This window comes from Hymenobacter sp., assembly GCF_036387835.1.
In the GTDB taxonomy this organism is placed as follows: Bacteria; Bacteroidota; Bacteroidia; order Cytophagales; family Hymenobacteraceae; genus Hymenobacter.
In genome coordinates this window covers 1-57,671 of sequence record NZ_DASVSY010000007.1, presented here as the reverse complement: position 1 = coordinate 57,671, position 57,671 = coordinate 1, and the positions used below count along the sequence as shown (strand labels likewise).

34 protein-coding genes, 1 tRNA gene and 1 pseudogene (1 of these 36 running past the window's edge) are annotated in these 57,671 nt (G+C 57.5%); 15 read left to right on the top strand and 21 right to left on the bottom strand.

Annotation, left to right across the window (positions count from 1 at the left end):
- Positions 1-750: the 3' portion of a class I SAM-dependent methyltransferase gene (locus VF639_RS00905; RefSeq protein WP_331144017.1), read on the top strand. It extends 438 nt beyond the left edge of the window; the window shows 750 of its 1,188 coding nt (coding positions 439-1,188); the start codon falls outside the window, past its left edge; its stop codon occupies positions 748-750.
- A gap of 158 nt (positions 751-908) precedes the next feature.
- Here the strand turns inward: VF639_RS00905 and VF639_RS00900 are convergent, their stop codons facing one another.
- Both VF639_RS00900 and VF639_RS00895 read right to left on the bottom strand, forming a co-directional pair.
- The gene (locus tag VF639_RS00900) at positions 909-1,559 is read right to left on the bottom strand and encodes a DNA-3-methyladenine glycosylase (RefSeq protein ID WP_331144016.1); all 651 of its coding nucleotides are present in this window, start codon (positions 1,557-1,559) and stop codon (positions 909-911) included.
- 433 nt (positions 1,560-1,992) lie between these two features.
- The gene (locus VF639_RS00895; RefSeq protein WP_331144015.1) at positions 1,993-2,271 is read right to left on the bottom strand and encodes a hypothetical protein; all 279 of its coding nucleotides are present in this window, start codon (positions 2,269-2,271) and stop codon (positions 1,993-1,995) included.
- A 505-nt stretch (positions 2,272-2,776) separates the two neighbouring features.
- Between VF639_RS00895 and VF639_RS00890 the strand changes: the two genes are divergently transcribed.
- Together VF639_RS00890 and VF639_RS00885 are read left to right on the top strand one after the other, a co-directional pair.
- Positions 2,777-3,349, top strand: a complete 573-nt coding sequence (locus tag VF639_RS00890) for an AraC family transcriptional regulator (protein WP_331144014.1) — start codon at positions 2,777-2,779, stop codon at positions 3,347-3,349.
- Between the two features lie 173 nt (positions 3,350-3,522).
- Complete coding sequence (locus VF639_RS00885) at positions 3,523-5,811, top strand: B12-binding domain-containing radical SAM protein (RefSeq protein ID WP_331144013.1); 2,289 nt, start codon at positions 3,523-3,525, stop codon at positions 5,809-5,811.
- A 104-nt stretch (positions 5,812-5,915) separates the two neighbouring features.
- Here the strand turns inward: VF639_RS00885 and VF639_RS00880 are convergent, their stop codons facing one another.
- The 3 genes from VF639_RS00880 to VF639_RS00870 all read right to left on the bottom strand — a co-directional run bounded on the left by VF639_RS00880 (position 5,916) and on the right by VF639_RS00870 (position 7,933).
- Positions 5,916-6,983 (bottom strand): hypothetical protein, encoded by a 1,068-nt coding sequence (locus VF639_RS00880; RefSeq protein WP_331144012.1) that lies wholly within the window; start codon positions 6,981-6,983, stop codon positions 5,916-5,918.
- 119 nt (positions 6,984-7,102) lie between these two features.
- Entirely contained in the window at positions 7,103-7,639 is a 537-nt protein-coding gene (locus tag VF639_RS00875; RefSeq protein ID WP_331144011.1) for a GNAT family N-acetyltransferase, read from the bottom strand.
- Between the two features lie 60 nt (positions 7,640-7,699).
- The gene (locus VF639_RS00870) at positions 7,700-7,933 is read right to left on the bottom strand and encodes a hypothetical protein (protein ID WP_331144010.1); all 234 of its coding nucleotides are present in this window, start codon (positions 7,931-7,933) and stop codon (positions 7,700-7,702) included.
- Between the two features lie 161 nt (positions 7,934-8,094).
- On the opposite strand from VF639_RS00870, the gene VF639_RS00865 reads away from it, so the two are divergent.
- The 6 genes from VF639_RS00865 to VF639_RS00845 all read left to right on the top strand — a co-directional run bounded on the left by VF639_RS00865 (position 8,095) and on the right by VF639_RS00845 (position 12,063).
- Positions 8,095-8,167: transfer RNA gene (locus VF639_RS00865), tRNA-Gly, on the top strand.
- A gap of 377 nt (positions 8,168-8,544) precedes the next feature.
- On the top strand, positions 8,545-9,081 hold the full coding sequence (locus VF639_RS00860; RefSeq protein WP_331144009.1) for an ABC-three component system protein: 537 nt from the start codon (positions 8,545-8,547) through the stop codon (positions 9,079-9,081).
- Positions 9,078-9,326, top strand: coding sequence for an ABC-three component system middle component 6 (locus VF639_RS25300; protein ID WP_414654643.1), 249 nt, complete (start codon positions 9,078-9,080; stop codon positions 9,324-9,326). Before VF639_RS00860 ends, VF639_RS25300 begins: the two co-directional genes overlap by 4 nt.
- Positions 9,316-11,088, top strand: coding sequence for a DUF2326 domain-containing protein (locus VF639_RS00855; RefSeq protein WP_331144008.1), 1,773 nt, complete (start codon positions 9,316-9,318; stop codon positions 11,086-11,088). The genes VF639_RS25300 and VF639_RS00855 overlap by 11 nt, the downstream gene beginning before the upstream one ends.
- A 201-nt stretch (positions 11,089-11,289) precedes the next feature.
- Entirely contained in the window at positions 11,290-11,484 is a 195-nt protein-coding gene (locus VF639_RS00850; RefSeq protein ID WP_331144007.1) for a transposase, read from the top strand.
- Positions 11,485-11,787: 303 nt separating this feature from the next.
- Positions 11,788-12,063, top strand: a complete 276-nt coding sequence (locus tag VF639_RS00845; protein WP_331144006.1) for a hypothetical protein — start codon at positions 11,788-11,790, stop codon at positions 12,061-12,063.
- Positions 12,064-12,462: 399 nt separating this feature from the next.
- Here the strand turns inward: VF639_RS00845 and VF639_RS00840 are convergent, their stop codons facing one another.
- Positions 12,463-13,815, bottom strand: coding sequence for a sensor histidine kinase (locus tag VF639_RS00840; RefSeq protein WP_331144005.1), 1,353 nt, complete (start codon positions 13,813-13,815; stop codon positions 12,463-12,465).
- Positions 13,805-15,184: a sigma-54-dependent transcriptional regulator gene (locus tag VF639_RS00835; RefSeq protein WP_331144004.1), complete on the bottom strand. Its 1,380-nt coding sequence runs from the start codon at positions 15,182-15,184 to the stop codon at positions 13,805-13,807. The genes VF639_RS00840 and VF639_RS00835 overlap by 11 nt, the downstream gene beginning before the upstream one ends.
- Positions 15,185-15,495: 311 nt before the next feature.
- On the opposite strand from VF639_RS00835, the gene VF639_RS00830 reads away from it, so the two are divergent.
- From VF639_RS00830 to VF639_RS00815, 4 genes are all read left to right on the top strand, one after another.
- Positions 15,496-16,755, top strand: coding sequence for an efflux RND transporter periplasmic adaptor subunit (locus VF639_RS00830; RefSeq protein ID WP_331144003.1), 1,260 nt, complete (start codon positions 15,496-15,498; stop codon positions 16,753-16,755).
- Positions 16,756-16,986: 231 nt separating this feature from the next.
- Positions 16,987-17,664: an ABC transporter ATP-binding protein gene (locus VF639_RS00825; RefSeq protein ID WP_331144002.1), complete on the top strand. Its 678-nt coding sequence runs from the start codon at positions 16,987-16,989 to the stop codon at positions 17,662-17,664.
- Between the two features lie 57 nt (positions 17,665-17,721).
- A complete protein-coding gene (locus tag VF639_RS00820; RefSeq protein WP_331144001.1) occupies positions 17,722-20,073 on the top strand; it encodes an ABC transporter permease in 2,352 nt (783 codons plus the stop codon).
- A 183-nt stretch (positions 20,074-20,256) separates the two neighbouring features.
- Entirely contained in the window at positions 20,257-22,686 is a 2,430-nt protein-coding gene (locus VF639_RS00815; RefSeq protein ID WP_331144000.1) for an ABC transporter permease, read from the top strand.
- A gap of 592 nt (positions 22,687-23,278) precedes the next feature.
- Here VF639_RS00815 and VF639_RS00810 read toward each other — a convergent pair.
- The 14 genes and pseudogenes from VF639_RS00810 to VF639_RS00750 form a co-directional block, all read right to left on the bottom strand.
- Entirely contained in the window at positions 23,279-24,133 is an 855-nt protein-coding gene (locus tag VF639_RS00810; RefSeq protein ID WP_331143999.1) for an alpha/beta fold hydrolase, read from the bottom strand.
- Between the two features lie 668 nt (positions 24,134-24,801).
- Positions 24,802-25,590 (bottom strand): glycoside hydrolase family 16 protein, encoded by a 789-nt coding sequence (locus VF639_RS25295; RefSeq protein ID WP_414654646.1) that lies wholly within the window; start codon positions 25,588-25,590, stop codon positions 24,802-24,804.
- A 426-nt stretch (positions 25,591-26,016) separates the two neighbouring features.
- Positions 26,017-26,958 (bottom strand): annotated as a pseudogene (locus VF639_RS25290) (BNR repeat-containing protein); the annotation flags it as partial.
- Positions 26,959-27,144: 186 nt separating this feature from the next.
- Positions 27,145-30,306 carry a beta-galactosidase, LacZ type gene (gene lacZ, locus VF639_RS00800; RefSeq protein WP_331143997.1) on the bottom strand — a complete coding sequence of 1,054 codons (3,162 nt, stop codon included), beginning with the start codon at positions 30,304-30,306 and terminating at the stop codon, positions 27,145-27,147.
- Between the two features lie 370 nt (positions 30,307-30,676).
- Positions 30,677-34,879, bottom strand: a complete 4,203-nt coding sequence (locus VF639_RS00795) for a glycosyl hydrolase (protein WP_331143996.1) — start codon at positions 34,877-34,879, stop codon at positions 30,677-30,679.
- 474 nt (positions 34,880-35,353) lie between these two features.
- Entirely contained in the window at positions 35,354-37,924 is a 2,571-nt protein-coding gene (galB, locus tag VF639_RS00790) for a beta-galactosidase GalB (protein ID WP_331143995.1), read from the bottom strand.
- 402 nt (positions 37,925-38,326) lie between these two features.
- Positions 38,327-38,788: a family 43 glycosylhydrolase gene (locus VF639_RS00785; RefSeq protein ID WP_331143994.1), complete on the bottom strand. Its 462-nt coding sequence runs from the start codon at positions 38,786-38,788 to the stop codon at positions 38,327-38,329.
- The gene (locus VF639_RS00780) at positions 38,785-39,048 is read right to left on the bottom strand and encodes a family 43 glycosylhydrolase (RefSeq protein WP_331143993.1); all 264 of its coding nucleotides are present in this window, start codon (positions 39,046-39,048) and stop codon (positions 38,785-38,787) included. The genes VF639_RS00785 and VF639_RS00780 overlap by 4 nt, the downstream gene beginning before the upstream one ends.
- 355 nt (positions 39,049-39,403) lie before the next feature.
- A complete protein-coding gene (locus VF639_RS00775; RefSeq protein ID WP_331143992.1) occupies positions 39,404-41,281 on the bottom strand; it encodes a glycoside hydrolase family 35 protein in 1,878 nt (625 codons plus the stop codon).
- A gap of 3 nt (positions 41,282-41,284) precedes the next feature.
- Entirely contained in the window at positions 41,285-42,298 is a 1,014-nt protein-coding gene (locus tag VF639_RS00770) for a glycoside hydrolase family 43 protein (protein WP_331143991.1), read from the bottom strand.
- Between the two features lie 320 nt (positions 42,299-42,618).
- Complete coding sequence (locus tag VF639_RS00765; RefSeq protein WP_331143990.1) at positions 42,619-44,370, bottom strand: RagB/SusD family nutrient uptake outer membrane protein; 1,752 nt, start codon at positions 44,368-44,370, stop codon at positions 42,619-42,621.
- 20 nt (positions 44,371-44,390) lie between these two features.
- Positions 44,391-47,498 (bottom strand): SusC/RagA family TonB-linked outer membrane protein, encoded by a 3,108-nt coding sequence (locus VF639_RS00760; RefSeq protein ID WP_331143989.1) that lies wholly within the window; start codon positions 47,496-47,498, stop codon positions 44,391-44,393.
- Between the two features lie 48 nt (positions 47,499-47,546).
- Complete coding sequence (locus VF639_RS00755; protein ID WP_331143988.1) at positions 47,547-49,226, bottom strand: RagB/SusD family nutrient uptake outer membrane protein; 1,680 nt, start codon at positions 49,224-49,226, stop codon at positions 47,547-47,549.
- A 13-nt stretch (positions 49,227-49,239) separates the two neighbouring features.
- Positions 49,240-52,287 carry a SusC/RagA family TonB-linked outer membrane protein gene (locus VF639_RS00750; protein WP_331143987.1) on the bottom strand — a complete coding sequence of 1,016 codons (3,048 nt, stop codon included), beginning with the start codon at positions 52,285-52,287 and terminating at the stop codon, positions 49,240-49,242.
- 347 nt (positions 52,288-52,634) lie between these two features.
- On the opposite strand from VF639_RS00750, the gene VF639_RS00745 reads away from it, so the two are divergent.
- Complete coding sequence (locus VF639_RS00745; RefSeq protein ID WP_331143986.1) at positions 52,635-56,942, top strand: hybrid sensor histidine kinase/response regulator transcription factor; 4,308 nt, start codon at positions 52,635-52,637, stop codon at positions 56,940-56,942.
- Positions 56,943-57,281: 339 nt separating this feature from the next.
- Positions 57,282-57,671, top strand: a 390-nt coding sequence (locus tag VF639_RS00740; RefSeq protein WP_331143985.1) for a glycoside hydrolase family 88 protein, incomplete at its 3' end; no start/stop codon positions are given.

Here is a 57,671-nt window from a genome sequence, read left to right as displayed (position 1 = left end):
TTTCTGCGCAATACGCCCGACACATTCGACTGGATTTACCTCGATCCGGCACGGCGGGACACGGCGGCCCGCAAAATATTCAAGCTACAGGACTGTGAGCCCGACGTGCTGCGCTTGCTGCCGCTGCTGTTGCACAAAGGACGTCGCGTACTGCTGAAAACCTCTCCGATGCTCGACATCGAGTTGGCCTTGCAGGAGTTGCGGCAGGTGCGCCGACTGTGGGTAGTGGCCGTTGATAATGATTGCAAAGAAGTGCTGTACGAGTTAGGGCCAGAAGCAGCGGTTGACCCGGAGCGGTACACCATCAACTTGCTGCGCGCGGGCGAGCAGCAAGAATTTCGGCTGAACCGAGCCCGCGAAACACGCGCAATCTCCCGCTACGCTGAGCCGCAAGATTACTTGTACGAGCCGAATGTGGCGGTGTTGAAAGCAGGTGGCTTTCGCAGCATCGGCACTGCTTTCGAGCTGCTCAAACTGCATCAGCACAGCCACCTCTACACGTCCGACACGTTGCGCCCCGAGTTTCCTGGCCGCATCTTTCGAATTCGGGCGGTGGAACGCTACGATGCGGCCGCCATAAAAGCGCACCTCGGCCCCGAAGCTCGCGCCCACGTCACGACCCGCAACTTCCCCGATACGGTAGCCGACTTTCGGCATCGCACTGGCATCCGCGAAGGCGGTGATACCTATTTGTTTGCCACTACCAATCTGGAAGGCAAATTGATGGTGCTAGTATGCGAGAAACAGTAGAAAGCGGATTATCGGATTTCCGTGACGGTTTCATATACTACATCAAGCAATAAAGAAGGCTTGCCAATTGAATTGGCAAGCCTTCTTTATTGCAAACTTAGGTTGTTCGAATTGTCGCCGAAATCCGATAATCCGCCCCAATCCGCAAAATCCGCTTTCTATTTAGCTGGACTGGTCCATTTGCTGCCCTTGATACGGAAGCGCCACGGTAGAATGGCATCCTCGCCGGCATAGTCTATCCCGACTCGGGGACTGGCCACAATCGAGTCCTCGGAAAGTAGCTCTTGCTGATCTTCCAGCCAGATGGTATCACCAGTGAGGTCGGTGCCATACTGCTGGGTGCTGATGCCTAGCGCTTGGGTAAGTAGGCCAGGGCCGCCGGTTAGATTACGTTGAACCGTAGTAATTCCTCGCCGGAGCAACATTTCTGGAATACCCTCCAACGGTTCAAGCCCTCTGATTAGCACTGCATCAGCTTTGCCGGCTTCGTTGGTGATAATGTTGAACAAGGCATAGCGGCCATACACGAGGTACACATAGGCCACCCCGCCGGGCTCATACATGATCTGGGTGCGGGCCGTGTAGCGTCCTAAGTGCGAGTGGCAGGCTTGGTCGTTGATATGGGCGTAGGCCTCGGTTTCTACAATGCGGCCTCCCGTTGTTACTCCATTAATTTTGGTGTAGAGGTGTTTACCGAGCAGGTCGCGGGCTATCTGCACGGGGTCGGAGCGGCGATAGAAATCCAGGGGGAGCTTCCGTGACAACTGCTTAGGCTCTAGTGATTGATTAGTGGAATCGAGGAGCATCATTAGTAGGGCGCTAGAGGTTTGCCACCGCTCGAAAGAACAGCAGCGGAACAACGGCATACGGGTACACCCGAAAACGAGTGATAGTAGAGTAGAAGCCGCTAGTTGTTTTCTGTAACTCCAAAGGTGGGCGGGTTTTAGTTGGGGAGCGAAGTTGAAATAAATGAATCTAGTTGAATTCCGGAACTGGCCCCGAAGCGGTAGGATTCACAAATTTGGCACGCCTCGGCAGATAAGAATTATCCACTACTAAATTCTGGCGCGCTCATTAACTCATCCGATATGAAGCTGCCACCAAAACGGCTTTATGTTCTAAACAAGTAGGCCGACAAAAGCACTGTATCATTTTGGAAGCTAGGCATACCTTTAAATACAGCAATGGCCGATTCCGTAGCGGAACCGGCCATTGCTGTATAAGTGAAACAACTTCGACTGCCTAATCGGCAATACCGTCGTTGTTGCGGTCTATGCGGTCGGCGGCACCTTCGTAGACTTGGCGGGTGCTCGGGGCATGGGTGGTATCGCGCTGGAGGCCAGAAGTGGAGGAGTCGCTGTTAGCCGCCGAAGACTGCATGTCGTTGGAGTCGTTGTCCTTGTAGGAGTCGCGCTCCACATTGGTATCCCCGGTGTCGTTGCCGGTGTTGCAGGCAGTAAGGGAAGCGGTGGCCAATAGAGCGGCGGCAACCAGTAGGCGAGGCGTCGAAGAATATTTCATGGCGGAGAGAAAGTGGAGTAGCAGTGTGACGGAAAGATAATTCGTCTGCCAATGATACGATAAAGCGGAGGCATCGTTACCGGCAACCGAAGCTGATCCGAACCGACCTGTAGCAGAAGCGGTATATTTGTTCTCTTTGCTGTTATTTTATGAGCCGTCGTGTTTCCCTTCCTTTCAACTACCAGCCCCTGTTGCGGCGGGCTGCTATTTTAACTGCCGTAAGCTTCGGGCTGGCCTTCGCGCTGGTGTCTTTTCTATTCGGCTTCGAAGACAAATTCTTCGGCCGGATCACTGGAGCTTTTTTCGTATTTTTCTGGCTCTTGTCCGTAACATTTCTGGGGGTAGTTCCCTTTGTAAGTTGGGCAGCCGACCGGTGGTTACGCGGTAAATCAAGTGAAACTAGCGTCCCGCTTACTCGTAAGCCCCGAACGGCCTCTTCTTCGGCAACCGTTCGTAAGCCTGTGCGTACAGTATCTGGTCATACTAAATAATCAATCCATAAACCGTGAAAACAACACTGCTCCATATTAAGAACATGGTTTGCCCACGCTGCGTGGAAGCCGTCCGCAACCTACTCGAACAAGCTGGCTACCACCCGACGGAGGTAACTTTGGGCCATGCCCAACTTGACAAGGATACTCCTGCCGACCCTGCTGCTGTGGCGCCTATCTTACGTGAAGCTGGTTTTGACGTACTTATGGGACGGGCCGAACAAATGACTGAGCAGATCAAGGCCGCCTTGGCCGAGTACCTGGAACACCTGCGCACGGCCCGGATGCCCCTCACCACTTCGGCTTTCCTCACTGACCGTTTTGCGGCTACCTATTCTCACCTGAGCAAGGTGTTTTCACGCACGGCCAACCTCACCATCGAAAAATATCTGATTCGGTTGAAAATCGAACAGGTGAAAGAAATGCTGAGCTACGGCGAAATGACCTTGAGCGAAATTGCCGACCAGATGCGTTACAGCAGCGGCCAGCACCTAAGCAACCAGTTCCGCCAAGTTACAGGCAGTTCTGTGAGCGAATTCCGCCGCGACATAATGCCTAAGCGTTTGTCACTCGACCAACTGGCCTAGGTTTACTAGTTAAATTATAACAGACAGCCCGGTTTCCATTAAGGAAGCCGGGCTGTTCTTTTTAGGTGCTGCCGTTGCCGGGCTTCCTTACTGCTACGAATAGGGAACGGACTGACGCGTGGCAACGTTTTGCCGAGCCGTATCTTTGCGACTCGCTTTCTTGTTGTGCTCTTGTGTCTTCACTCCGCATCCTGCTCGTTACGCCGCCCCTCACGCAGCTGAACACGCCCTACCCGGCCACGGCTTACTTGAAGGGCTTCTTGGGTAAGCGCGGCTACCACAACGTCACACAGGCTGATTTGGGGCTGGAGTTGGTGCTGAAGCTGTTTTCCGAAAACGGACTGCGGCGGGTATTCACTGAAATAGAAGCTGGCAATTTCGAGTTGAGCGACAATACTCGCCGGATGCTACGGCTGCACCGCAGCTACCTAAGCACCATTGGGCCGGTTGTTCGCTTCCTGCAAAACAAGGACAACACCTTAGCTCCACGCATTTGTCACAGCCGGTTTTTGCCTGAAGCCAGCCGTTTCGACAACGTGGCCGACCTGGAAACCGCCTTCGGCAGTATGGGTCTCACCGATCAGGCCCGTCACTTAGCCACGCTCTACCTGGAAGACCTTGGCGACTTGATCAAGGAAACGGTCGGGCCGCAGTTCGGCTTTTCGCGCTATGCAGAGAAACTGGCAATGTCGGCTACTACGTTTGATGCGATGCACGAGGCCCTGCAAGCCGCGCCCAACCTGCTCGACCGGATGCTGCTGGAGTTGCTGGACGAGCTGGTAACCCGCGTGCAGCCCGATGTAGTAGGTTTCACGGTGCCTTTTCCCGGCAACCTCTACGGAGCGCTCCGGCTAGCAGGCCGCCTGAAAGAAATCAGTCCTGCCACCAAAACCCTGATGGGTGGCGGCTACCCCAACACCGAATTGCGCCAGATTCAGGAGCCCCGCTTTTTCGATTACATCGACTATCTGACTCTCGATGACGGAGAAGGGCCGTGGCTGCGCTTACTTGAGCTGTTAGCTGTTAGCTGCCAGCCATTAGCTTCTCTCGCTTCTGTCGAAGTTGCGCAAGCAGGGGCTACTTCAACCCTGACAGAACAACCGCTACTAGCTAACAGCCATCAGCTAACAACTCAAACCCTTCAACGAACCTTCCTACGCAACGCCTTCGGGAAGGTGGAGTATATCAACCATCCTCATCCTGATATTCCGCACCCGGAGGTAGGCACACCCGATTATTCGGACTTGCCGCTGAGCGAGTACTTGTCGGTGATTGAGGTGCTGAATCCGATGCACCGCCTCTGGAGCGACGGGCGCTGGAACAAGCTCACGGTGGCGCACGGCTGCTACTGGAAGCGCTGCTCGTTTTGTGACGTAACCCTGGACTATATCTCGCGCTACGAAACGGCCCCAGCCGCTCTGCTAGTCGACCGTATCGAGCAAATTATCGCGCAGACCGGGCAAACTGGCTTTCACTTCGTGGATGAGGCGGCCCCGCCCCTGGCGCTTCGTGACTTGGCGGTAGAGTTGCTTAAGCGGCGCGTCAGTATTACGTGGTGGGGCAACATCCGCTTCGAGAAAACCTTCACTCCCGACTTGTGCCGGCTGTTGGCGGCTTCGGGCTGTATTGCCGTGTCGGGCGGGCTGGAGGTGGCTTCCGACAGACTATTGGCCTTGATGGAAAAGGGCGTTACGATTGCGCAGGTGGCCCGCGTGACGGATGGCTTCACCCAAGCCGGCATTATGGTGCACGCGTATTTGATGTACGGCTTTCCCACCCAAACCACGCAAGAAACCGTGGACAGTCTGGAAGTGGTGCGGCAGCTGTTTGCGGCGGGCATTGTGCAGAGCGGCTATTGGCACCGCTTCTCGATGACGGCCCACTCGCCAGTCGGCAAAAATCCGGGGAAGTATCAGGTGGTGCCCATTGGCCCCGAGCCGGGCCCTTTTGCCTGGAACGACCTGTGGCACGAAGACCCCACGGGCACCGACCACGAACAGTTTGGGGCGGGTCTGGCCAAAGCACTTTACAACTACCTGCATGGGGTAGCCCTGCACGAGCCGCTTAGCTTCTGGTTCGATTTCCGCGTACCCAAAACCACCGTTTCGCGCCAACTTGTTCAGCAGGCGCTGCAGGAACCCGGCAAACCTGATTTTGCCAAGCAAAATCAACGGTTGTTTTGGCTAGGCAACACGCCAGAACTTCGGCAGGAAGCCGGCAAAAAAGGCCCGCAGGCCGTGCTTACATTTTACGAGCAGGCCGAAGATTTCGAGGTGACCGTACCGGCAGTGCTCGGCCTTTGGCTGCAAAAGCTCCTCACAAATCTGACGCAGGACTACGACACCAAGCTACTGCTAAAGGACGCCGCACGCACTTTCCCGACCGGCGGCCAGTCTTTCCAGCAGCTCCTGGAGTCGTCGGCGTGGCAGTTGCTGCGGGAGAAGGGCCTTCTGGTACTATAGCGTAGCAGCTCGCAACGATAAGTTAAGTAGCTGACTTTGCTGCAAAGACGCCTCTACACTGGTTGGTTGACTTCAACGACGGCCTTCCAAGCAGAAACCTAGGGTTACTTACGCCATTCTTGGATTGCTTCCACATAACCAGCAGCTGGCCGGGGCCAACTCCACTTTCCATCTTCGGTCAGGCCACCGGGCACGCGGAAGTTGCTGTTAGCCTTCAGAAAGGTCCGGATAAGCGTATTCCGCCGGAAGCCTAAGGCATTGCGCAGACGCCGCGTACTTTCTTTCACATTCAATGACGTGTCAGCCGCCGCATACAGTGCTAACACGGGTATGCGCCGGCGGTTGAGCGCCTGGAACGGCTTGGCCTGGTCAACTGACGCAACCGGCACGTTTTCCAGCACCACAAAAGCCGCTTGCGGAGCCATCATGGTAACAGCCGGAGTGACGGCCGCCGCAGTAGCCCCGTAAACCCACAACCCAATTTGCGTGGTATCGGCGGCCGGGGCACGACGCAGGGCTGTCAGCACGGCCGTAGCTCTACGTAGCGCGGCAGAATCAGGAAGTGCGGTTTGGCTTATGGCTACAACGGTAGCAACAAATCCTTGCTGCGCTAGTTGGCCGGCCCGGGCGGTAGCGGCAGCTTGGTGGCTGGCATCTGCGAAAAGCGCTACGGCAGCATGCCGCGCAACGGTATCATTGGGCACGAGCAGCGTGAGCGGAGGCAGGCCCAAAGTAGTTTGCTGCGGCAGCTGCTTTTCTTGGTAGGCGCGCGGCTCTGGCTGACCGCGCCGCACCCACACGAAGTCGGCCCTAACGCTATCCAGCGTGAAGACACCCCGCAGAAAATCACCTTCCCGGACGGCCGTAACCTGGACGCCGCCAGGCTGTGCGGGCTCTTCGAAACGAAGCTGTGGTTCGGTATAGCTTAAGTTGACGGCCGGAAAATCCAGACCTCTTAGTCCAGGGAAATGCAGGTCGGCCTCTAGTTGGCCGGGCTTGCTTTCCCGCAGATCCAGCACGGCTAATAGCTCGGTACCCTGGTAGCTGATGGGTCCTTCGTAGTGGCCCGTGGGCAATGCCACCACCGCTTTCCGCTCTGAATCGAGGGAGCAACTCGCCAGCAACATAGCCACCAATGACCACCAGATCCCCTGATGGCACCAAGCCGACACAAGAATGGAACAGGTATTTCTCACGCAAACAGCAGGATGATACAACTCCCAAAGGTAAAGCCGGAAGTGAAACTTGGCTTTGCCAGTCAAGTTGGCTCTGGCAGCAAGGTAGCAGCGCGCTACAAACCCTTGCGCATAATCAGATCAATCTGCACATCGGAACCAAGCAGAAACTCGTGCTGCCCGATAACCTTGAATCCGGAGCGGCGGTAAAACTCGATGGCCCGGCTGTTCTTTTCCCATACCCCGAGCACCACCGAGCGGCACTCCTTCTGCCGGGCTTCTTCGATACTGCGCCGCATCAGGGAAGCGCCTAAACCCGTACCTATCCAATCCTCGCGCACATACAACCGCTCGATTTCCAGACGCTGGTCGGGGGCCTTACCGGGTTCCAGGCCCAACAGGGAGTTGAAGCGCAGCTTGGCGTATCCTACCAACTCTTGCTGCATGCGGGCCAGCAAAAACACTGTGTCGGCATCCTCTAACTCGGCCAGCTGCTTTTCCGGGCTGAAACTAGCGGCCAAATAAGCTGCTATATCTTCCGGACGGTTGTCGGCTGCAAATGTATCGTGAAAGGTTTGGTGCCCTAGTGCGGCAAGTTGGGCTGCCGTGGCTGCGCTACGGCGGGCAACGGTGATAAGGAGAGGAGACGACATAATGACGCAAATCTACGCAAGGCACTTCACCCATTGTGTTGGCTGCCTTCAACCATTTCTCTACACTCGGCTGCGCCTTGCCATGCTCCAGCCAAAGCGCAACAACAGCACGCCTCCAACCAGTAGCAACAAACTAAAAATCAGTTCCCGGTTGTAAAGCGCGGCAATACCCGTTTGCTTGTACAAATAGTAGGTTATCCCTATGCGCAAAGCTAGTGCGGTGAGTAGCATGAAACCAGCTAGCATATTTAAACGACCCACGAGACGGCGTGTAACGGGAGGAAGCGGAGCCATAGAAACGAAATTGGTGTGCAGAGCGGTCGGACCGAAGAAGCCGACAAGTTTAAACTAGTAAACGTGTCGCTGAATTCCCTAAGGGAGAAAGATCTATCGTCAAGTAACCGTTCTAGGTTGCAAATTGGTTTTCACAACGTATTTTTGTTTCACCAAGTCCCGCGAGAGTAGCTCAGTTGGTAGAGCATCAGCTTCCCAAGCTGAGGGTCGCGAGTTCGAACCTCGTTTCTCGCTCATTGTAAATCAGCCACTTAGACACACGTCTGGGTGGCTGATTTGATTTTGGTGCCTGCCGTGGTGCCTACTATGCAGCAAGTATCATTCTTTTTTAGGTATACTCATCTATGCCCAGCATGTCATGAACAATGCTCGTATATTCGTTCAAATCTAAAGCACTTTTCTAGTATTAACTTGACATTTAACTATGAATGTAACTCTTAGCGACTTAGCAGATGGTCTTAGCGTAGTATCCTTTTTCTTAAGCATTTATGCAGTGAGAGAGGTTAATAGCATAAGAAAAACAAAAGTCCAAAGCAACATAGGCTACGGCAATGTGAATGCTACTGGCGGCTACGTAGGCCGGGACCGTAACGACGGAACAAAGCCCAACAATGGCTAAGCTGTTCGACTCTACGCACCAGACCAATATAGGGTCAAACAACATAAATGCAGCCCCAAACGCGAATGTTAGCGTTCAGGTGTTGCCTCCTCCTCATCCACTCCAGTTTGATCCGGAGGATTTACGACATGTTATCGAGTGCTTCTCAGACAACCTAGATGAGGCAGCAACTAGATTGGAAGACTTGGTCAACATAGATAAGGCTGTTAAAAACGAGTTGAACGGCCTTACTGATGAGTATTTTGAATGTCTCACAGATAGATTAATGCCCTATCTCGACCAAATACGCATTTTTTTAGTTGACCATAAAAACCAAAGCTTAAGAAAAAAGTATCAAGAAACGGTCCTTGTACTAAAGACTAGAATCATAGCAAATCGCAAGCATTTCTCAAGCTTTGACGAAGTTATGGAACACTTAGCGCAGGATATATATAAACAATGCAAACACCACAGAGGTGTAAGCATGCTGCTGGTATCTGTGTTCCTAGACTACATGTATTTCACCTGTGACATAGGAAAAACCAAGTGATAACGCCACATAAACTCTTAGACTTAGATTACTCCCTGCTTAATGTAGCAGGGATGATAATACATGCGTTAAAAAACTCTCATGCTTTAGCATATGACGAGCTTTTTAATATTGTCACTCATGACGGCCAACTTGAACGTGCTAAGTACGTCTTCCCACTATCTCTAGGCTTTTTGTATTTAGTTGAAAGGCTTGAGTACAATAAAGAAGGGGACTTGATAGAACTAACCAACCATGAAGCTTAAGCGCTTATTTGCTTCAGACGGAAAATTTAAGGCTGTAGTATTCAACGATGGTTTCAACGTTGTATTAGCTAGTGCGCGTAGCAAAGAAAATAGTAACGTTGATACTCATGGTGTTGGAAAATCAACACTAATCGAAGTCATTGACTTTATGCTGCTAAAAGAGATTGATAAATCTCATTTTTTAAGAAAGCATCAATTTTTTGCTCCTTATTCGTTTTTCCTTGAAATTCAACTAAATAGTGAACAGTTTTTAGTTATTGGCCGTTCGGTCACAGCTGACACTAAGATCAGCTTTCGAGTATCATCTCAACCTCTACAAGATAACATTTCTGTTGATGATTGGGACTTAGGGAGTGTACCTATTGCTAAAGCAAAGCAAGAGCTAAATAGACTACTGGGCTTTAACATAGCTACAACGTTTACTTATCGTAAAAGCATAACGTATTTTCTAAGAGGGCAAAGTGATTACCGCGACGTATTTCAACTTCAAAAGTTTGGTAGTGGAAATCACAAAGACTGGAAACCTTTTATTTTCGAATTATTAGGATTCAACCCAATAAACATTACCAGAAAATACAATCTAGAAACTGAAATAGCTGGGCTTGTAAAAATAGTAGGTGATGTTGGCGACAAGTTTAATATAGCTAGCTCACAAATCGACAAAATCAATGGGATAATAGAATTAAGAACTGAAGAAAAACAAGCCATTACAGCACAGCTAGAAGCCTTTTCATTTCATGAGTCTGATAATAAAAAGATTCTTAAAGCTGACGATATAGAATCAAGAATTGCTGAACTGAATCTTAGCAGCTATAATATTAGATATGAAATTGAAAGAGTTGAACAGTCTTTAAAAAGCCATTCCTCTTTTAATACTGGCGAATTAGAAGCCTTATTCAATGAGGTAAAGCTCTATTTCCCTAAGGCTTTAAAAAAGGAATATGAGGACCTAGAACAGTTCAACTACAATATTACAGTTGAGCGCAATGAGTATTTACAAAGACAATTACAACGCCTACAAGATAAGCTCAGCAAGGTAATGACTGAGCTTGCTGACTTAGACGCTCGTCGTGCTGGGGTACTCATTGAGATAGGTACCACAAAATCGTTTAGTAAATACAAGAGCTATCAAAAATCTCTAGCTGCAATTGAAGCTGAATTAGCAAAGCTTCAGGAACAAAGAAATCAGCTCGACATTGTCAGCGGGATTACAAGACAAATTGATTCTCTTAAGGGCGAGCTTAAAGAGGTAAAGAGCCTCATAGTTGAACAACTAGCTGAGCGTAACAGCAATTATTCGCTAATACGAAGACGTTTCCGAACGTTTGTGCACGATGTTATTAATGCTTATGCTCTCATTTCTTTAGCAGTGAACGCTAACGGGAATGTAGATTTTAAAGCGGAAATAATGGATGAACAAGCAAGTGAAGTCACTTCCAAAGCTGAAGGTTTTTCCTATAAAAAGCTTTTGTGCGCCTGTTTTGATTTAGCCGTGATAATAACATATAGACCAAATTCTTTCTTTCGTTTTGCATATCATGACGGTGTATTAGAAGGTCTAGACAATCGAAAAAAGCGACTGTTTGTAGAATTAGCAAAACGTCTCTGCGATGAATTCAACATTCAATACATACTAACTGTTATTGAGGATGACATTCCAGCTGGGGAAGAACCTTACGGAGGATTATTTGAAGATAAAGATATCATACTTCGATTATATGACAGTTCTGATGAAGGAAAACTTTTTGAAACTTCTTTCTAATGTTTAGCGGCTTATTAACATTAAAAAACCCAACCTAACAGTTGGGTTTTTTAATGTTATGTCAGATTCTATGATCCCTCAATTAATTAGTGTTTTATATTAGACTCGCGTATAAAGATCGGAACAACCTAAGCTGCTATTAGACTCTCTATGAGGTGGTCTAGCATAAACGGACAGTGAGAAGTCTTAACTTCCACTGCCATGACCGAGAAGGAACTAGTTGGTGGCCTGCCTGCCACCCGTAAGAAATACATACCAGCTTTTAAAGCCGAGTGCGTGCGCCAAGTGGCGGCCGGAACGCGACAAACCGACGTAGCCCGTGCCAAGGGCCTCTCGCCCGCGTTGTTCGGCCGCTGGCGACGCCAGACTTTAACCGAGCAGAATCCAGCGCATTGACTAATTACCTTAGGCTCTCGTTGATGTAGGTCGATCTTTTGCATAAGTGGCTAGCTTATTCTACGCGCTAATATGACTGTGCTACTACTTGGGAGAGTTACGCTGCCGAATCCAACTCACATATAGCTGAACAGCAGCACGTAACACCAGAAGAGTCCATTCAACTTTTTTGTTGCGGCCCGCGCAACTGAGGGTGGGGAACGGCGTACCAATAACCGGCTCGCCTCGGTAACTATTGTTGGAGCCAGCCATTCGTTCGGCCGCTTGGCGGTCACTTTCCCACCACCATTACTACCTGCGACTATGTCTAAGCAATCTGGAAAACGTAGCCAACACGACCCCAAGGCTGGCCCAAACGCTAACCCCAAAATCAGCAACCAATCGTCGGAGCAGGCGCAGCATGCGGGCTCTATCGAACACGACCGGTCGGTGCGCAGTGGCTTGCCAGGCCAAGCCAGCCAACCGCACATAGCAACCGATGAAAACATGAAGAGTCGGGTAGCCGGCGACATGGAAAGCGGCACCGGTTTGAATGCGCCTAGCGACAAAGGCAGCACCCGCCAGGGCCAAGGTGACTAGGCTGCCAGCAGCGTATGTTCCGGCTGGCACTCCGCACTTAGAGGCTATCCAGCTAGGCAAAAGGTATTGTCATTCCGACATTCCCTGCTCGGATAGGCTCTTAGCGCCCTGAATAGGCACTTGTCGTCCTGCTTGGATTCTTCTGAGCAGGGCGGCTTTTTTATGCTCAAGGAGCTGGTAGCTTACTCCTGTTTCATTTAAATGATTCTGCATCGAATCCGACTGATTTGAAGAGCTGTCTGGCGCCTACTGCTAGCCCCTCAGTACCGAGTGTTCCTGGTTCGGCGTCAGTCAGCAGCGGCAATGCATGGGTTCCTGATTCCAGTTATCCGTCACTACGCTCGTAGCTGTAGAACACCAGGGGCATACTTCAAGCAATGACAAAGCCGCGCACCTCAATCAAAATTCCAACCTAAAAACGGTGCCCTCGCCTTCGGTTGAATGCACTTTGATGCTGCCGCGGTGCAGGTGCATGATCTGCTTGGCGAGGCTCAACCCAATGCCTGTGCCGTTTTTGCGGGTGGTGAAGAAGGGAATGAAGATGCTGTCGAGCAGGTCTACGGGGATGCCGGTGCCGTTGTCAGTTACTTCGATAACCACGCGGCCAGGCTCCGGCTGGCGGGCGCGGAGCTGGATATAGGGGTGCGGACGCTGGTGCACGGCGTACGCGGCGTTGAGCACGAGGTTGATAAGTACCTGCTCCATGAGCTGGCTATCGGCTTGCAGCTCTAAACCAGCCGGCTCTACCAGCGTCAGCAGCTCAATGCCGTCTTGCTGGAGCTGGGTGGTCATCAGGCCGCGGATGCTGTTGAACAACTCTTGCACGTATACTGTGGTTAGGAGCGGGGCGCTGATGGTGCTTAGGTCGCGGTACACCCGCGCAAAACGGAGCAGCCCTTCGCTGCGGCTCTGGATGATGGCCATGCCCTCGGCTACGTCGTCGAGTAGGGCGCGTTCGGAGTGTGGCGGCTCAGGCACCTGCTCTAGCTCATGGCGCAGGTGGCGGCGCAAAGTATCGGCCAGGGAAGCAATGGGGGCCACCGAGTTCATGATTTCGTGAGTCATCACGCGCAGCAGCTTCTGCCAGGCGGCCGTCTCGGTTTCGTCGAGGGTAGCACCGACGTTCTTGAATGCTACCAGCGTGAACTGGCGGCTTTGCAGCTTGAACGTGGTAGCCGACAGCAACAGCTGTATGGTTTGGGAGCCAACCGTGAGCTTAACTACCATTGGCGTGCTAGGCTGCAACTGCTGAATAGCCTCGTATAGCACTGGTATGCGCTTTTGCAGGGTTTGAATGTTTTTCAGATAAGGCAGCTCCAACGTCTGCTTGAACGCCTCGTTCACCCACTCCACCTGGCCGGCGGCGTCATAGGAAATAATGCCAGTGTCGATGAGCTGCAACACTGTTTGCAGGTAGGTGAACTGGGCTTCGCGCTCGGCGCTGAGCTGGCGGAACGTGGCGTTGAGTTGATTGAAAGCTGCATGCAGCGGCCGCAGGGCGTGGTTGGGATGGGCCTCGTTGTAATGCTGCGCGAAGTCGCGGTACTTAACAGCCAGCAGGAAATCGGCCAGGGCCCGGTTGTGGCGTGTGACGTGCCGCGCTAGCTCCCATACGGCTAGCCCGAGCAGCAAAACCGCCCCGAGCAGCAGCGCGTGGTAGCCGTGCTGCCCGGCGTATACGATAGCGCAAAGCAAAGCCAGCAGCCCTGACAGCCGGAGCAGAACGCCTATTTCCAGCCGCTTAAAGATCATGCTTTTCGAGGCGACGGTAGAGCGCGGTGCGCGTGAGGCCAAGCTCTTTGGCGGCCTTGGTGATGTTGCCGTTGTGCCGCTCGATGACGCGCATAATCGTGGTGCGCTCTATTTCACTGAGTTGCAGCGGACCCTCAAGGGGAAGTGGCGTACTTCCGGCAGCCAGAACTTCCAGGTCCGAGAAGTGAAAATCTTGCGGACGCAGCACGTTGCCTTCGGCCAAGATGATGGCCCGCTCGACGGCGTGCTGTAATTCGCGCACGTTGCCGGGCCAACTATGCTGCTGCAGCTTCTGAAGCGTTGCCGGCTCGAAGGTGGGCGTAGGCTTGCGGTTGCGGGTGGCGTAGAGTTCGGCAAAGTGGCGGGCCAGCAACAGCACATCATCGCCGCGCGCCCGGAGCGGCGGCAGCGTAATTTCGACGGTGTTGAGGCGGTAAATAAGGTCTTTGCGAAACTGGTTGTGGGCGGCCAGCTCGTAGAGCGGCGCGTTGGTAGCCGATACCAACCGAATATCGACGGGCACGGGCTTGTTGCTGCCCACCGGAATTACGTGGCGGTTTTGCAGAGCCGTGAGTAGCTTGGCTTGCTGCGCCAGCGAGATATTGCCGATTTCGTCGAGGAACAGGGTGCCGCTGGTGGCCGCTTCAAACCGGCCGAGACGGTCTTCGCGGGCATCGGTGAAGGCGCCCTTTTTATGGCCGAATAGCTCACTCTCGAAAACGCCTTCACTCATGGCCGCCAAATCGGCCGTAACGAAGGGTTTGGCAGCGCGGAAAGATTTTTGGTGCAGAGCTTTGGCTACTAGCTCTTTGCCAGTGCCGTTTTCACCTAACAACAGCACATTGGCTTCGGTGGGCGCTACTTTCTCGATCTTATGAAACACCTCCTGCATGGCCTCCGACTCGCCGAGCAAATCGAACTCAGCGAAAGTGCCGGCGCGGCGCGGCGGGCTGCTGACGGTAGCAACTTTGCCGGCCGCAGTGCGCTGTTGCAGGGCCGCGTTCAGGGTTTCGAGCAGTTGCGCGTTGTGCCAGGGCTTAACGATAAAGTCGGTGGCGCCGGCTTTGAGGGAGCGCACGGCCGTGCTGACTTCGCCGTGGGCCGTAATCATGATGACGGTGGCGTTGGGGTCTTTTTCGCGGATGCGGCCGAGCCAGTACAAACCTTCGTTGCCGCTGCCCAACGTGCTTTTATAGTTCATATCCAGAAAAATCACGTCGAAGCGCTGCTTGCTTAGCAGCGACAACAGCAATTCCGGATTCTTTTCGGTCACCACTTCCTGCACTTCGGTTTTGAGCAGTAGGCGCATAGCGAACAATACGTCCGTTTCGTCGTCGACCACTAAAACGCGTGCTTTTTTCAGGACCATGGAAGTTGCCGCAATAATCGAATAGAAGCTGATGACGCTCTGAGAAGCGAAGCTGCGAAATCCCTATCATAAACTATACTATTTTCCGAAAAGCTGCTTCCAGCGCTTGAAATAGAAGTTTTGACGGGGCCAGCCCCGTACGGTTGTATCGGTACCGAACACTTCATGTATCAAAAGCGGACGGTTTTGACGAGGGCAGCCACATACTTTTATACAATCTGCTGAAAATCAATGTTTTAACAGACTGGCATTGTTCTTCGGATAGTATTGGCACAAGCATTTGCCGGGACTTAGCGAATGCAACCAAGCGTATGGACGTACCTATTCAAAAGAAAACCTGGACTACTGGCCGGCTGCTGCTGCTAGGCGCCGTGGCGCTGTTGCTGGCACTGTTGGCGGCTAGCTTACTGACGGCGGCTGGCCCGGCCAAGCTGAACGTGGATCCGGAGCGGCTGACCATCAGCGCAGTAACGCGTGGGCCGTTTCAGGAATTCGTGTCGGTAGATGGTGCCGTGATGCCCATCAAAACCATTTACCTCGACGCCCCGGAAGGAGGTACCGTGCAAACTATTCTGGTGGAAGACGGCGCGACGCTGCAACCCGGCCAGCCTATCATTCAACTCGCCAACACCGACTTGCAGCTGGAAATGGTAAACCGCGAAACGGCCGTGTTCGACCTGATGAACAACCTGCACAACACGCGCAACCTGCTCCAGCAAAACCGTATCCAGCAGCTCAATCAGCTCGCCGACATCGAATACCAGCTACGCGAAGCCAAGCGCCTCTACGAGCTGAACCGCTCGCTCTACGAGCAGAAAGTAATTGCCCAACAGGAGTTCACCCAAAGCGAAAACAACTACCGCTACCAGCAGCGTCGCCAGCAGCTCACCCGCCAGGCGCTGCGCCAAGATTCGTTGACGATGGGCCAGCAAATTGGGCAGATGCAGCAGTCGGTGGGGCGCATGCAAAGCAACCTGGCCTTGATGCGCCACAAGCTCGACGACCTGACCATAAAAGCGCCAGCGGCCGGGCGCATCACGTCGTTGAACGCCGAGATTGGAGAACTGAAAACCCGCGGCCAGCGCATCGGGCAGCTCGACATGCTCACGGGCCTGAAGGTGCGCACCACCGTCGACCAATACTATATCTCGCGGATTTTTGCCGGGCAGAAAGCCGAAGTGACCCTAAACGGCAAGCGCTACGAGCTGAGCGTAACGAAAATTTTCCCACAAGTAACCAAAGGCTTGCAAGTGGACCTAGAATTCAGCGGCGCCACGCCCCCCGACATTCGCCAGGGCCAGTCGGTGCCGGTACGGCTGGCGCTGAGCGACCAAACGCAGGCCGTGCGCGTACCCCGTGGGGGCTTCAACCAGAAAACCGGTGGCAACTGGATTTTCAAAGTCAGCGAAAACGGCACTAAAGCCTACAAAGCCGACATCCGCCTAGGCCGCCAGAACCCCGATTACTACGAAGTGCTGGAAGGCCTCAAGCCCGGCGACCGGGTGGTAACGTCCAGCTACGAAGGCTACGACAACATGGGCGAGCTGACGCTGACGGCCAAACAAGAATAGTCGGTTCTGACAACAACCCGAAAAAGCCGTCATGCCGGGCCAACCGGCTTACGCGCCGGAGACGAGGCACGTCCGATACCAGAGGTGAGTGCTGGCTTCAAATGCCCCCTGCGAGCTGCAACTCCGGGGAGCCCGCCTCGATCCGGCCCGGTATGATGGTCTTTTTCGAACCTAACTGATTGAAATATTTTACCGCTTGGGTTTCGCATTCTTTCCCTCCCTCCTACTCCCATGATTAAAATCGAAAAGCTCGAGAAGATTTACCGCACCGAGGAAGTGCAAACCAAGGCGCTCAACGACGTGTCGTTGGTCGTGAACGAAGGCGAATTCGTGGCCATCATGGGGCCTTCGGGCTGCGGCAAATCCACGCTGCTCAACATTGTGGGGCTGCTCGATGAGCCCGACGGCGGCAGTTTTCACTTTGCCGGGGTGGAAGTAGCCCGATCCACGGAGCGCCGCCGTGCGCAACTGCGCAAAGAGCACATCGGGTTCGTGTTCCAGAGCTTCAACCTGATTGAGGAGCTGACGGTGGCCGAAAACGTGGAGCTGCCGCTGATTTATTTAAGCGTATCGGCGGCGGAGCGCAAGCAGAAAGTGGAGCGGGTGCTGGAGAAGATGCAGATCATGCACCGCCGCAACCACTTCCCGCAGCAGCTCTCGGGCGGTCAGCAGCAGCGCGTGGCCGTGGCCCGGGCCGTGGTCAACAGCCCCCGCCTGATTCTGGCCGACGAACCCACCGGCAACCTCGACTCGCGCAACGGCAACGAAGTGATGGAGCTGCTCACCGAGCTAAACGAGGCCGGCACCACCATCGTCATGGTGACGCACTCCGAGCACGACGCCCGCTACGCCCACCGCGTCATCCGGCTGCTCGACGGGCAAGTGGTGCTGGAAAATGTGCGCGTGTAGCGCCGCCTCACTCCAACGAATTGCGTCCCGAAGTACTCCCTGTTATTCGCGCAGCTTATGCTTCAGCATTCCTTGCTTCTGATTTACCGCAATTTCAAGCGGTTCAAAACGACGTTCTTCATCAACCTGATTGGCCTGTCGGCCGGGCTGGCTTGCGCCCTGACCATTTACTTGTGGGTGCACGATGAATTGAGCTTCGACCAGTATCACGAGAAAGGCAGCCGGCTATTTCGGGTGATGGAAAATCAGCGGACGGCGCAGGGCATTGAAACCCGGCCAGGCACCTCGCCTTTGCTGGCCGAGGCGCTGGCCGAAGAAATGCCGGAAATCGAGTCCGCCGCTACCGTTACCCCAACCAAGTTCTTCCCCAACTTCACCGTAACCGGCAACGACAAGAAGATGCGGGCCGAGGGCAAGTTTGCCGGCAAAGAGTTCTTCAACATGTTTTCCTACAACCTGTTGGAAGGCAATGCCAACCAGGTGCTAGCCGACAAAAACGCCGTGGTGCTTTCGCAGGAAATGGCAGCGGCTTTGTTTGGTACGGCGGCCAACGCCGTGGGCAAAACCGTGGAATGGCAGCTCGCCGACATCAAGCGGACCTGCACGGTTACGGGCGTGTTCGGCCACATCCCCGTCAACTCGTCGGAGCGGTTCGACATGGTTTTCAGCTTCGAGGCCTTCAAGGACATCATGAAGATGGGGAAAACCATCAATTGGGAAGACGGCGGACCGTTCAGCACCTACGTGCTCCTGCACGAAAACGCGCAGCCCGACCAGTTCAGCGCTAAAATAGCGGGCCTGCTACAACGCAAAGCCGCCAAAACCAAAGACCGGACGCTGCTCACGCAGCCGTATGCCGACAACTACTTGTATGGCGAATACACCAACGGCGTGCAGTCCGGCGGCCGGATTCAGTACGTAAGGCTGTTTTCGGTTATTGCCGTCTTTATTCTCGGCATTGCCTGCATCAATTTCATGAACCTGGCCACGGCCAAGGCGTCGCGGCGGCTCAAGGAAATCGGGGTTAAGAAGACGCTCGGCGCCAACCGAAGCGCGCTGGCCGCGCACTTCCTGGCCGAATCGATGCTGATGAGCTTCCTGGCGCTGTTTTTTGCGCTGATGCTGGTCGAGCTGCTGCTGCCCGAATTCAACACCGTGACGGGCAAGCACCTGACGCTGGAACCCAAGACCCACCTGGTGGTTTCGGCGCTTGGCATCACCCTCGTTACCGGACTGCTGGCGGGCAGCTACCCGGCCTTTTACTTGTCCGGGCTCCAGCCGATAGCGGTGCTGAAGGGGAAACTGACCGGCTCCGCTGCCGATTTGTGGACGCGCAAGGGCTTGGTGGTGTTCCAGTTTATGCTGTCCGTTTTGTTTATCGTGTGCGTTTGGGTGGTGCAGCGGCAAATCGACTTTGTGCAAAAGAAAGACCTTGGCTACAACAAAGACGGGGTTATCTACTTTGAGGCGGTCGGTAAGTCGGCCCGACAGCCCGGCACGTTTCTAGCCGAAGTAAGAAAGCTGCCCGGCGTGGTGAATGCCTCGGGTTTGTTGGGCGCCTTTATGGGCGGCCACGACGGCATGCTGAATTGGGAAGGCGAAAAGATACCCGTCAACAACCTGGCCGTGGACTATGAGCTGCTGGAAACCTTGGGCATCCAGATGAAAGAGGGCCGCAGCTTTTCGCGGCAGCTCGGCTCCGACAGCACCCAAATCATTGTCAATGAAGCCTTAGTGGCGCGTTTGGGCTTGCAAAATCCGGTGGGCACCGTGCTCGGCCGCAACCGGATTTTGGGCGTCGTGCGCGACTTTCACTACCAGTCTCTGCACGAGAAAGTAGAGCCGTTCCTTTTCCGCCTGGAGCCGTCGGCCGTTACTATGCTGCTGGTTAAGCTGGCTCCCGGTCAGGAACAAGCCACTATCCGCCAACTCCAGCAACTCTATACCGCCTACAACGCCGGCTTCACGCTGAACTACCACTTTCTCGACGACGATTACCAGGCGCAATACGCGGCCGAACGGCGCGTAGGCGTGCTGGCTAAGTATTTTGCCGGGTTGGCCGTTCTGATTTCGTGTTTAGGCCTTTTCGGCCTCACGGCCTTCACTGCCGAACGAAGACGCAAAGAAATTGGTATTCGCAAGGTGCTAGGTGCCAGCGAACTAAGCGTGGTATACTTGCTATCGAGCGACCTAACCAAACTTGTGCTGGTGGCCGTGGTGCTGGCTTTGCCCGTCAGCTATTTGGTAATACGACAGTGGCTGGACAGCTTCGAATACCACATTCCATTGCAGCTCTGGTATTTCGTGGGGGCTAGCCTACTGCCCTTGGTCGTGGCTTGGCTCACCATCAGCACGCAGGCCCTGAAAGCCGCCCGCGTAAACCCAACGCTTTGTCTCAGAGACGAATAGTTGATTGACTACGGCCAGTCAGCCAATCAACTATTCTACCCGCCACGGGCCGCTGCGCTTCTCCTGATTCACCGAGTGGCCTTCGCTTCTGTCGGCTTTATCGGACCCGGCCACTGCTCGGGTCTTCTACCCTTCTGCCTTCCCACAGGCTTAACCGGCCTGCTTCTATGTAACTCCACTGCCATGTTCAAGAACTACCTGCTCGTTGCTTACCGGAACCTAGTCCGCCACAAGGGTTTCTCTTTCATCAACATTGCCGGCCTGGCCCTAGGCCTGACGGCTTGCTTACTCATCGGTCTGTTTGTGGCCGACGAGTTGCAGTACGACCAGTTTGTGCCCGACGGCAACCGGATTTACCGCGTCTACACACAGCAAACGAAAACGGAAGCCCCGGAAACTTTCGCTCCCGTAGCGCCTATGTACGCCACGACGCTCAAGCAGGAATTCCCGGAAGTGGAGCAATCCATGCGCATTCTGATGGAGCCATCGGTGAGGTTGCTGGAAGTGGGCGAAAAGAAAATCTACGTGGAAGACGGTGTTATTGCGGACTCTACCTTTTTCGGGATTTTCCAGTTGCCCTTCCAGTACGGCTCGGCAACTCAGGCGCTGAACGCGCCCACTTCCATCGTCTTGACGGAGGAGGTAGCCCGCAACTTTTTCGGCAACGGCAACCCGGTCGGTAAGGAGATAAAACTAAACAAATCGACCTTAACCGTTACGGGGGTTCTGAAGGACGACTTATCTAAATTCCACCTGAAGATTAAATATATCATTCCGATGTCGGCGGCGGAAATACCTGCCGAGCGCATGAAAAAATGGGGTTGGCAGCAGTTTTTCACTTATGTAAAGCTCCGGACCGGTACCGATGCCAAGCAAACTCAGGCCAAGTTGCGCACTTACATCAATGAGAAAGTCCAGCCAACTTTACCTGTTGGTGACAAGCTTAACAGTGTTCCGGTTTTGCAGCCTTTGCACGAGGTGCACTTGTACTCTTCCGCCTTCAAGTACGACCTGACCGTGAAGGGCAACATCATGTACGTGAAGGCCCTGAGCTTTATTGCTGCGTTTATTCTGTTGATTGCCGGCTTCAACTTCGTAAACCTGGCCACGGCCAAGTCTATGCAGCGGGCCAAAGAAGTAGGCATCCGCAAAACCATTGGTGCCAGCCAACAGCAGCTGATGCTGCAGTTTCTGAGCGAGACGGTGCTGCTCACGTTGGTGAGCGTGGTGCTGGCCTCGGTGCTCACGGCGCTGCTGCTGCCGTCGCTGAATGCCTTTACGGGCAAATCCATGACGTTTAACCTGCTTAGCAACCCGGCATTACTCGGCCTGTTGGTGATGCTAACGGTGGTGGTGGGTTTGGTGGCGGGTTTCTACCCGGCTCTGGTCCTCTCTAGCTTTCAGCCGGTGAAGGTGCTAAAAAGCGCCGTAGTCACCGACGGCATCTTTGGCCGGGTGCAGTGGCTGCGCCACGGGCTGATCGTGGCGCAGTTTGCCTTGTCGGTGTTCCTGATTGTCTGCGCATTCGTGGTATTCAGGCAGGTCTCGTACCTGCACAACAAAGACCTCGGCTTCAACCGCGACCAAATCATGTTTTTCCCCATGCGCGGCGAAAACATGACCAAGCAGTACGAAACCTTCAAAAACGAGCTGCAGCAAGTGCCCGGCGTGGTATCGGCGAGCATCGGCTACGGCTTCCCCGGCGACCAAGTGGCCGGTGATGGCCTGATGGTGCCCACCAAAGGCGAGATGAAAGAGCATTCCGCTACCCAGCTGCTGGTAGACTATGACTACATCAAAACCTTAGGCCTGCAGTTGGTAACCGGCCGCGACTTTTCCAAGGACCTAAGCACCGACAAAGACCACGCCTTCATCATCAACGAAACGGCCGTGAAGGAATTCGGCTTCGGCACGCCGCACCAAGCCTTGGGGCAAACCGTACAATGGCACGTGTGGAACGACATGAACCCCGATTCGTTGAAAGTGGGCAAGATTATCGGCGTAGTGAAGGACTTCCACTACAAGAGCCTATACGACCAACTGGAGCCGGCTGTGCTGCAAATCTTCCCGGATGCCTACTGGAAAGTGGCCGTGAAGCTGAAGGGAGAAAACATCAGCAGCTCGGTGGACGGCGTGAAACAGGTCTGGGCCAAGTTCAGCCCCGATTACCCCATCGAATTCAAGTTCCTGGACGAAAACTTCGACCAGATGTACAAGGCCGAAGACAAGCTGCAAACGCTGCTGTTCACGTTTACCGGCGTGGCTATTTTTGTGGGCTGCCTGGGGCTATTCGGCCTGGCCACGTACGCAGCCGAGCGCCGCAAAAAGGAAATCGGCATTCGCAAGGTGCTCGGGGCCGACGTGACCAGCATCGTCGGCTTGCTCTCCCGCGAGTTTATGATGCTGGTGCTGGTAGCCACCATTATTGCCTTCCCGCTGGCCTGGCTGGCCATGCAGCGCTGGCTGCAAGACTTCGCCTACCGCATCGATATTCCGCTGTGGGCCTTCCTGGCAGCAGGCCTCCTGGCAGCGTCCGTAGCTTTTCTGACGGTAAGCTACCAGGCAATTAGGGCCGCCACGGCCAACCCCATTAGGAACCTACGCACTGACTGATGCTTAGCAGACCTCGGTGCTAAGGCAATTTTCAAGTTGTATGAACAACAAAAGCGCTAGAATCCAGTACTCGTGTGCAGCACAACCGAGGTTACGACCCTGTTAACCAACAAAGTCATATTGTTGGCTTTCTCCTTGTAATGGAGCGGATGAGCAATTTACAAACCGCTTATAAGAATCTGGCCCATAGTCTTGTTTAAGACTATGGGCCAGGCTGCTACGGCCGAACCGCAACGAACTAACTACGAGGGTACTATCCTCGAAAAACTAGCGCAAGAAGAACATCAACGCGGGTACCACTACAAGGGCAGCCATGAAAAGAGCAACGATTAGGTTGTCGCGAGAAACAGGAGAAGTGGGGTCCATAAAAGGGGAATGGTTGTTACCACAAAGCTATGCAGCTCGACAATGAAGCCCCTTTTTATATTCACTTTTATATGTTACGTTTTCACCTTCTTAGGTTAGCCTACTGATAGTGTGACTGATACAATTGCCTATCGTGAGAACTGACCTCTAGCCACGGCCTGCACCCCTTGTTGTGGATAGCTGGCTGGCGGAGCAAGTTGTTTACATGGGCAGCTGACGCAGTAACTCACACTAAAAAAGCTTCCATGGCGGCCAGGGTTTCTACGGGCGCGCTCAAGTGAGGGCAATGGCCGGTTGCCTGCAACTCAACTAATGTAGCTTGGGGCAGGTGGTTGAGCAAGTACGCACCAACTTCTGCAGGGGCGGCTACATCCTGCGTACACTGCAGCACCAGCGCAGGCATTTGCAAGCGGGGCAGGTCGGCTCGGTTATCAGCAAAGAATGCCACCTCGGCAAACTGCCGCCCAACATTGCAATCGGTCGTGCAGAATTGAGTGGCTAGCTCTTGGTACAAGGCGGCCGGGGTGGCGGGGCCCATCAATAAAGCGGCAAACATATCAGCCCAACTGTTGTAGTCGGCATCCATCAATTGTAATAATTGATACATGTCCTCTCGGTCGAAGCCGCCATGGTACCCTGGCTCGTTGAGGTAGTAAGGAGAGGGAGCCACCATCACGATTCGCGAAAAAATATCAGGGGCCTCAATGGCGGCCAACATGACAATCATAGCGCCCACTGAGTGCCCGGCTACCACGACTTGCTGCAAGTTGAGCACCCGGCAAATCTCGATTATATCCTGAGCGTAGCCCTGAAGGGTAGCATACCTCACTGGATCATAGGCAGTACGGTCGGAGCCACCCGTCCCTACCTGGTCGAAAAGAACGAGCTGATAGCGGGCAGACAACGCTGGAATCATATAGCGCCAAATCCGCTGGTCGCAGCCGAAACCGTTGCACAAGAGCAGCGGGGGCTTGCCTTCTCCAATTACCGTTACGTTGTGGCGCAGCAGCACAGGATGCGTAGCTGGTTTTGGCAGTGAAGAAGATTCCGTTTTATATGAAAAAGTAAAAAGATCAGACATATATGAGTGCATGAAGGGATAGAATCAACGTCATACAGAAGATACTCTCCTTTGCAACCGCCGGATTTTGCTTGTATAGTAATATACCGTTTTATCACAGCTAAATCAGGGTATATACGGAGCCTTTTTTCTAAGCTAAATACAAACGCTTACACTGTCAATAATCAATTGTGCTCTTCGACCAAAAGCTTGTGGAAACAGCGCGCTACTTAATATTATATATATAATCAACTATTGATTGATAATGCTTTGTAAATAACTTCAATCATTTCTTACAGCATACTAACTCCCTTCTACGAGATTAAAATACTGGTTTAGTTTTAATAAATAAATTCATAATGCAAAAATATCAAGCTTATCTAGCACTAAATCTACTGATGGTGGCGCCTTAGAGCCTAGGTGCGTTCAGGTATACCCATCGTCAGTATGTATAAAGCCAGGTTCAATCTCTTTACATACTGACAGCCAATACAAAACGAGATAAGCATTACTTTTCTCGAACAGCTTCTTAAAGTCTATCCAGATAAGCAAAGTGTTTGTCATTCCGACATTCCGCGCCTCAAGCGGCGAGAGGAATCTGAGTAGGCTTTTCTGACGGTTCCATTCAGAGTCTTCTCGCCGTTTGAGACGCGGAATGTAGCAATGACAAGACCTATTTGGATGGGGTCTTAGTGCTGGTACACCCGCACGTAGTCGACCTCGAAGCGGTTGGGGAAGGGAGTGTTGCCTAGCTCGCCGCCGTTGTCGCCGCCTAGGGCGAGGTTGAGTAGGATGTAGTGGGGCTGCTGCATGGGGTTGATGCCGGTGCCGTCTTCGTTGACGGTTTCGGTGAGGGGCACCTCGTTCAGGAGCTGGTCGTCGAGGTAGAGGCGAATGAATTGCGCGTCCCAATCCATGCGCCAGACGTGGAATTTGTTGCTCCATTGTGGGTCCGCAAACTCGGTTAGGGGCTTGCTGGTGCTGTGCCATTTGGCGGTGTAGGCTTTGCTGGTACCGGTGGCTACGTTGGCCAGCACCTTGCCCCGGTAGTACTCCATGATGTCGATTTCGCCATTGGCGGGCCACTCCCCTTGCACGCCCAAGGTCCAGAAGGCGGGCCACAAACCCGAGCTGGTGTTGATGCGCCCGCGCATCTCGAAGCGGCCATATTGCCAGCTGTGTAGGCCGTTGGTGTTCAGGCTGGCGGCCGTGTAGGCTATGGCAGGGCGCTTGGTTTTCCAGCTGTTGCTGCCAGCTTGGTAGTTAGGGTTAGGGCGCTGCTCCTGCCGGGCCTCAATGATCAGTGTGCCGTTTTCGCAGCGGGCATTGTCGGGCTGATACCATTGCAGCTCGTTGTTGCGCACGAAGCCGTTTTCAAACTTCCAGTTTTTAGCATCGGGCCGGCCGTTGGTGTTGAACTCGTCGGCCCACACCAGTTTCCAGCTGGCATCGGTGGGCTGGTAGCTGGTTTGCACCACCGGCGTGGTTTGCGTGGTCGGACTTGGCGTAACAGTTCCAAGATCAGGTGAACCAGTTGCCGGTTTCCATTCCAGAATGTACACCGGCTGCGCGGGCAGCTTTTCCAGGGTCTCGCCGTCGCCCTGCCCCGTGCGCTGCACAAACAGGTTGAGCACGCCCGCGTTTTTCCACCGCTCGGTGTCGTAGCTCGGCTCCCAATTGCCAACCGACGTCGTGTTCAGGTCCGTTACCGACCACTTATTGGCAACTAAATCGGTGCAGCACGCTACCGATACCCGGTCCTGGCGCTCGGCGTCGCGGTACACAACGTACACAGTGGGCTTGCCCTTCTTCTCCCCTACCAGTACTTGGGGGCGGGAAATCGGAATTTTCTTGGTGCCGGCTCCGCTCAAGCTAAAGGGCGTGGTGCGTTGGCCTACTTGAGCTGCGCGCCACTGCTTATTAGCCAGGTAAATGAGCTGGTACTGCGGCACGGTGGAACCAGCGGGACGCCAGTAAGTCGCAATGTAGGGGTTGCCTTGCGCATCGGCCACCATCGAAGTCTGATTGATTAACTCGCTACGTTGCGGGATACGACAGGCGTACTCGGCAGTTTTTTCGGTGATGGGCAGCTGGTAGGCTTCGCCGGTGCTCTTCTGCCAGGTTTTGCCGCCGTCGAGGGAGCGGGCGTAGGCCATGTCATGGTTGGAGGCCACGTCGGGCGATTCACGCCACACCCACGACACGTGGATGGTGCCGCGGGCATCGAGCGTGGCTTGCCAGTAGGCATTGCGCTGGCCTTCCCCGTCGATTAGCACGTCGTGCAGGCGGGTCCACTGCTTGCTTTTGGTGCTGTAGCGGTTGAGGACCATGTTGCCATTGCCGGAGCTGCCGTCGCGGTACACAAACAGCAGGTCGCCGTTGGGGAAGCGGTGAAACTCGGGGTAGGTGACGTTCTTCTCGTTCAGGCTAGTCATCGGCAGCAGCGCCGTCATTTCCAACGAACCAGGCTTTACGCTGCGGCAGTAGCGCAACGGGTTGCCGTGGTGGTCGAAGGACATATGCAGGTAGCCGGCCCCATCGACCATGATGCTGATGGTATTGTGCGCGTCGGACACCTTGCCTTTGTAGCTAGTTTGGCGCACCTGCCAGGCGCCGGCCGGCAGCTTGCGCTTGGCCAGCACTACATAGCCCAACGAGTCGTAGTAGGCCGTGTACTGCTGGTCTTGGTGCGTAACCACCGAGTTCTTCCGAAACACCACCCCATTCACGTTGTTGTGGGCCCACCCGTAGCCAACCGGCGTTTGGGCCGTACTAAGCAGGGGCCAGCCTAGGCTGCAAATCAGCGTGAGAAGCAGCAGAAAACGAGCAAACCGAGAGATAATCATTGGGTGGATTGGGTTGCAGAGGATAGCCGTAGCCCCACCCCCGGCCCCCGCCGCTTGATGCGCGGAATCCTGCGGGGGAGGGGTGCGTTCTGGTGGAGCTTGAAGCTTGTGACTTACAGCTTTAGTCGTCTGGCATCCCTCTCCCGGAGGATGTTGAGCATCAAGCGGCGGGGGACGGAAGTTACCTTACGGCTGCGGGGCCTTCTCGTCTACGAGGCGCATGGTGTAGCTGTAGGAATACTTTTTGTCGAGGAGGCGGTACTGGTCGTGGGGCAGGGCGCCCCAGCTGTTGTCGCCCCCGACGCCGCGCTGCTTGAGGTCCACCTGCACGAACACTTGGCCGCGGGGCTTGATGTCGGTGGGGTGCTGCTGCTTCTTGGTGAGGCCGGGGTCGAGGTCTTCGGTACGGTACGGGAGGGCGCTGAAGCAGATGGGTTGCTGCTGGCCTTCCAGACGCAGGCCGAGGCCGGTGGCGTTGCTGAGCGTCACCCAACGGATATCGGTGCGGTAGCCGTTTTCTTGCGGCCGGATGTAGTTGCGGGTGAACTGCCCCGACACTGAATCCTGGTAGAGTCCCATGAAAGCGGCGGTGTTCCGGTCGCTGTAGTTTTCCCACGGGCCGCGCCCGTAGTAGCTGATGCGGTTGAACCGACGAGGCAATTCCATGCGCATACCAAAGCGCGGCATTTCAGGCAGTTCTTTGCCGGTCATGTCGATGGCGGCCGTTACCTGTACGGCCCCGTCGCCCCCAATTAGGTAGGCCACGGTGTAGGGCACGCCGATATCAGTGAGCATATAGTCCACCTTGATAGGCAGGCCGGCCGCCGACTGCTCCCCGACCGTTACGTTTTGCACCTTGCGGGCGGCGTGGGCGGTGCGCCATACGCTTAGGGTCTGCTGCATGCCGCTGCCGAAGTCGTTGTCGGTGGGGGCGCGCCAGAAGTAGGGCTCGGGGTAGTTGCCGACCACCTGCTGGTCGCGCAGGCGGTAATCGACCAGGCGGCCTTGCTTGGTGTCGAACTCGCCGCGGATGTCGCCGGAAGTGAAAGAGAGTTTGTCGCCTTCGCGCTTCACTTGCAGGGTGCCGGTACCCGCGGGCCTGGCGGCGGTGAAGAGCGTGGCGGAGGGAGTAAGCACAAACTGTTCGCGGGCTACTTCGTGGTTGGCAGGTACCAGAGGAGCAGCGGCTTTGGTTTCCGCAAATACGTTGAGCACGTACTCGGTGCCGGGCTGGCTAGCCATAGCAGGCAGTGCTACCTTGATTTCTTTCCGCTGCCGCGGTGCCAGCTTCACATCGAATTTGCCTTGCTTGGCCACCGTGCCGTTGCGAAGCAGCTCCCACCGGAAGTTGTACCCGTCGAGGTTGGTGAACGAGAAGCCGTTGATTACTGTGATGCGCCCGTCGGCGGGTTTGGCGGCGCTGAACCGGATATCCTGGTACACCTTTTTCACTTCCAACAAACCAGGGTGCGGAACACGGTCGGCGGAAACCAGGCCGTTGGCGCAGAAGTTCTCGTCGTTCTGACGGTCATAGCCGCCCAGGTCGCCACCGTAGGCGTAATACCGGCGGCCGTCGGGCGTGCTGGCTTGCAGGCCCTGATCGACCCAGTCCCAGATAAAGCCGCCCTGCATATGCGGACTGCTCCGGATAATATCCCAATACTCCTGGAAGTTACCGTTGCTGTTGCCCATGGCGTGCGAGTATTCGCACATGATGTAGGGCCGCTTCTTGCTGGCATCCTTGGCGTACGAAGCCATATTGTCGACGCCGGGGTACATGGGGCATACAATGTCAGTGTCTACGTCTTCGCCGGCTTGCTCGAACTGCACGGGGCGGCTTGGGTCGCGCTGCTTCATCCACTTGTAGGCGTCGTGGAACACGGGGCCGTTGCCGCACTCGTTGCCCATGCTCCAGATGATAACTGAGGGGTGATTTTTATCGCGCTCCACTACCCGCTCGATGCGGTCCATGTGAGCCGGGGCCCACTCGGGCAGGTAGGCGGGGTGGATGGTCTTGTTGAAGCGGCCTTGCAGCTCGGCGCCGTAGCCGTGGGTTTCAATGTTGGCTTCATCAACCAGGTAGAAGCCGTACTCATCGCAGAGCTTGTACCACAGTTCGTCGTTGGGGTAGTGGCTGGTGCGGACGGCGTTGATGTTGTGTTGCTTCATCAGCTCCAGGTCGCGGCGCATGCCAGCCTCGGTTACCACCCGGCCCGTAGTGGGCTCCAACTCGTGGCGGTTGGTGCCGTGCACTTCCACCGGCACGCCGTTCACGAGCAGCTGCGCGTTCTTGATTTCAACTTTGCGGAAGCCAATCTTGCTGCCCGTTACAGCCACCGGCTTGCCTTGGGCGTCTTCGAGCGTGAGGCGGCACTGGTAGAGGTTGGGCGTTTCGGCGCTCCAGGGCTTCACGTTCTTCACGCTGCCGCTCACTTTTACGGTTTGCGAAGCGGCGGCCCCGGGCGCGGGCACAGCTTGCTGCTGGCGCAATACGGTTTTGCCGCTGGCGTCGAGCACTTCCACCGTCAGGCGGGCTGGGGTACCAGCCGTGGCAGCAAAGTTGCGCACCGTCACGTCGGCACTGAGCTGGCCTTGGCGGTAGCTTGGGTCGAGGTCGGCGTGGAGGAAAAAGTCCCAAATGGTTTGCTTGGGCAAGCTGTAGAGCGCCACGTCCCGGTCGATGCCCGAGAGGCGCCAGAAGTCTTGGTCTTCGAGGTAGCTACCGTCGTGCCAGCGCATTACCTGCACGGCCAGCTGGTTGTCGCCGGGATTGATGTACTTGGTTACGTCGAATTCGGCGGGCGACTTGGCCACTTTGCTCATGCCCACGCGCTGCCCGTTCACATACACAAACGCACAGCCCGAGATAGAGCCGAAGTTGAGCAGCACTTCCCGGCCCGCCCAACCGGCCGGCACCGTGAACGAGCGGCGGTAGGTGCCCACCGGGTTGTCGCGCCCGTCGATGAAGGGGGCGTTGCGAGGAAACGGGTAGGTGATGTTGGTGTAGATAGGAATGCCGTAGCCCTGGATTTCCCAATTCGAAGGCACTTTGATGCTTTTCCAGGAGGCGTCGTTGAAGGTGGGCTGGTAGAAGTCCATGGGCCGCTCGGCGGGCCGGGGCACGAAGTTGAACTTCCAGTCACCGTTGAGCGACTGGTAATAGGGCGAGTTGCGGTAGTTGTCGGCGGTGAGGTCGGCGGCCTTCTCGTACACCATAAAGGTGGCGTGCGGCTTCTCTTTGTTTTGTTGGAACACCCGCGGATTCTCCCATTCGCTGGGCGTGGTTTGGGCAGCGGCCACAGCGCTAGACAACAAAAAAGCAGCCGTAAGAAAACGGGAATCAATCATACGAGGGGTGGGAAAGACAGTATAACGTGAAGTGACAGCTAGAATGGAGCTACAGCCCGATTGGCTTTTAGCCCGCAGAAGACGCAGAAGCAGACAATGGCCTAACGCAGCCGCATACGAATGTTGGTGCAATACTACCCACTACCCCGCAGTATGAGGGGTGTATTTTGGTAGAATACCGGGTATGGATTCGTCACGGCGCGCTAGGCTCCATCAGCCAACAACAGCGCTATTCCCACTTAAACAACACATTTTAAACCTACCATCCAAGATATTTCCCACAGAAAAGCTTGGCCCGCAACCTGGCAAAACACCGAAAAGGCCAGCCGATACAGTATCGACTGGCCTTTTCCGGGTGTTAATGATTACGCTACTTGGTTACCACTACGCGTTGGGTTTGCACCTTACCGTCGAGCAGCAGGCGGCAGGTGTAGATGCCGGCGGCAAGCTTCTGGCCGTTCAGCTCCAGCGAGTAGTCGTGTCCTTCCTGCGCAACGCCGTCGTAGAGCGTAGTCACGAGCTGCCCGAGCGGGTTGAACACTTGCAGCTGCGCCTTGCTGGTACGCACGCTTCGGAAGCGGATGGTGGTGCGCTCGGCAAACGGGTTGGGGTAGGCTTCCAGCGTAGCGGCCAACCCGTTTTTCGCGCTGTTCGTGCTTAGGGCAGTTTTGCCGCCGCGGGCCGCCGTGTTGGTCGGCTCAACGCCATAGAGCAACTGGCCCTGGTAGTACACCGTGATGTGGTCGTTGGCGGCCACGGGGCCGGCCGGGCGGTACGAGTAGTCGTTGTCTTCCACGAAGCTCGACCAGTCGGACTTGGCAACGCGGAACTTGATGTCGCCGGTGGAGCTGAGCGGGTACAACTGGCCCGCGCCGGGCGCAAACCCGAACTCCAGGTAAGCGTCGGCTCCTGCTACGGATGCGGTGCCCGTGGAGGCTTGGTGAGTGACGTTGGCGGCGCCCACCTTGGCCCAATCAACCCAATTCGTAAGGCTGGCCGGGCTTTCGGGGCTGAACCAGTAGCGCACCTTCACGTCGGCGTAGTTGAGGGGCTCGTTGCCGGTATTCGCCAAGGAAATGAAGGTGCTGATGGTGTTGCCGATAGTTGAATGGTTGCGGTTCTGGCTGAGTACCTCCACTGCCTTGACGGGCGCCACGGTGGTTGGCTCGGTGCCCCACACCAGCTGGCCGTTGCGGTAAAGCGTCAGGTGCTCGTTGAGGGCCAGGGCCCTGGCGGCGCTGCTAAAGGAATAGTCGTCCTGCTCGTTGAGGCTGCCTTGCTCGGTGTTGTGGAGGCGCGACTTGATTTCGCCGGACGTACTACCGGCAGCCAGGTCGGGCAGCGCGGCCTCGAAAGTGTACTCTACGTAGCCGTAAGCGCCGTTGCGGGGTTGGGTTAGCGGCACGTAGCGGGTGTGCACCTGGCCGGCCCCGAGGGCGGCGTAGTCGATAACTGCGCTCAGGCCGGTGTAGTTTTCCACGGTCAGCCAGTAGCGGGCCGTCAGCTCGCCGTAGGCCACGGCGCCGGCGCCCTCGTTGGTTAGCTGGAGCACGGGTTTGCTGGTGTTGTTGAGGGGGCGGCTATCGTCGTCGCGGTACTGCACTTTCACGGCGAGCGGGGCCACCGTTAGGGTTTGCTGCACGGGCGCGGCCGGGTAGTAGGTGGCATCGCCGGGCTGCGTGGCCGTGATGGTGGTAGTGCCCACGCCTACCAGGTGCAGTTTGCCGGCTACCAGCTTGGCCACGGTGGTGTCGGAGCTGGTGTAGCTTACCGGCAACCCGGAGCTGGCCGTGGCTCCTACTTCCGAATCAGTATCGGCCTGGCGCTTGGCCAAGGGCGACTCGAAGGCAATGGTCTGCGGCAGGCGGTACACGATGGTATCCTTGGTGCCGGGCGCCGAGGCCAGGCCGCGGAACGCATAGGGGCCGGTGCTGGTCGGCAGGTTGATAACGGCAGTTTGCGTGATACTGAGCGGACTGGTGTAGCTGGCCGCTTTGTCAACGAGCTTCACCAACGACGTGTAGCTGACGCCGTAGAGCGTGGGTACGCCTTTCACCAACGAGCCGGTCAGGTCGCGGAGGGTGTTGTCGGTGAGGCCGGTAATGGCCAAGGTGCCGCGGGCGGTCCAGGTGCTGCCGTCGAACGAGAACTTGTAGAGCACCGGCGTCGGTATCTCGTCCACGAAATACAGCAGGTCGAAGCCGGGCACGTTAGGGTTGATGTCGAACATGGCGAAGCCGCTGGCCTGCGAGGTAGACGTGGTGAGCGGAATGCCGGGCAGGGCCACGGGCGTGGCGGCCGAACCGGGCACGCCGCTGAGCTTCTGCACCTTCGCCCCCGACGGATTCGACGAGGTGAAATACAGCTCGTTGCCGTACACAGCCATCTTTTTAGGGCTAATCACCCCGAAAATACTGCTGGAAGTGCGGGTGCGGACCGAGGCGGTTTGGGGCGGAATCTTGCCGTAGCGCAGCCCCAAGTTGTTGGCGCCGTAGGCAATGTAGGCCGAGGTATCGGTGGCCAGGGCCGTACGCAGCGGACTACCCGAGCCGTCGGAGAAGCCGGTGCGGGTGTTCACGTTGCCTTGCGCATCCACAATAGCCACTACCCGGGCGGCCGTCGAGCCGTTGGGGTTGCCGTTGCCGAAGCCGATGTTGAAAGTAGCCAGCGCCATTTGGTTATGGTCGGGCGACACGCCCACCGGGCCGTCGCCGTTGCCGCGCACCAAAGAGCCCGCCACCCCGAAGTTCGAGCCTTTGTTGCTGGTGGGCAGCGCAATACTGCGCACCAGCGTACCCGTGCGGGTGTACTCGTCCACGAAGACTGGGAGCGTACCGCCTTGAGCAGCAGTCAGGTTACCGTAGCGCACCAGGGCCAGGTTGCCTTGGGTGAAAGGCACGGGCGGCACGGGCACCGGCACGCGCAGGTTAGGATTGTAAGCCATCGGCGACACTTTGTCGCGGTACACCACGCCGGCGGGGTTGAGCACGATGGGGTTGCCGCTCAAGAACATCTGGCGGGTGTCCTGCACCCATTCATACAGCGAGTACCGCTCCACGAAGCTGGTGGTATCGAGCATGGTCAGGAACTGCTGGATTCTTTCGGCCTGCTGCTGGTAGGTGGGCTTGGGGCAGCTGGCGGTGTTGGTCCAGTTGGCGCCGTTGTTCCACTCGGTTATCCAGATGGGTTTGCCGGTACGGTCGTGGATGCCTTTCAGAAAGTCGTAGTACTGGCGGGCGCTCTGGCAGCCGCGGTAGTAGTGCACGGCCACAAAGTCCACCCGGAAATTGGCTGAGTCGCACTTGTCCATAAACGAATAGAGCCAGCCCAAACCGCCGTCGGTAACGGCCGGCGAGCCGACCCGCAAGCCGGAACGCAGCAAGTTGGGCCACTCGGCCACGGCCTGGTTGACGGTCATGTTGGCTTGCTCGGGGGCGTTAGGCTCGTTGAAGCCGAGGAAGTGGGTGACGTTGCGCTTCGAGCCGCTCACGCCGTAGTCGGGCCACCAGCGGGTTTGCCGGATGGGCACGTATTCCTGGTCGAGGGTGGAGTTGTCGTTGTTGTTCCAGTTGTAGTTCCAGGCGCAGCGCAGGGTGTCGGAGAGGCTGTAGCCGCTGGTCCAGCCTTTCTTGGCCACCCACCGCCAGGGCCGCACCAACACAAACGAGATGTTGTTGCGCAGGCCCGTGGGCAGCTGGTTTATCACCACATCCTGGTCGGCGGCAATGTAGACCTTGCTGGTGCCCGAGCCCGTTTCGTTTTCCGCAAACGTAGCCATGTAGCCTTTCTTGAGCCGGAACGAGGCAATGGTGTTGTTGAACGCGCCAAGCTCGGCTGACTTATAGGGCGTGTACAAGTTAAGCGCCTGCGAAGAGCCGCCCAAGCTGGTACCCGTGAAAACGGTCAGGGCCTGGTAGGTGGCCGGCTGGCTGATCAGCACGCAGCCTTGCAGGTACTGCACCAGCCGCACGGTGGTGTCTATCTGCGCCCGTTGCCCGTTCACGAGCACGTGCGCCAAGTAGCGCTTGTTGAAAACCGAAGGCCGGATGTTGTCGAAGTACAGCCACACATTGTCGGAGCGCAAGTCCAGCAAGCTGCCCGCCAGCGGGTTTACCGTGTTGGTGACGTGGTACTCGGAATTGCCACTGATATTCAGGACTTTGTTGGTGATGCTGGCCACCGTGCTGCTGGCATTCACGGCCGGCTCCACGGGCAAGCCGCTGCTGCCAAGCTCCAGGTCGTACAGCTTCCTGGTGCCGTCGGCCGCCGTCAGCTCCACGGCCATATCAGAGGTCAACGGCGCCTGTTTGCTCACCGACTGCCCGGCGCTACCTACCACCCTGAACGTGGCGCCCGGCGTCACCTGAATAGCCGACACCAGTTGAATCACCCGGCCATTATTGGGCAAGTCGTTGACTTTCAGATTCGCTTCGTCTACGGTTCCCAACCAGGCTGCCGTCAGGCCGGCACCAGATTGTGCAAAACCCACGCCGGCCGACAGCCAGCAAAGCAGGAGCAACAGCACCGCACCCGGATGCAGTTTTGACACCCGATGTAAGTTGAAGTTTGTCATATTGGGGGATTTAGGTAAGAACTGGTCGTGTAGTTATTCATGGCCGGCTTGGTGCTTTCCTGCTCGTAAGCAGCACGTTTCCGGCTGCACCCGTCCTGCCTGAACACTGTAAAACTACCGCCTCTCACCCGCCGCTATGGGGGGCATATCACGCAAAGAATGGGGAGGAATTCGCCTCGCCCGAATTGTATTAAGCAACAGCCAATCAGCGTTTATAACTAATAATCAATATCTTATCTAAAACCCCACCCAAGCAAGAGCATAACCATTCACCTCCTGATACCGCAAAGGCCGAAAGGTGAGTGTTTGCTCACCTTTCGGCCTTTGTACTGCTGGTCATTGGGTTGACGTGCTTGTTGAGGACCCCACCCCCGGCCCCTCCCCGGTGGGGAGGGGTGCCAGGCGACAATCAGAAGACTTCTTGAACGCACCCCTCCCTACCGGGGAGGGGACGGGGGTGGGGTAAACAAATGCTCATTCCGACCTCAACTGAAGCACACCTGTCTTCAAGCCTTTGCCGCTGATTTTCAACTGCATGTTGCCGGGCTTGTCGGTGGTTCCTACTAGTGCCACCAGCATCCCCTGAAACGCCTTCATCTTCGGCTCGTGGAACAGTTCCAGACTGGTGGCGTCGCCGTTGGCTGCGGCCCGGAACTTACCGGCGCCGCTTACCGCAAATTGCAGCTGGTTGGTGGCCGTGGGACACAGGTTGCCTTGCGCATCTTCCACGCGGACCGTGACGAAAGCCAGGTCCTGGCCGTTGGCCTTGAGGGTGGTGCGGTCGGCGGTGAGCTTGATGTGGTCGGGTTTGCCGGCGGTGCGCACTTCTTCGGTGGCGGCTTGCTTGCCTTGGGCATCGTAGGCCACTACTTTGATGGTGCCGGGCTCGTATTTCACCTCGTTCCACATCAGGCGGTAGCGGGTTTGGGGGGTAGCGGAAGGGCTTTTGGTTTGGCGGCCCATGCTTTTACCGTTCACAAACAGCTCGGCCGAAGGGTAGCTGGTGTAGCAGAACACGGGCGTGGTTTCACCCTCGCGGCCGGGCCAGGTCCAGTGCGGCAGCAGGTGCAGGGTGGGCGCAGTGGTATTCCAGCGGGCACGGTAGAGGTAGAACCGGTCTTTGGGCAAACCCGCCAAATCCAGAATACCGAAGTACGAGCTGTGCGAAGGCCAGCTTTCGTCGTAGGGCGTGGGCTCGCCGAGGTAGTCGAAGCCCGTCCACACAAACTCCCCGATGACGAACGGCAAATCGTCTTGCTTCACAAACTCCTCGTCGGGCGTCTGCGACCAGTTGCACACCTCCAGGTCGTAGGACGAGGATTGCAGGTTGGGGTACTTCTTCTGCTTGGCCCCCACCACCGGGAACTCGTACACGCCCCGCGAGCTAACCGTGGAAGCCGTTTCGGTGCCGAGAATAAAGCCTTGGGGCAGCTTGCCGTTGGCTGTTTCGTAGCGCATGGGCTTGTAGTTGAAGCCCGCTATGTCGAGCACCGAGGCAAAGTTGTTGTTGATGGCCGCGTCGATGCGGTCCATGCCGGCCGTGACGGGGCGGGTGGGGTCTTCGCGGTGCACGATGTCTTGCAGGCGCTTGGCAATCTTGTTGCCGCCGGGGGCGCTTTGGTCGGGCACCTCGTTGCCGATGCTCCACATAATCACGGACGGGTGGTTCCGGTCGCGACGCACCATGTTCACCAGGTCTTTCTCGGCCCATTGGTCGAAGTACTGGCTGTAGCCGTTTTTCACCTTAGGCGTTTTCCATTCGTCGAACGATTCCACCATCAGCATAAAGCCCATTTCGTCGCACAAATCCACCAGCTCTGGGGCCGGCATGTTGTGCGAGGTCCGGATGGCGTCGCAGCCCATGTCCTTGAGCAAGACCAGCTGCCGCCGCAGGGCCGCCGTGTTGATGGCCGTGCCCAAGGGGCCGAGGTCGTGGTGGTTGCACACGCCCTTGAACTTGCGCGCCTGCCCGTTTAGGGAGAAGCCTTTGCCGGCCTCGAACCTGAACGAGCGGACGCCGAACCGGGTGCTGTACTCGTCGGTTAATTGAAAAGTGGTATCTGCTCTTGCATCCTTAACATACAGCCGCGAAACGGCCTGGTAAAGCGTCGGTGTTTCCGGGCTCCACAGTTGGGGCTGGATAAGGGTAAACGCCTGCTCGCACGAGGGTAAGCCGCTTTGCAGGAGGGTGCTGCTGGTCGCCACCACCTGCCCGCTGGCGTCCTGAATGCTGGTGTCGAGGCGCAACAATAAAACCTTCTGCATGGCGCCGTGGCCGATGTGCTCGTCGTGGCTGCCTTTCACGCTGATTTCAGCGCCTTTGCGGCCAATCAACCGGCCGGCCGGAACGGCCACTTCAGTAACCAGCTTCACTTGCGCATACTCAGCCGTAACTTCGGGCGTGGTGACGTAGCTGCCCCACACCGGAATGTGCACGTCGTTGGTGACGATGAGGTGCACGTTGCGGTAGAGGCCGGCGCCGGGGTACCAGCGCGAGGCCTGGCTTTGGTTTTGCAGGCGGACGGCCAGCGTGTTGTTGTCGCCGGGCTGGAGGTAGGTGGTGATGTCGAAGGAAAACGAGTTGTAGCCGTAGGGCCAGTTGCCTACTTCTTGGCCGTTCACGAATACGCGGGCGTTGCTCATGGCCCCATCAAAAAGCAGCACCGCCCGCTTGCCCGGCCCGAACCCCGGCACCGCCAGCTTCCGCCGGTACCAGCCCGTGCCAATAAAAGGCAGCCCGCCCGTACGACCCGATTTGAGCGTGGCGGCCTTCTCGTTGTTCTGCTCGATCTTCACTTCCTGCAAGTCGTTGTTGCCGTCGAAAGGACCATAGATGGCCCAATCGTGGGGCACCCGCACGGTTTGCCAGCTGGCATCTTCGAAGCCGGGGGTAGCCGCCTCGGGCACGTCGCCTTTCTTGAACTTCCAGTTGGTATCGAGCAAGAACTCCTGCCGGACTTGCGCCTCAGCTGGCAAGGCGCTCAGCAGAGCCAGCAAGAGAAAAGGCACAATGTGCAGCACACGGCGCGGAAAAGTGTGGTTCATAGAGTAACGAAAGAGTAAGCAGGCAGATCGGAGAAGGCTATTCCGGCCGAAAACTGCAACGATTCAGCTGCATCGGCATCGGGTACTCACCTGCTTAGAGCCGTTGCACGCTGTAGAGACGCCACACATGGCGTCTCGTCGTTGCTGAGGCTGTTTAGCTTGCCGGTGGTGGCCGCGCCGCGTAGCGGTACAAGAGGCGCTGGCAGGTCTTGCACCGCTACGCGGCGCTCTGGCACTTGGCGCTTGTTTTCTACAATCCTGAGGCCGCTATGCGGCCGCCGCAAAGACATTAGGCGAAGGCTAAACAACCTCAGCAACGACGAGACGCCTAGTGTGGTGTCTCTACAGCGTCATCAGAATGCAGCCAGACCCAAAGGCAACGCTGCTTTAGCCAATGCAGCACTACTTGGCGGCAGGCTTTTGGCTGCTTGCGGTACTCGTCTTGGTTGGCTTCACTAACTCGAAAACCTCAACGGGCAAGATGTTGCCTTGCGCGTCGAAGCGCATGGGCGAGAGATAGGTTTCGCGGTTGTAGCCGTTGCCGCCCGGAATCTTGAAGCGGTGGTAGGCTATTACCCATTGGTCGGTGCCGGGGACTTGCAGTACGGAGTGGTGGCCCGCACCTTTCACGCTGCCCCGCCCCTTCAGCACCGGGTTTTGGGGGGCTTTGGTGAAGGGCCCGAGCGGCGAGTCGGCGGTGGCGTAGGCCACGGAGGAGCGCGGGTCGCGGGTGTCGTACTCCGACCACATGAGGTAGTACTTGCCCTGGCGCTTGAATACAAACGAGCCTTCATTGTAGCCCGGCGGCTTGAACTCCACCACGGCAGCCGCGTCGAACGATACCATGTCGGGGTTCAGCTTCACCGCGTGGCACCGCCATAATAATAGTAGTACTTGCCGTTTTTGGTGGCGATGGCCGGGGCCCACGCCCGCTGCGTGGCCCACGTCAGGTCGCGCGGCAAATCCAGAACAACGCCCTCATTCTTCCACTGCATCAGGTCCTTCGACGACCAGCACGTAAACGAAGTAGACAGCCAGCCCTCGGTGCCGTCGGTGGTGGGGTACAGGTAGAAGGTGCTGCCAAAGGCGGTCAGATGCGGGTCGGCGTACACGCCGGGCAGCACAGCCGCCGAGGCCTTCAGCGTATCGGTTGCCAGCCCTTAGGAGAAGCCGGCCATAGAAAGCCCGCAGGCCACGAGCAAGAAGAGGGGAAAGCGCATAGCAATACAAGTAAGCAAAGCCCCATCACCCGGGCCCGACTAGCGGCCCGACAGGTTCCCACTCCTGCCGGGCGCGCTACTTCCGAAGAAGCAAAGCATTCCTTTCTAGATAGTAGCTGGCACCGTAAATCCCCACTGACGAATGCCACAGAACGAAATACTTTGGTTGGCTTCACTAAGAGCCTATGCGAACCGAGTGTGCGTAGGGCAGCTTAACGGCCTCCCCTGATCTGGTGTCCGTTAAGCCGCTTTTCACTGCTTAATTCTTGCGGGCTTCGCCGTCGGTTTTCACTACGTCCAGGATGGGCTTGTCGAGGCTGGCGAGTTTGTCTTGTTGGGGTTTGAGCAGCTCCAGCACCACCACTTCGTTGGCGCCTTTTTTCAGCCACTCGGCGGGTACGTACAGGGTTTGTTGGGGGCCCACTTCCCAATAGCGGCCGAGGTTGTGGCCGTTGAGCCACACGCAGCCTTTGCCCCACTGGCTGAGGTCGAGGTAGGTGTCGGCGGGGGTGGCAACGGTAAAGGTGCCGCGCCGGAGCACGGGACTGTTGTCGGTAGCGGCAATTTTGCCGGGCGTTTTGGGAGCCGCGGCCACGCTGGCGAAGGGCAGGCGGAAATGCTGCCAGTTGGTTAGCTCGGTGCCCGCGAAAGTGACCTGCTCGGTGATGCCTTTGCGGTTTTGGTTGAGGAAGGGCCCGAAGTTGAGGCGGCCCAAGTTTTCCACCAGAATGTCGAGCCGGACGGTGCCTTGGGGCAAGGTCAGCTCCACTTGGTCCTGGCCGAGGCGGCGGTCCAGGGTGGCTACGCGCTGGCCGTTGACCATGATTACGCCGTAGTCGCGCAGGTCTTTGATGCTGAGTACGCCCTTGCGCCCACCCTGCACCTCGGTGCGGTAGAGCACGAAGCCGTAGTCCTGGTTCAGCGCCTCAAACGACTGCGGCTTGGCGTTTACAAGGGGCTTGGGCAGGTTGGCCAGCAGGCTGGTGGCCGAGTTCATGTTGATGGCCGGAATGCGCATAGACGGCTTGGCGGCCGGCACCGGGGGCAACTTGGCGCCTTTCGGCAAATACTTTTCAATCACCTGCCGGAAGGCCATGAACTTGGGCGTGGCATTGCCGGCCTCGTCGAGGGGCGCGTCGTAGTCGTAGCTGCTGATTTGGGGCTCGAACTTGGTGCCTTCGCCCTTGTAGTTGGCCCCGTTCATGAAGCCCCGCGTGGTGCCGCCATGAAACATGTACATGTTGATGGAGATACCCGCTGCAAGCACTGAATCGAGGCGGGGCGTGTACTTGGAAGCCGGCACGGTGTGGTGCGGGGTGCCCCACCAGTCAAACCAGGCCGGGTACCACTCGGAAATAAAGAACGGCCCTTTGCCGCCGTGGTAGGTGCGTACCAGCTTTTTCACCTCATTGGGCTTGTCGAGGCCGTTGATAGCCGGGAGCAAACCCGGTAAGTGACCTTCCTTCACCTTATCGGCCGGGTCGCAGGTGTAAAGCAAGCCGTCGAAGCCGGCTTCCTGAAACATCTTGCGGTTGAGGGCCAGGTAGTCTTTGTCGCTGGCGTAGAAGCCGTACTCGTTTTCCACTTGCACCATGAGCACCGGTCCGCCGTGGTTGACTTGCAGCGGCGCCAGCTGCTTGGCCACTTCCTTCAGGTAGCGGCCGTACGCGGCAATGTATTTGGGGTCTTTGCTGCGCACTACCAAGTCTTTTTCCTTCTGCAGCCAGTACGGGTAGCCACCAAACTCCCATTCAGCGCACACGTACGGGCTTGGCCGCAGCACCACCCACAGGCCTTCTTCCTGGGCCGTTTTCACGAAGGCGGCAATGTCGTTGTTGCCGGTGAAGTTGTACTTGCCGGGCTCCGGCTCGTGCAAATTCCAGAATACGTAGGTGCCTACCGTGTTGATTCCCATCGCCTTGGCCATTTTCATGCGGTGCCGCCACGCCTCGCGCGGAATGCGCGGGTAGTGCATCTCAGCCGAAATCATCTGGAATGGCTTGTTATCGAGCAGGAAGTTCTCGTCGCCGAGGGCGAAGGTGTGCTTGGCCGTAGTGGCTTTGGTTTGGGCTTGCGCCGCTGAATTCAGGGTCAGGCTGCTCAGCAACAAAGCCCCTATCATGCACTTGTGTATCATGCTCTATAATTGTTTGCTGAAGTGTTCTAGGTCCCACTGCTCCATCCAATCGATGGCGGGCTGATTGTTTTTGAACTGCACGGGCAGCCACAGGTAGCGGCTATCTTTCAAGTCTTTCGGATTCCAACGGTCGGCCATGAAGATAAACGCATCTTTTTTACCCGGCACCGGCAGCACATACGTCGATTGTCCGCCGAAGGTGAGTTTGGCGTTGGGCCCGCTCATGGGGTCGCCGAGCAACTGCCAGGGTCCGAACAGCTTGTCGGCCACGTGCAGAGAAGCTTCGTTGGGCGCCCACCCGGTGCAGCCGCTGGTGATAAGGTAGTACTTGCTGCCCTGCTTAAACAAGGCCGGCGCCTCGCGGTGCTTGGCAAACAGCAGCGAGTCCTGCGGGGTGGCCGTCAGGTAGTCGTCGGAGAGCCGGGTCAGGCGCAGGTCGTAGTTTTCGCGGCTGGAATAGATGTGGTAGGCCGCCCCGTCGTCATCGACATACAAACCCATGTCGCGCGACATGTTGCCGTTGGGTCGGAAGCTGCTTGCGTAACGAAACGGGCCGGTGGGCTGGTCGGCCACGGCCACGGCAGCGCGGGCAGCCTTGTAGCCCTGGCCCTTTAGCTCCAAGTGAAACCACATCACGTACTTGCCGGTCTTCTGGTTGAAGATCACCTTGGGGCGCTCCATCAAACAGCCGGCCGCAATGTCACTCTGCGCATCGGTGGCCGGGGCCAGGGCCACGCCCTCGTACTTCCAGTTGTACAGGTCTTTCGAGGAATACACGTTCACGCCTTCCTCCTGGTGCTGCGCCCGTTTTTCGCCGTACCAGTAATACGTGTTGCCCACCAGCAGCACGCCGCCCCCGTGGGCATTGATGAGGTTGCCGTCGGTGTCGTACCACAGTTCGCCGGGCTTGAAGGCGGTGTTCTTGGCTTTGGCAGCCGATGGTGCAGGTTGGGCCACAGCCAACGGGACCTCCGTCGAAAAACCGAGTGCAAGCAGAACCGGCAGAAAGTATTTCATGGGCTGTGAGCCTGAGCAAGCAGGCGGTTAAGATTAAACTAAAACGTATTAGCAGACCACCAACGAGGTTGTGCGGGCGGCTAACACTGCGGATTGCTTTACAGTTGAAACAGGGAGCGTTACTTCTTCCGGTAGTCCTTATCGGGTAGCTCAAAGCTAGCGCCAACCCGCCACCAGCACCGGAATACTTTTCAGCAAAAAGGGGACTGAATTGCCAGTTGGCGTTTTCTGCCGACGGCCGGCAACGCAGCCCCCGTTCTGCTTACACCTTACAACATATTGACACATCACTTAGTAAAACACTGGTAATAAAGTAATTATCAATATCCCGGATTCTGCCTCATTAGCGGCATCTTCCGGATTTCATTGTCGGTGATGGGCATCAGGTATTGGGCCGGCTTGAACACGTGCAGGCGCACCGAGTTGGTGACGTTGTAGGTGTAGGTGAAGTTGGGCGCGGCCCCGCCGCGCGTAATCTGCATGCGCTTGTTGTAGCCGTTGTTGACGGCCACGGCGATTTTCCAGCGCCGAATATCGTTCCAGCGGTGGTCTTCAAACGCCAGCTCGATGCGCCGCTCGTTGCGAATAACCTCCCGCATCTGGTCCACGCTCATCCCTACCGGCAAACCGTACATGTTGTTGGCGCCCGGCTCGATACCGGCCCGCTCGCGCAGCTCAATCAGCTTGGGGTAAGCCAACTGCGGCTGACCGGCTTCGTTGATGGCCTCGGCGTAGTTGAGCAGGATTTCGGCGTAGCGCATCAAAGGCCAGCCCCGCTCGGTTTGGCCGGGGCTGTTGTTGGCCAGGTTCTCGTCGCACATCTTGCGGCAGAAGTAGCCCGTGCGCTGCCCGGCCGGCGTGAAACCGTCGTTGGGGGCGCCGTCATAGGTCAGCACCTCCTCTAGCCGCCCCGTCGACTGCAGGAAATACCGCGACGTGTTGTAGATGATGGTGTAGCCGAAGCGGGGGTCGCGGTTGGCATACGGGTTGCGCGGGTCGTAGCCCGAAGTGGGGTCGGTAATCGGCTTGCCATTTTTCATCGGGAAAGCTTCCGCGATGTTGTGGGTGGGCATGGAGTACGTGGCGCCCGAACGAGTGGGCGGCAGGTAGTAGCCTTCGAAATCCTTGTTGGGCGTCCGGTAAAGCGCAAAAATGTACTCCGGATTCACGCGCCGCAGAAACACCTGGTAGAAGCCGTTGCCCGGCCGGGTATTGTCGCGGTACAGCGAGTACTGATTGGAGTTGATAACGGCCAGCGCTGCATCGGCGGCGCGCTGCCAGTGCGCTCCACTGTAGGTAGGGTAGCTGACAATGGCCTGCAGCTCCGGGTCGGTGGTTTCGGCGCCGCCGTTGAAGAGCGGGCTGGCGGCGTACAACAGCACCCGCGACTTAAGCGCCTGCGCGGCTCCTTTGGTGGCCCGGCCGTAGTTTTGTTCGGTGTAGCCGCCCGGACCCGCGGCGGCGGTAGGCAGGATTTCGGCTACGGCATCCAGCTCACTCACCAAATAGTCGACGCACTCGGCGTAGGAGTTGCGGGGGTAATTGGGGAAGTCGGTGATGTCGAATACCTCGTCGCCAATTAGCGGTATGCCGCCGTAGTTGATGAGCAGATGGTGGTAGTACCAGGCCCGCAGAAACCGCGCTTCGGCTGCTACTCGCCGCTGCGTGCCCGCCGAAAGCGGCGTGGTAGGCAGCTTCTGCAAAAACAGATTCACCTTGCGGATATTGGTGTAGGGATTGTTCCAGAGGGCGGCTATTTCGGGGCTGGTTTGGCCCGTTAAAGCGCTGAGTGAGCCGTTGTAAAGCAACACCGCCGCCTGAAAAGCGCCGCTCAAGCTATACTCGGCATCGTCGGTCGCCAACTCACTGTTGCCGTGGCTGCTCCAGCGGCCTTTGTCGAAGCTGTAGCCGACGCCGCTGTAAATATTCGACAGGAAGCCGATGGTCCGGATGCTGTCCGAGAAAACGGTGGCTTCGGTTATGGCGTTGGTTTTGGGTTCCAGAAAGTCGTCGGCATCAGAGCAGGACGTGGCCGCAACGGCCAGCGCCGCAAAAAGAAGTAGCTTTTTCATGGGTGGGAAGCCAGAATACTTTAGAAAGTGGCGCTAATACCGAAGTTGAGGATGCGCTGCGGCGGGTACGCCACCCGGTCGTTGTTGAGGGCAATTTCCGGGTCCACTTCGTAGCGCTTGGTTAGCTTGGTGAAAGTCAGCAGGTTGGAGCCGTTGGCATACACGCGTACCTGCGGCACGCCAAACCGCTCGGTGAAGCTGACGGGCAAGTCCCAATTGATTTGGGCGTTGCGCATGCGCAGGAAGTCGTTGGGAATCTGCCAGAACGTGGACGGGTAAGCATCGGCGTCGCTGAGGCCGGCCAGCAAGGTCAGGCGCGGATATTCGGCCGCGTCGCCAAGCTCGGGGGTCCAGGCTTTGGTATGAATCTCGGTAAGGTTGGAGGCAAAGGCTTTGATGCCTTCCCGAACCAAGCGAGTACTGCCGCCCCGCACGCCCTGAAACAGCACGCTCACGCTCAAGCCCTTGTAGCGGGCATTGAAGTCGAAGCCGTATATGTCGGTGGGCAGGTTGGGTAAGCCAACCACGGCCCTATCGAACTCGTTGATAATGCCGTCCTCGTTGAGGTCTTTGTACTTCAGGTCGCCGGGGCGGGCGGGCACCGGGGTGCGGGGGCTGTTGTCGATGTCGTTCTGGTCGCGGTAGTAGCCAATGGCCTCGTAGAGCAGCTCCTGCCCGATGCTGTTGCCGGTGAAGCGCTGGTAATCATACTGTTGCTGCGGCTCGTCCTGAAACAGAATCTTGTTTTTGGCAATCGAGTACTGCCCATGCACGCCCACCGACCAGTCGGGAGTAAGCTGCTTGCGGTAGGTAATTTCGTATTCCATGCCGCGGTTGTTTACCCGGCCCAGGTTCACCGGGGGCAAGCCCTGCCCAAATACGGCCGAAATGGTGCCGCGGCGGGTCAGGATGTCGAAGCGGTTGTTGTTGAAGTAGTTGACGCTGCCGGTCAGGTTGCTGTTGAACAGGCCGAACTCCACGGCCACATCCAGCTTTTTCTCTTTCTCCCAGGTCACGTTTTCGTTGGCCAATTGTCCCTCCGAAAAGCCCGGTAGCGGGTTGCTGGAGAAGCCGAAGTTGGCGCCAGGCGCGTTGTTGTAGTTTTGCTGGTAGTAGTAGCTGAACCCCGAACCCAAGGCGTCATTGCCGACCAGGCCATACGAGCCCCGGAACTTCAGCAAGTCCACGGCCCGGATGTGGTCCTTATAGAACGGTTCCTCCGACAGCACCCACCCCGCCGACACGGCCGGAAAGGTGCCGTAGCGGTTGTTTTTCGAGAAGCGCGTCGACCCGTTGTAGCCCGCATTGAACTGAAACAGGTACTTCTGCGCGTAGTCGTAGCCGATGCGAGTCGAGTAGCCCCGGAAGTTATTGGGGATATAGTTGTACACAACGTCGCCGGCCACCGATACCGAATTGCGATTCAGCAGACCTAGGCCGGTAACGTGGTGCTTGCCGAAGGTGCGGTCATAGTTCAAAATGCCCTGCACGTTGAGCACCCGGCGGCTGCTACGGGGGTCATAACTCAGGAAAAAGCGGCGCACCCGGTACACGTTGGGGTCGCGCGGCCGGTAGGTGTCGGTGGCCGGGTCGTAGATGAACGACGGGAACTGGTCGCGGTTCATGCCCCGGTCGTAGGCGTAGTCGCTGGTGTAGGATAAACGGCCGGTTAGGGTCAGGCCTTTGGTTACAAAGTCCAGCTTCTGCTTCACCGACACAATGCCGTTGATGTTGTTGGCATTGTTGCGGCTGTAGCCGTAGTTGGTCAGGCGGCCCACCACGTTGTTGGCGTTGTAGCCGGCCTGGTCGATCTGCCACTGGCTGAAGCCGTAGGAGCCATCGGGGTTGGTGATGGGGTAGGCAAATGGCGACAAGGCCAGGAAGCTGCTGTACTCGTAGAAAATGTCTTGCTTGCCCTGGATGTTGCCAAACACCGGGTTGTTGGTTTGGGCGAAGTTGCCGTACAAATCCACCCGCACATCGGTGCTTTTGGTGACGTTGATATCCAGGTTCGAGCGGTAGTTGTAGCGCTGGTGGTAGAAGTTGTTGTTGATGCCCTGGCCTTTGCCAAAGTTCTTCAGAATGCCGTTCTGGTAGAGGTAGCCCGCCGACACAAAGTACTTCACCCGGTCGGTGCCGCCCGACAAGTCGAGGTTGGCGCGGTACTGCTGGCTGAAGTCGCGGAAGAGCACCTTGCGCCAGTTCACGTTGGGGTGGCCGTAGGGGTCTTCGCCGGTTCGGAACAGCTCCAGGTCCCGCTCCGAGAAGCGCGGCTTGAAGTTGGGGTTGGGGTTGTTGGCGTTGTCGTTGATCTGGGCCTGGGTGTAGAGCGAGGCGCTCTGGTAGGCATCCAGGTACTTCGGAATCAGGGTGGGCTGCTGCAAGGCCGTTTCCAGGCGCACGCTCACCTTGGGCGGCCCGCTCTGGCCCCGGCGCGTGGTGACCACCATCACGCCGTTGGCCCCGCGCACCCCGTAGATAGCCGTGGTGGAAGCGTCCTTGAGAATAGTCAAACTCTCGATTTCGTTGGGGTCGAGGCGCGAGAACTGCTCGTAGGTGTACTCGATGTCGTCGACGATGATAAGCGGCTGGTTGTTGCCGTTGTAGGAGCTTTGGCCACGGATGTAAAAAGCCGCGCCGTCCTGCCCGGGCCGGCCCGAGGTTTGCTGCGCGAAGAAGCCCGGCATCCGGCCCACAATCGAGTTCTGGAGGCTGGCCGTGGGGTTTTCCCGAATCTGCCGCCCACTCACCGAGCTCGACGAGCCCGTGGACGTAATCTTCTTCTGCTCCCCGAAACCAACTACCACTACTTCGTTCAGGCTCTGGTCTTTGGCAGCCAACGACACGTTGAGGGTGGTTTGGGTGCCCACCTTCACTTCCTTAGATTCGTAGCCAATGAAGCTGAACACCAGCACGCCTTCCTTGCCGCGGAGCGTAAGCTGGTAGCGGCCCTCCGAGTCGGTGGAGGCGCCGTTGGTGGGCGTTCCTTTTTCGATAACCGTAACGCCCGGCAGTTGCAGCTTGCCATCCGACACGACGCCCCGCACCACCTGGGCCTGGGCATAAGCTGCGGGGCTCATCAGCAGGGAAGCGCCGCAGGCAGCCACCGTTAGTACTATTTTATGCATAGAAGTAAGAGAAAAGCGGTGGGAAAACAAGACGAGCACCCGGCGTTGCTACCAGCCCGGATTCTGGATCAGGTTGCGGTTCTTGGTGGTTTCGTCGAAGGGGATGGGCAGGTAGTAGAGGTTGGGCTTGAACGTCATGGTGCCCACCTGCTGGCGGTTGTAGGTGAAGGTGGTGCCGTTGCGAACGATCTGCATGCCGTAGAGTGGACCATTAAGGGCCGTCTCGGCAATCTTCCAGCGGCGCACGTCCCAGAAGCGGTGCTCCTCGAACGCCAGCTCAATGCGCCGCTCGTTACGAATCAGCTCCCGCGCCTCGGTCTGATTGATGGGCGTCTTGATGCCGTAGCGCATGTTGGCGCCCGCCGTAATGCCGGCCCGCTTGCGTAGCTCAATTAGCTGCGTGACGGCATCGGAGGTGCGGCCCACCTCGTTGAGGGCTTCGGCATAAGTGAGCAGCGTTTCGGCGTAGCGGAAAAGTGGAAAGTTGTGGCTCTGGTTGGTGTAGGTGGTGGTGTTGCTGAAGTCGGCCATGAACTTGCGCAGGTAGTAGCCCGTGCGCGTTTGCACCAGGCTGCCGCCGGGCCGGTCGCGGCCCCCGTCAAAGGTTTCCACGGGGCGGGTCAGCCAGCGCGCACCGTTGATAAACACCGTCAGGGCCAGGCGCGGGTCGCGGTTGGTGTAGGGCGCCGAGGCGTTATAATCAGCTCCAGCTTCGGTGATGGCGCGGCCGGTAAGGGTCGGGAAGGCATCGACCAGGTTTTGGGTGGGGCTGGTCAGGCCCTGACTGGCGGTCGGGGCCGCGTAGCCCACCGGCGCGTTCAGGCTTTCAATATTGGTGCTGTTGCCCGACTGCTTGGCCAGAATAATCTCCGTGTTCTTCTTAACGATGAAGACGTTGCTGAACGAGGGCTGTAAGGCGTAGTAGTTCAGGGCGCGCAGCTCCTCGCAGCCCGCTAGTACGCGCTGCCAGCGGCTGGCATCGGGGGTGGGGTAGCCATTGAGGTCGGAGCCGTTGAGCGGGTCGCCGTTGTTGAGCGGACTAGCGCCGTAGAGCAGCACCCGGGTTTTGAGAGCAATGGCCGCCCCGCGCGGAATCCGGCCCCAGTCGCTGTCGGGAATGGGCTCGGGGCGCAACAGGCCCTTGATGTCGTCGCACTCGCTCACAATGTAGTCTACGCACTCAGCGTAGGTGTTGCGGGGCAGTTCCAGGTCGTCGTCTTCGGTTAAAATCCGGTCCCCGATCAGGGGCACGCCGCCGTAGCGCTTGAGTAGCTCAAACCAGAGCATGGCCCGGATAAAGCGCGCCTCGGCTTTCCACCACTTCAGGTTGTCGGCGGTGGTGGGCACCTTGTCTACGTTGGCCAGAAAGATGTTGACCCGCCGGATACCCGCGTAGCTGTTGCCCCAGTACGGGTCGGGGTTGTTGATGGCGCTGACGGTGCCGTTGGTGTAGTATTCCACGGGCCGGTTGAAGCGCGAGGGAACCGCCTCGCCGGCCCCGGCCTCCAGAAAGTCGCCGTTGCCGCCACTGATGCGGTTGAAGCCGCCGGGCAGGTAGTTGTAGATGTCGTTGAGAAACCAGGCGGCCAGGGTGGCGTTCTTGTCTTTCTCGTCCCACATCAAATCTTCCTGAATAAAGTCGCGGGGCTCGGTTTCCACCCGCTTGCAGGCCGTAGTAGCCCAGGCCAGCCCCAGGGCCAGCACACTGATGCGTAAGGTATACTTCATGACGAGGGCGGGCTTAGAGTTGCAGGTTCAACCCCAGGTTGAGGGAGCGTTGCTGTGGGTAAGACCCATTGAAAGACTCCGGGTCGATGCGGTCAATTGAGCTGAAAGTCAGCAGGTTGGTGCCGCTGGCAAACACCCGCAGGCCCTGCACCCGAAAGCGGCTGCTGATTACCAGGGGCAGGGTATAGCCGATCTCCAGGTTCTTGATGCGGGCGTAGTTGCCCGGGCGCATCCAGTAAGAGGAAACTGCATAGTTGTTGACTTGGGCCCCCAAGCCCAGGCGCGGAAAACTGGCGTCGGGGTTGTCGGGCGTCCACCGGTCGAGGTGCTGCTCGAAGGCCTGCCCGAAGCCGCCGTTGAGGAAGGCGTACTCGGTGGGGCCTTGCAGGTAGCGCCTGCGGTTCAGCACGCCTTGCAGCAGCACCGACATATCCAGGCCCTTCCAGCGCGCGCCCAGGGCAGTTCCCACGGGTATGCGGGGTTTGGCAGTACCAATGCGCGTTTCGTCGAACTGGTTGATGATACCGTCGCCGTTCAGGTCCCGGTACCTGATGTCGCCGGGTTGGGGCACGTAGCCTTGCAGAGTAGCCGCACCATTGATTTCGTCCTGGCTCTGAAACAAACCTTCGGCCTGATAGCCAAAGACCTGCCCGATGCGCTGGCCGGTGCGCTGCATCCAAGGGTAGGCCCGGTCCACTTCGTCCATGTAAAGCACCTCCGTGCCTTGCAGGCTCAGATTGCCGGTCAGGTAGTAGCTGAAGTCGCCCACGGTTTGCTGCCAGTTCAGCTGAAATTCCCAGCCGTCGTAGAGGTTGCGGCCCAGGTTTACGGTGGGGTAAGTGTTGCCCAGGATGGCGGTATTGCGGCCCCGCTGCATGAGCAGGTCGTAGAACGTCATGCGGTAGTATTCGGCCCGGAAGCCCAGGTGCTGGTTGAGCACCGCCGCCTGCACGCCCAGGTTCAGCTTGCGCGCCATTTCAGGCCGGATGTTGCGGCTCGCCAGCGGCTGCTCGGTGATGGACGTGTTGGTGGCCGCCCCCGTCCCGAACACCGCGCCCGGCGAGTCGAAGTAGGTTTGGATGTAGCGGAAGTAGCCGGGGTTGTCGTTGGCCGTCAGGCCAAACGAGCCGAACAGCTTCAGCTGCGACAGCCAGGTTTGGCTCTGCAGAAAGTCTTCGCGCGTCATGTTCCAGGCCACGCCCACGGCCGGCAGCAGCGTGTACAGGGTGGTGCCGCCCTCGGGGTAGCGGTTCGAGCCGTTCAGGCCGAAGGCGCCTTCCAGCACGTACTTCTCGCGGAAGTTGTAGGCCACCCGCCCCGACAAGCCGGTGATGGTGTACGGCAGTTCGGAGCCCGTTACCGAGTTGTTGCGGTTGCCGAGCACCACCGCGCTTATCCCGTGCACCCCAAAGGTGTGGTCGTAGCCCAGCGCGGCCTCCAGATAATCGGTGCGGCCCTGGTAGGCCACCGACGAAAAGTTGGTTTGGTCGCTGTTGACGCCGTATTGCTGATAGGTGGTCGGCTGGAAAACCGCGAAGGTCTTCACCCGAAACAGGTTCTCGGAAAGCGTGGCGTAGTACGAGCCAATGGCGCGCACCCAAAGGCCGGGCGTTATTTCGTCCAGGGTCCGCTTCAGGTGGAAGTCGGCCAGCATGTCGCGCTTGTAGTTCTGCTGGTAGCCCGAGCCCACGGCCTGGCCCCACATATTGGTTTGGTACTGCTGGTTGCCCGCGTACCGGCCATCTTCGGTGTAGATGGGGTAGGCGTTGGCCGGCGTGTTGAACAGGTTGAACAGGATGGAGTTGGTGCCAAACCCGGGCTCGTTGGTGTTTTGAATACGCCCGAGCAGCCCCACCCCGCCCGAGAGCTTGGAGTTCAGCTGCAGCTCGACATTGGAGCGCAGCGAGTACGACTTGAAGTAGTTGGTGGTGTTGTACTTGTTGATGTCACTTTCCTTCACCAGCCCGGTTTGATTCAAGTGCTCGAGCGACACAAAATAGGTGGAGAACTTGTTGCCGCCGCTGGCGCTGAAGGTGTAGCGGTCCAGCCGCGACGATTTTTTGAGCAGCTGCTGGCGCCAGTCCACGTTGGGGTGGCCGAGGGGGTCGGAGCCGTCCTGGTAGGCTTGCAGGTCGGCGTCGGTGTAGGCAGGGGCTTGGCTGTCGTTGCGGCGGGCTTCGTTGTTGAGTAGGGCGTAATTATAGGCATCGAGGCCCTTGGGCAAACTCAGGGGCTGCTGCGAGGCACTCTGCGCCGTAAACGAGATGCGCGGCCGGGCTGGCGTGCCCTTGCGGGTAGTAACCACCAGCGCCCCGTTCGAGGATTTCACGCCGAGCATAGCCGTGGTCAACGCATCCTTGAGCACCGTCACCGACTCAATCTCCTCCAGATCAAACACGGTGAGCGGCCGCGGAATCCCGTCGATAATTACCAGCGCCTCGTCGGTGCCGCGCAACGACACGCTTATGCCATCGGCCCCGGGCTGCCCAATTCCCTGGTTGACCGCAAAGTTGGGGACTTGGTTGATGGTTAGCCCGGCCACGCGCCCTTGCAGAGCGCTCTGAAACGAGGTAACCGGCAGCTTTTGCAGGTCGTTGTAGTAGATGGTTTGGGCGGAGCCAGCCGTCAGGTCGGGGCGGGTTGACAGGTTGTTGAGCAGCCGCACCGGCTTGAGGCGCTCCACGGCCGGGTGTTTGGTGCTGAGCACAATCACCAGCGACCGGTTGGCGGCCACGGTGTACTCCTGCACCACGCTGCCAGAGGCGCGCAGCTCCAGCACGTCGCCGGTTTCGGCAGCGAGCTTGGCTATTCCAACGGCATCGGTTTGCACGGTGGCACTGCTGCGGCGGTTGAACACCGTGACGCCGGGCAGGGGCTCATCGTTTTCGTCGACCAGCAGCGGCCTAAGCAATTTACTTGCGGCGGTATCGGCGGGGGCTACCACCCGGGCGGTGGAGTCGGTGGGGCTGGCAGGCCGGACCGTCTGGCCATGCGCCAGCTGCGTCGTTGCTAGGGGCAGGGACGAAAGTGCCCCGTAAAAGAGTAAACGTTTTACTCTCATCTAGTAAGAAGGATGTCATGCCAGCTCGCGCCGAACATGGGTGGGAAAATAGATACCGAGGGCGGGTAGTCGGCAAGCTTAGTGGGGAGTAAGCTTGCTTTCTGGTTTAGGACATACCACGGGTGGCAGGAGGCAGCAAAGCAGATTATCAAGTATTGACTGCAGTAAAAGTAGCTTCCTGTTTCTCTCGTTTACGGGGTCATTTCCAGCAAAAAAGGGGGGCAAATCGGTTAGCACCTATCCGGAAATACTTTCTATAAATGCGGTTTTTAGTGCAAATAATCAATAGATTCTTACTTTAGTAACCGGAGCCAACCACGTGATTTATTGCTTGATCGAACCACGTCATGGCCTATCCAGCCGCCTCTCTCCTACCCGCTACCCATCCGCCCGTGCAGGTACCTTTGCCTATTAAGTGGTTACTCACTTTCCTCTCGTTTCTTTGCCTCGGCCTTGGCAGCGCCTGGGCCCAGAATGCGGCGGCCAGTGGGTTTCGCTTCGAGCACCTAACCGTTGATCAGGGCCTTTCGCACAGCGACGGCATGGCCGTGACGCAGGATCAGGCCGGATTTATCTGGGTAGGCACCAACCGGGGGCTGGACCGCTACGATGGGTATAGCCTGAAGCAGTACTCCTTGCCCGTTAATCAGCAAAGCCGTATTTCCGGCAATCGCATTAAAGTGGTGTACACTGCCCCCAACGGCCGGTTGTGGGTGGGGGCTGAGCGCTCGGGTCTTAGTTTCTACGACGCCGACCACGACACTTTTCTTGGCTTCGATGCGCACTATGTGCCGGCAACTTACCGGCCCCTGGCCCGGCTGCTGGCCCAATCCGATGTCACGGCCATTACCGCCGACCCGCAAGGACGCTTGTGGGCGGCCACCTATCGCGACGGCTTATTTGTGCTGAGCTTCAACCAGCAGGGCCAGTTGCAACAACTTCAGCAGCTTCCGCCCCTGGTGAACGGCCAGTCCTCGTTGCGCTGGATAACTAGCCTGGCCCTCGACCCCGAGGGCAACCTGTGGGTGGGTACCCTGGGTGCGGGGCTGCGCCTGGTCCGCACCACGGAACCCGGCCTGCCTGTGTTAGCCACCGGCCTTACCACCGCTATCCGGATCCTGCACCTCGACCAGCGCGGCGACTTCTGGATTGGCACCGACTGGCAGGTGTTCTGGGTGGCCGCGGCTAACCGGCGCACCCGGCGCGAACTGACCACTCACCCGCTGCCAGAGCGCCTTTCTATGCCCCAATCTATCCTACTGGATTCGTTTGGGCGGCTCTGGGTAGGCACCACGTACGGGCTGCACGTGTGGGAGGCCGGCGCCGTCACCAACCGCACGCCCCCGCTGCTGGCAACGCCCCCAACCTCGTTTCTACCCCAAGACGGCGAGCCGTTCAGCATCAATTCCGAGCGGATACACCAGATTTTCGAGGACCGCAACCAGATTGTTTGGCTGTGCGCCTCGGCCGGCGGCCTCAATAAAGTGGACTTGCGCCAGAAGCCTTTCGGCCGCATCCGGCAGCCGCTTATCGGCCGGCTTTCACGGTCCAACAACTACATCAATACCATCTATAAGGAGGAGGCGCAGCACACGCTCTGGTTCGGCACCCGCAACGGCATGGCCAGCTACGACCTGCGCCAACACACTTACCGTAACTACCTCAACCAGCAGGGCAACGGTACGCGCGGCATCGACGTATCGGCCATTTTCCAGACGTCGAACGGGACCCTTTGGTTTGGCACGCGCAACAACGGGCTGGTAACGCTGGTTCGCACGACCGGGGAGCCCAAGCTTACTACCTACACCGCCTTGCCGGATGGCACCAATTTAAGCCAGACCAGCATCGAGCGTATCACACAGGACAAGCAGGGCACTGTTTGGGTGGCTACGTTCTCGGCCGGGCTGCTGCGCTTTAGCGCCTCGGGCCAGTATCTGGGTGCCTTTCGGACCGACAACAGTGCCTTACCCACCAACCAGTTTACTTTCCTGCTCTACGACCAGGGGCGCGACGTATTCTGGGCCAGCACCCACGATGCCGGTTTACTGAAGCTGCGCTTCGCTGCCGATTCGGTGCAGGTGCTGGGGCACTACCAGGCCGGCATCGGCAAGCCAAACAGCCTGCAAGTCAACTATGTGTGGCCGCTGCTGCTCGACGAGCAAGGCACGCTCTGGATTGGTACCATCGGGGGCGGACTGCACCAGCTCGTGACCGACGCGCAGGGCCGGGAAACTATCCGCTCGTACGCCAAGCAGCTGCCGGAAAGCGACGTGGAAAGCATTCTGGCCGACGACGCGGGCAACCTCTGGATGGGGGGCACCGGCCTTTACCGCTTCACGCCTCGCACCCGCCAGTACCTGCGCTACGACGTGGCCGACGGGCTGCAAAGCAACTCGTTTAAGATTGGGGCGGCCTGCCGGGCGCAGGATGGCACCCTGTATTTCGGCGGCATCAACGGCATCAACTACTTCCAGCCTCAGGCCATCCAAACCAACCCGTATCCGCCGGTGGTGCAGATTACAAGCCTGCGGGTCACCAACAAGCCCGTAACCGTAGGCAGCACGTTCAACGGGCGCGTGCTGCTGGAAAAAGCCTTATCCAAGCCGCAAACTGTCACCATCAAGGATGCTGACAACGACTTCGCGGTGGAATTTGTGGCCTTGAACTACACCAACCCGCAGAAAAACCGCTACGCTTACCGACTGGTGGGCTACAACGAGGAGTGGGTGTATCCGGCGCCGGGCCAGCGCACAGCCAGCTTCGCCAACCTGCCCGCCGGCCACTACACGCTACAAATAAAAGCCAGCAACGGCGAGGGTGTGTGGAGCCGGAAGTATGCCACGATGCAGTTCGAGGTGCTGGCGCCCTGGTGGCGAACCTGGTGGGCCTACTTGCTTTACGGCCTGGCTGCATTAGGTGTAGTGGCCCTGTACCGCCGCTTCGAGATGGCGCAGCAGCAGCTGGAAAACCAACTGGTGCTCAAGCAATTCCAGGCCGAAAAGGAGAAAGAGCTGACCGACCTGAAACTAGGCTTTTTCACCAACGTTTCGCACGAGCTTCGGACGCCGCTAACCCTGATTCTGGGGCCGATGGAGGAAATAATTGAGGCCAACGGCGCCGTTCCGGGTTTGCGCGACAAGATTCAGCTCATGCACAAGCAGACCCGCAAGCTGTTCGACCTGGTCAACCAGCTGCTGGACTTCCGCAAGGTGGAATCGGGCAATGTGCCGCTGCGGGCCACTTACGGCGACGCGGTGCAGTTTCTGCAGGACATCTACTTGGTTTTCAAGCTTAAAGCCGAAGAACGGGGCATAGCCTACACGCTGGATTTGCCGGCCGAACCCGTCCCTCTTTACTTCGACCGGAGCAAGCTGGAAATCGTGCTAACCAACCTGTTGGCCAACGCCTTCAAGTACACGTCCGAAGGCCGGGGTATCCGCTTTGCGGCCACGGTAATCGGGAATCCGGGGGGCGAAGCTGTGTTTCAGGAAGGGCAGCTCACCGGCAACTATCTGGAAGTTAATGTTTGCGACCAGGGCACGGGCATTAAAGCCGAAGAGCTCAGTCACATCTTCGACCCGTATTACCAGGCTTCCCACACCGACACGCTCCGCATGACCGGCACGGGCATAGGCTTGTCGTTGGTGAAGCAGTTTGCTGAGCGCCACGGCGGTACCGTAAGCGTGGAAAGCGTTGTGGGCGTGGGCACCACGTTCCGCCTGCGCCTGCCCTTCGGGCAAGCCCACCTCCGGCCCGGCGACATTCAACCGGAAGCCCCCACTTCCCCGGCGGAAACGCAGAAATTGTCTTTGCTGGCAGATGAAGTCACGCTGGAACTGTCGGCGGAAAACCTGCAATGCGCTTCTACCCTGCCACGCCTGCTGGTAGTGGAAGACAACGACGAGGTGCGCCAGTATCTGCAACAGCTGTTCGAGGCGGAGTACGAGGTGCTGCTGGCCGTCGATGGGCTCGAGGGGTGGGAACAGGCCCTGCTACACACGCCCGACTTGATTATCAGTGACGTGATGATGCCCCGCAGCGACGGATTGGAGCTGTGCCAGAAAATCAAGAAGCACCCCAAAACCGCCCACATTCCGGTGCTGCTGCTCACGGCCCGCACCGCCGCCCTGCACGAGCTGGAAGGCCTCGGCACCGGCGCCGACGACTACGTGAGCAAGCCCTTCAACCCGGCCCTGCTGCAAGCCAAAGCCACCACGCTGCTGCGCAACCGCAACAAGCTGCGTGAGTATTACCAGCGCCAAATTCTGCTCGAACCCACCGACGTAGTCATTGCCGACGCCGACCGGGAGTTTCTGGAAAACGCCATGGGCGTAGTGGAAAAGCACCTCGACGACCCTGGCTTCAGCGTGCAGGTGCTGGTGCGGGAAGTGGGCATGAGCCAGTCGGTGTTCTACCGCCGCATCAAGGGCATCACGGGCCAAACGGCGGTAGAGTTTATCCGCGACGTGCGCATGAAACGGGCCGCGCAACTACTGGCCCAAACGCGGCTACGGGTAACGGAAGTAGCGTTCCAGGTGGGCATTGAGGATGCCAAGTACTTCCGCAAAGCGTTCCAGAAGATCTTCACCTTGTCGCCCTCCGAATACGCCAAGCAGCACCGCCAAAGCCGCGAAGCCGCTTCCACCGCCTTGTAGCGTGGGCTGCCAGTGTCGATTCTCGTTGAACAGGTGTAGAGACGCCATACCTGGCGTCTCGTCGTTGAACGACTGGAACCGCGCCGTAGCAACGACCCTCAATAGCCTTGTTCTACGAGGCGCGAAGCCTGCGCTTCGCGCTACCGCCCACTGTGCGTTACAGGCCTGGAACTTGAAAATGGCCCTAAACCGGTATTTGGTTGAAAATCCCCCCTTATTCTCTGAAAATGGCCCCCTGGTTATTGCGAGTATCCGGCTAGTATTGCGGCTACTTCTTGCATTGCGGGCTGGTAGGTGTTCTGCCCGCGTCTTCCTTATCCGCTTCTCTACTGTTACAGTATGCCTGGTACATCCCGCTTCTTTCGCCTGCTTTTGAGTGGTCTGCTGCTCTCCTTCACCCTGAATGCTGTTAGCAGCTCCGCGCAGGCGCTTTCCAAAGCCGATGAAAAGCTATTCCAGCCGAAGTTTATTAAGAGCCAGCTATTGAAAGCCACCACGTGGCAGCTGGCCCACCCCAAGCACCCAAGCACCGACTGGACCAATGGGGCCTTTTACGCGGGCGTATTCGCCGCCTACGAAACCACGAAGTCCAAGCTGATTCTAGATTCGTTGCTGGCCATGGGGGAGCGGACCAAGTGGCGCCCCGGCCCCCGCTACGACCACGCCGACGACATTGCCATCTGCCAGACCTACCTCAACTTGTACCGGTTGAAAAAAGACCGGCGCATG

What these genes read in the sequence shown, in the direction of transcription:
- VF639_RS00775 (WP_331143992.1), bottom strand. Translation starts at nt 41,281, where the DNA reads ATGATACACAAGTGCATGATAGGGGCTTTGTTGCTGAGCAGCCTGACC.
- VF639_RS00855 (WP_331144008.1), top strand. Translation starts at nt 9,316, where the DNA reads ATGAAGCTTAAGCGCTTATTTGCTTCAGACGGAAAATTTAAGGCTGTA.
- VF639_RS00745 (WP_331143986.1), top strand. Translation starts at nt 52,635, where the DNA reads ATGGCCTATCCAGCCGCCTCTCTCCTACCCGCTACCCATCCGCCCGTG.
- galB (WP_331143995.1), bottom strand. Translation starts at nt 37,924, where the DNA reads ATGAACCACACTTTTCCGCGCCGTGTGCTGCACATTGTGCCTTTTCTC.
- VF639_RS00870 (WP_331144010.1), bottom strand. Translation starts at nt 7,933, where the DNA reads ATGGCTCCGCTTCCTCCCGTTACACGCCGTCTCGTGGGTCGTTTAAAT.
- VF639_RS00860 (WP_331144009.1), top strand. Translation starts at nt 8,545, where the DNA reads ATGGCTAAGCTGTTCGACTCTACGCACCAGACCAATATAGGGTCAAAC.
- VF639_RS00765 (WP_331143990.1), bottom strand. Translation starts at nt 44,370, where the DNA reads ATGAAAAAGCTACTTCTTTTTGCGGCGCTGGCCGTTGCGGCCACGTCC.
- VF639_RS00840 (WP_331144005.1), bottom strand. Translation starts at nt 13,815, where the DNA reads ATGATCTTTAAGCGGCTGGAAATAGGCGTTCTGCTCCGGCTGTCAGGG.
- VF639_RS00825 (WP_331144002.1), top strand. Translation starts at nt 16,987, where the DNA reads ATGATTAAAATCGAAAAGCTCGAGAAGATTTACCGCACCGAGGAAGTG.
- VF639_RS00900 (WP_331144016.1), bottom strand. Translation starts at nt 1,559, where the DNA reads ATGATGCTCCTCGATTCCACTAATCAATCACTAGAGCCTAAGCAGTTG.
- VF639_RS00760 (WP_331143989.1), bottom strand. Translation starts at nt 47,498, where the DNA reads ATGCATAAAATAGTACTAACGGTGGCTGCCTGCGGCGCTTCCCTGCTG.
- VF639_RS00820 (WP_331144001.1), top strand. Translation starts at nt 17,722, where the DNA reads ATGCTTCAGCATTCCTTGCTTCTGATTTACCGCAATTTCAAGCGGTTC.
- VF639_RS00795 (WP_331143996.1), bottom strand. Translation starts at nt 34,879, where the DNA reads ATGACAAACTTCAACTTACATCGGGTGTCAAAACTGCATCCGGGTGCG.
- VF639_RS00755 (WP_331143988.1), bottom strand. Translation starts at nt 49,226, where the DNA reads ATGAAGTATACCTTACGCATCAGTGTGCTGGCCCTGGGGCTGGCCTGG.
- VF639_RS00750 (WP_331143987.1), bottom strand. Translation starts at nt 52,287, where the DNA reads ATGAGAGTAAAACGTTTACTCTTTTACGGGGCACTTTCGTCCCTGCCC.
- VF639_RS00830 (WP_331144003.1), top strand. Translation starts at nt 15,496, where the DNA reads ATGGACGTACCTATTCAAAAGAAAACCTGGACTACTGGCCGGCTGCTG.
- lacZ (WP_331143997.1), bottom strand. Translation starts at nt 30,306, where the DNA reads ATGATTGATTCCCGTTTTCTTACGGCTGCTTTTTTGTTGTCTAGCGCT.
- VF639_RS00835 (WP_331144004.1), bottom strand. Translation starts at nt 15,184, where the DNA reads ATGGTCCTGAAAAAAGCACGCGTTTTAGTGGTCGACGACGAAACGGAC.
- VF639_RS00850 (WP_331144007.1), top strand. Translation starts at nt 11,290, where the DNA reads ATGACCGAGAAGGAACTAGTTGGTGGCCTGCCTGCCACCCGTAAGAAA.
- VF639_RS00770 (WP_331143991.1), bottom strand. Translation starts at nt 42,298, where the DNA reads ATGAAATACTTTCTGCCGGTTCTGCTTGCACTCGGTTTTTCGACGGAG.
- VF639_RS00875 (WP_331144011.1), bottom strand. Translation starts at nt 7,639, where the DNA reads ATGTCGTCTCCTCTCCTTATCACCGTTGCCCGCCGTAGCGCAGCCACG.
- VF639_RS00815 (WP_331144000.1), top strand. Translation starts at nt 20,257, where the DNA reads ATGTTCAAGAACTACCTGCTCGTTGCTTACCGGAACCTAGTCCGCCAC.
- VF639_RS00895 (WP_331144015.1), bottom strand. Translation starts at nt 2,271, where the DNA reads ATGAAATATTCTTCGACGCCTCGCCTACTGGTTGCCGCCGCTCTATTG.
- VF639_RS00810 (WP_331143999.1), bottom strand. Translation starts at nt 24,133, where the DNA reads ATGTCTGATCTTTTTACTTTTTCATATAAAACGGAATCTTCTTCACTG.
- VF639_RS00845 (WP_331144006.1), top strand. Translation starts at nt 11,788, where the DNA reads ATGTCTAAGCAATCTGGAAAACGTAGCCAACACGACCCCAAGGCTGGC.